This window comes from Collimonas sp. GW821-FHT02H07 (genome assembly GCF_059421505.1).
This window is the reverse complement of the sequence record NZ_JBWKVC010000017.1, coordinates 1-57,671: the sequence shown is the minus strand read 5'-3', so window position 1 is coordinate 57,671 and position 57,671 is coordinate 1. Positions and strand designations below refer to the sequence as shown.

Here is a 57,671-nt window from a genome sequence, read left to right as displayed (position 1 = left end):
CAATCTGTGGTACGGCCGCAAGAAGAAACTGACCAGCTTGTCGATCGGCCAGATCTGGAAGCCGACGGCTTAAGCTGCAGTCTCGAATCGGGACCGCGATAGATATTCAATAACGTTGCCGCCGCGCTTCATCAGCGCGCCGGCACAGCAAGAACCAGTGGTGTGAACCAAAAGGAATGTGATGGAACTTTTCCGTATCAAAAAAGATATTCCGTTCATGCGCCATGCATTGATATTCAATGCGATTTCGGCGCTGACGTTTGTATTCGCCGTATTCTTCCTGTTCTCGAAAGGCCTGCATCTGTCGATCGAGTTTACCGGCGGTACGGTGATCGAGGTCGCCTATTCCAAGCCGGCCAATATCGAGAGCATCCGCAAGACGGTCGAAGGTCTCGGCTATACCGATAACCAGGTGACCAACTTCGGCACAGCGCAAGACGTCATGATCCGCTTGCCGGCCAAGAAAGGTGAAGACTCGGCTGCGCAAAGCGCCACGGTGCTGACTGCCTTGCAAAAGCAGGACGCCGATGTGACCCTGAAGCGCACCGAGTTCGTCGGTCCGCAGGTGGGCGACGAGCTGGCGCATGACGGCTTGATGGCGCTGCTGTTCGTGGTGATCGGCATCATGATCTACCTGGCCATCCGCTTCGAATGGAAGTACGCGGTAGCGGCGATTATCGCCAACTTGCACGACGTGGTGATCATTCTCGGTTTCTTCGCCTTCTTCCAGTGGGAATTCTCGCTGACGGTATTGGCGGCGATTCTGGCGGTGCTGGGCTACTCCGTGAATGAATCGGTAGTGGTGTTCGACCGCGTGCGTGAAACCTTCCGCGACCGCCGCTTCGGCAAGCTGGCGGTGGCCGATGTCATGAACCATGCGATCACCAGCACCATTTCACGTACCATCATCACCCACGGCAGCACTGAAATCATGGTGTTGTCGATGTTCGTGTTCGGCGGTCCGGCGCTGCACTATTTTGCACTGGCCCTGACCATCGGTATTCTGTTCGGCATCTACTCTTCGGTATTCGTGGCGGCAGCGGTAGCGATGTGGCTGGGCGTCAAGCGTGAAGATATGATCAAGCCGATCAAGGAAAAGGATGACGTTGATGGCGCGGTGGTCTAAGCGTCTGCAGCAATAAAAAAACCAGCCTGCGGGCTGGTTTTTTTACGGGCAAAAAAATGGCTGCCGGTCTGGCAGCCATTTTTTTGTTGCTGTTACTTAGATCTTCTTCGCCAGTAGCGCAGCATGTCCGATGTAGTTGGACGGCGTCATTGCCAGCAGATGATCCTTGGCTTCCTGCGGGATTTCCAGCTTGAGGATGAATTCGCGCAGCGCATCCTCGGAAATGCCCTTGCCGCGGGTCAGGTCTTTCAGCTGCTCGTAGGGATTCTCGATGCCGTAGCGGCGCATCACGGTCTGCACCGGCTCAGCCAGCACTTCCCAGGTTGCGTCCAGGTCTTCACCCAGGCGCGCCGGATTCACTTCCAGCTTGTTCAGGCCGCGCAGGCAGCTGTCGTAAGCCAGGATGGCATAGCCGAGGCCGACGCCGATATTGCGCAGCACGGTGGAATCGGTCAGGTCACGCTGCCAGCGCGACAGCGGCAGCTTTTCCGACATATGCTTGAGCACGGCATTGGCCATGCCCAGGTTGCCTTCGGAGTTTTCAAAGTCGATCGGGTTGACCTTGTGCGGCATGGTCGACGAACCGATTTCGCCGGCCTTGGTGCGCTGCTTGAAATAACCCAGCGAGATATAGCCCCAGATGTCGCGGTTCAAGTCGAGCAGGATGGTGTTGCTGCGGCTGATGGCGTCGAACAGCTCGGCCATGTAGTCGTGCGGCTCGATCTGGATGGTGTAGGGATTGAATGTCAGGCCCAGGCGCTGCTCGATCACGTCCTTGGAGAAGTTCTCCCAGTCGAAGTCGGGATAGGCGGACAAGTGGGCATTGTAGTTGCCGACCGCGCCATTCATCTTGCCCAGGATTTCCACTGCGCCGATACGCTTGACCGCGCGTTGCAGGCGCGCCACGACATTGGCGATTTCCTTGCCGAGCGTGGTCGGGCTGGCCGGCTGGCCGTGGGTGCGCGACATCATCGGCAGTTCGGCGTTGGCATGCGCCAGTTCGGTCAGCTTGGCGATCAGCTGCTGCAAGGCTGGCAACAATACGGTGTCGCGCGCCGCTTTCAGCATCATGCCGTGCGAGGTGTTGTTGATGTCTTCCGAGGTGCAGGCGAAGTGGATGAATTCCGACGCTGCCACCAGTTCAGGCACGTCCTTGACCTGTTCCTTGAGCCAGTACTCCACGGCCTTGACGTCGTGGTTGGTGACGGCTTCGATGGCCTTGATGCGCTCCGCATCGGCTTCGCTGAAATCGCTTGCCAGTTTGTCGAGCAGGGCGCCGGCGCTGGCCGAGAAGGGCTTGATTTCGGCAAAGCCGGCATTGGATAATGCTTGCAGCCAGGCAATTTCAACCTTGACCCGGTGGTGCATGAAGCCGGCCTCGGACAGGATCGGGCGCAACTTGTCGGTTTTGGCAGCGTAGCGGCCATCCAGCGGGGACAGGGCGGAAAGCGTGGTAAGAGACATGATAGTGACGGCTATAGAGGTGGATGACGGGTGGATCAAGATAAGGCTGGTGCGGCGATAGTTTCCATAATGCAAAATGAAACAAGGCCGGGCAAAAACAAGCGAAACCGAATTTTACCATTTGCACCGTGGTAAATATGCCGCTTTACGCACAGGCCTGGTTGGCAATGAACAAAGTCGCCAATGTCGAATGCTATAATCAGCCAACATTTTTTACCATAAGTGACATATGAAGCTGATCGGTTCCCTGGGTAGTCCTTTTGTTCGCAAAGTCCGCGTCGTGATGGCGGAGAAGAAGCTTGATTACGACTTTGTGCTGGAGGACGTGTGGGCGCCTGATACCAAGATTCAGGCTTCCAACCCGCTGGGCAAGGTGCCTTGCCTGGTGATGGAAGATGGCGGCGCGATGTTTGATTCGCACGTGATCGTCGAGTATCTCGATACCCTGACGCCGGTCGGCAAGCTGATCCCGATCAATAGCCGCGAGCGTTCCGAAGTCAAATGCTGGGAAGCGCTGGCCGACGGCGTGCTGGAAGCCGGTGTGCTGATTCGCCTGGAAGGCACGCAACGGCCGGAGGAATTGCGCAGCCAGGCCTGGATCGACCGCCAGCAGCGCAAGATCGACGCCGGCCTGAAAGCGATGTCTGCCGGCCTGGCGGAAAAGCCGTTTTGCTCGGGCACGCATTATTCGCTGGCTGACGTGGCGGTGGGCTGCGCGCTGGGCTGGATCAGTTTCCGCTTCCCGGAAATCAACTGGCGCGAAGACTATCCGACGCTGGCCAAGCTGTTCGAGAAACTGTCCGAAAGGCAGTCGTTCAAAGATACTGTTCCGCAATAAGCCAGCATCAGATTACAATCATTAACAATGACAACGCAGAATTTTCCTTCCACATGCCAGGCTGCCGCTATCAGCGCAGCGGCATTGTGCCGCGTTGTCAAAGCAAAAAAACAGCAGCTCATCTGACCGGAGCGCGCTGTTCCGTCAGATGGGCGACGGAACAGCAGGCTCTCGGTAAATTATCCCGCAGGCAAACTCCCTCGCACCTCTGAACGGGCCCTAAACGGTCAATTCCTTGAGGAGTTTTGTCATGTCGATTTTTACTGGTATCTGGGTGCCGCTGGTGACGCCGTTTTGCCATGGGCAGGTGGATCACGCCGCCTTGCGCAAGCTGGTGCATCGTTACGCCGAGGCAGGCGTGAGCGGCCTGGTCGCGCTCGGCACCACCGGCGAAGCCGCGGCGCTGGACCAGCTTGAACAGCGCGCCGTGGTCGCCACCGTCGTCGAAGCCGCCGCCGGCTTGCCCGTGATTGTCGGCTTGGCCGGCAACCATAGCGGCCAGCTGCGGGAAAGCTTGCTGCATTTCAGCGCCGCAGATATTGCCGGCTTCCTGATCCCGGCGCCTTACTATGTGCGGCCCTCGCAGCAAGGCCTGCTCGATCATTTCAGCAGCCTTGCCGACGCTAGCCCCTTGCCGCTGGTGCTATACGACATCCCTTACCGCACCGGCGTGCAGATCGAACTGCAGACCCTGCTGACGCTGGCGGCGCATCCGCAAATCCAGGCGGTGAAAGACTGTTCCGGCTCGCCGGCCACTACCCAGGCCGTGATTGCCGACGGCCGTCTGCAAGTGCTGGCAGGCGAAGACGGCAACGTTTTCAATACCTTGTGCATGGGCGGCAGCGGCGCGATCGCGGCCTCGGCGCATGTGCAGCCGCAACGTTTTGTCGCTTTGTATCGCGCCGTCAGCGAGCAGCGCCTGCATGACGCGCGCGCTATCTTCCATGAGCTGGCGCCATTGATCCGCTTGATGTTTGCCGAAGCCAGCCCGGGACCGCTGAAGGCCATGCTGGCGCAGCAGGGCTGGATCAGCGACGAGCTGCGGGCGCCGATGACCAAGGCAAGCCCGGCCTTGCGCGCGCAGCTGCAGCAGTTCGCATAGTGTTGATTAAACGGCAGGCCCTGCTTTTTTCGGCGCAAAGAAAGTCGACGGCGACTGGCCGAAGGTCTTCTTGAACATGGCGGAAAACGCCGACTGGCTGGCGTAGCCGAGTTCGGCCGCGACCAGCGACAGCGGCATGCCGCGCGCGATCATCGGCGCGGCATGCGCCAGCCGCACCTGCTGCCGCCACTGGCCGAAGGTCATGCCGAGATCCTTCTCGAACAGGCGCGCCAGCGTCCTTTCCGAAGCGCCGGCCTGGTCCGCCCAGGCGGCTAGCGTCATGCCGGAGTCGGGCGCCTCGATCAAGGCCTGGCAGATGGCCTGCAAGCGTTTTTCGGTAGGCAAGGCGACCCGTATGCCCGGCATCTTGGCCGCCACCAGCTCATCCAGAATCAATTGCGTCAGCAGCGATTCGCGCACGCTGTCAACGTCGGCCTCGGTCAGGGCGGCGATCAGTTCGCGCAGCAGGCTCGAGACTTCCAGCACGATGCATTCCTGGCCGGCAAACGGATTGGCGTCGGCGTGGATGTACAAGGCGCGCAACTGCGATTTTTCCATGGTGGCGATTTCATGCACCAGTTGCGGCGGAATCCAGATCGCTCGCAGCGGCGGCACAATCCAGGTGCTGTTGCCGACCGTGACGCGCAGCACGCCCTCGGGCGCATAGGTGACTTGGCCCCAGGGATGGGAGTGGGCAGGCAGCAGCTTGGCAGCGCCCAGGTCACGGGCGCGCAGGCGCACCGGATGGCGAGCGTCGGGCACTACATCGAGTAAGCCGATGGTGGTGTGGGTCAGGATGTTGGCTGGCATAGGATGAAAATTGACGGAAATGCGACAAATTATGTCTTTCTATCTTAAAACAGTCTTCCTCTTTTTGCTTACACTTCAGTCTTGCGAATGATAAGCAGTAGTCCGGCTGCAGCCTGGCCGCTTTGTTGTCCTTTTTGTTCGCGCCTCTTCCCAACTATCAGTTCATCGCCATGCAAACCGCTGCCAAGCAGATTTCCCCCGCGCTAGGGTCGCAGGATGCCGAGAAAACCGGTTTCCGCGTACTCGGCGCCATCAGTTTCGCCCACTTCCTCAACGACATGATCCAGTCGCTGATCCTGTCGATCTATCCGCTGCTGAAAGGAAACTTCAATCTCAGTTTCGCGCAGATCGGCCTGATCACCCTGACTTACCAGATCACGGCATCGATCCTGCAGCCGCTGGTGGGGCTGTACACCGACAAGCATCCGAAACCGTATTCGCTGGCGCTGGGCATGGGCTTCACGCTGGTCGGGCTGCTGCTGCTGTCGGTCGCGCCAAGCTACGGCATCCTGCTGCTGGCGGCTGCGCTGGTGGGCACGGGCTCCTCCATCTTTCATCCAGAATCATCGCGCGTGGCGCGCATGGCCTCGGGCGGCCGCCATGGCCTGGCGCAGTCGATCTTCCAGGTCGGCGGCAATGCCGGCAGTTCGATGGGACCGCTGCTGGCGGCATGGGTGGTGATTCCACACGGCCAGAGCAGCATCGCCTGGTTTTCCGGCGCGGCATTGCTGGCGATCCTGGTGCTGTGGCAGATCGGCAACTGGTACAAGCGCAAGCGCCTGGAAGCCAAGGGCAAGCCTGCCAAGGCGCAGCATCACTACGTGGCGCTGCCGCGCAAGAAGGTCATGTTCTCGATCGGCATCCTGCTGCTGCTGATTTTCTCGAAGTATTTTTACATGGCCAGCCTCAGCAGCTACTTCACGTTTTACCTGATCGATAAATTCCAGTGTCGGTGCAGGCAGCGCAGCTGCATCTGTTCGTATTCCTGTTTGCGGTGGCGGCCGGCACCGTGCTGGGCGGTCCGATCGGCGACAAGGTCGGCCGCAAGCTGGTGATCTGGGTCTCGATCCTGGGCGTGGCGCCGTTCACCCTGATGCTGCCCTATGCCAATCTGTTCTGGACCGGCGTCCTGACCGTGATCATCGGCGTGATCCTGGCGTCGGCCTTCTCGGCGATCCTGGTGTTCGCTCAGGAACTGGTGCCGGGCAAGGTGGGTACGGTGTCAGGTCTGTTCTTCGGCTTTGCCTTCGGCATGGGCGGCATCGGCGCCGCAGCGCTGGGCAAGCTGGCCGACATGACCAGCATCGGCTTTGTCTACCAGGTCTGTTCTTTTCTGCCGCTGATCGGTTTGCTGGCGATGTTCCTGCCGAATCTTGAAGGTCATCGGCGCAAGGCGGCCGGCTGACGGCGGATCAGGCCGAACCATGAAAAAAGCGCGCTGTTGCCGGCGCGCTTTTTTATTGCCGGAGCAAGGCCATTATTTCTTCTGTTTTGCAGTCCACTGTTCCAGCGCCTGCAAGGTATTGGCGACATGCTTGTCCGGATCCATGCTGCTGTATTCATAGACGATGCTGCCGTTCGGCGCGATCACATAGGAAACCCGGTCGGCATAATTGGTTTTGTAGAGCAGCACCGAATCGTAGGACTTCATGATTTTCTGATCGGTGTCCGCAGCCACGGCGAATTTGCTGCGGCATTCGCTCACTGAAAATTTGTTGAGGGTATCGATATTGTCGGCGGAAACGCCGATCACGGTGGCGCCCAGCGCCTTGTATTTGTCGACGGCCTCGGCAAACATATGGGCCTCGATGGTGCAGCCTTTAGTGAATGCCGCAGGATAAAAATACAGCACTACCGGCCCTTTTTTCAATTCGTCGGCCAGGGAGTAGCTGAACACCTTGCCGCCGAGCGAGGCCTGGGTGGTGAATGTGGGCGCCTGGTCACCGGCCTTGAGGGCGGCAAAGGCCGGTGCTGCAACAGAACTACAGATCAATAGCGTGGCAATCAGTCGTTTCATGGTGACTCCTGGTTAAAGATAAGCACCATCATGCTGCGAGTTGCGAGAGTTGTCCAATCACATGTTCAGTCTGGAATGTCGGGCTGGTAATACAGTTTCCAGGCTGTTGCCGTTGTTAGCGCCAGCCTCTGCCGCCCCAACCGTGGCCGCCCCAGCCACGGCCACCCCAGCCGCGATAGTAGCCAAAGCCGATGTCGACGCTAGGCGCCACATACACCGGCGCCGGTGCGTAATAGCCGCCGCCGTAATAATCGCCGCCATAGTAGCCGTTACCGCCATAAGGCACGGCGACGCAGCCGCCGAGCAGCAGGCTGGCTCCCAGCGCTGCGCTTGCTAATAGTAATTTTTTCATGATGCCCTCCGTCCATGCAACCAATGCAGGTTCGATTTAAGGGTAGCAGATAAGTTCAGGGTGGGAAGCGCGCCATGTATCACGCCAGAATGGCTGACCAGGGGAGTATATAGCGATTGAGGGTAAAACAGAGGCTGGATAAGTTGATTTTCAACATACCCCACCTAGTATACCGGCGGGGCATGGTAAATCATGTGCTACTTTTACAAACGGTAACCAAATACCCGGTGGAACTGCTCATCGATTTCCGCACGGCTGGGCGCATGGTTTTGCGGTCCCTGATGGGCAATCTTGATGCTGCCCAACAAGCTCGACAGGCGGCCGGTAGTGGCCCAGTCCATGCCGTTGCTGAGACCGTACAGCATGCCGGCGCGGAAGGCGTCGCCACAGCCGGTCGGATCCAGGACCCGTTCAGCCTGGACGCAAGGGATGTCGATTTTTTTACCGTCGGTATAGATCTCGGCCCCGAGTTCGCCGCGCGTGACGACCAGCGCTGAAACGCGCTCGGCGATTTGCGCCAGCGTCAGGCCGGTGCGCGCAGCCAGCATCTCCGCTTCATAGTCGTTCATCGCGATATAGGTGGCGAGTTCGATGAAATGCTTCAGCTCGTCGCCGTTGAACATCGGCATGCCTTGGCCCGGATCGAAGATCAGCGGAATGCCTTGCGCCACGCAGTCTTCCGAATGCTGCAGCATGCCGTCGCGGCCGTCCGGGGCGACGATCGCCAGCTTCACCGGACCTGCGTCAGCCACTTTGTTTTCGTGCGAATAAGTCATCGCGCCCGGGTGAAAGGCAGTGATCTGGTTATTGCCGGCATCGGTGGTGATGAAGCATTGCGCGGTGTAGATCGATTCGATGGTGCGTATCGATTTACGTGTAATGCCTTGCTGATCCAGCCGCTGCAGATAGTCGCCGCCATCGTGGCCGATGGTCGCCATGATTTGCGGCGAGCCGCCCAGCAGTTTCAGGTTATAGGCGATATTGCCGGCGCAGCCGCCGTATTCGCGGCGCATGGTCGGCACCAGGAAGGAGACGCTGATTTTGTGCAGCTGGTCTGCCAGCAGCGCATCCGAGAATTTGCCCGGATATTGCATGATGACGTCGAAAGCCAATGAACCGCAGATGAGAGAGGTCATAGTTAAATAGGAAGCTTGCTGGTTGGCGCGTTAGCCCGCGCAAATATTAGGGCCTGTTAACATTGGATTTGAGAGATGCGTTCCAAGCAAAACGTGTGCTGGCAAGGCGCGTGGCGTAGCTGGGGCTGGTGCCCCAGCAAGCCATGCAACGCGGCCAGCGCACGTTTTGCTTGGAACCCTCCGGGAACGGCTGCAGGCGTCACATGGCGTTGTTGCGACTCCTTGCCGTAGCACCGCTACGTCGCGTCGTCGCGCCTAGCCCTGTAACGCCTGCCGCGCGTTCGCACTCCCAAATCCAATGTTAACAGGCCCTAAGGATAAAACAGATATACACGATAACCGGAAGCCTTGAGCTGCAACAACTCAAAGGTTACCTTGACCGGCTGTTCCTGGTCGCTGGCAAAGCCCTGCGCCAGATTGGCCGATGGATTCAGATAGTCATGCGGCGCAAACACGCGCCGCGCGATAGGCTTCTCGTTGGCATCGTTGAGGGTCAGTTCGATATTGGGCCAGGCTTGCACGGTGTCGCTGTGGTTGCGCAGCAGCAGGTTCAGCGAAAACAGGTTGCGCGCCGGGTCGAGCGCCTGCAATTCATTGGCTTCAAACGAAATGCTGTCGATCTTCATCGGCAGGCCGACGCTGCAGCCGATTTTTGCGCAGGCGCTGGTCAGCGCCGGCTTCAGCTGCGGCATGCGGGCGGCGAGCTGGTCGCGGAAAAAATAGGTGGACTGGCCGGCCAGGCCGAGCAGCAGCAGGGCGCTGATGCCCCACATGGCGCCGCGCAGGGTGCCGCCGATGCGTTGCTGGCGTCGTGCGCTGAGCACGAAATCAGGTTCATCGGCCAAGGGTTCTTCTGCTTCAACCGCCTTCTCGCGGTTCTTTTTCTTGCCGCTTTCCGCGCCATCGGCAGCGCCGGACGCCGATGCGGCGGCGTTCTTTTCGCCACGCCATGGCTTGCGCTGCAACTCGTCGATGATGCGGTCGAGTTCGTCGTCGTCCTGGTTGACCGCTGTCTCGCCATTTTTTGCCTTGGCTGCCAGCGTATAGTCGTCTTGTCCGGCCACATGCATCAAGGTCATGCGCGCCATCTGTTCTTCCGGTTCATCGTCGGCATGGCGATGCCAGACGTTTGGCGCCGGCGTGTCGGCGCTTTCCTCGCCGGTTTCGCTGGCGGACGGTTTGATCAGGCCGAACGGCGTGTGATGGACATCGGCAGGAGCGGACTGGCTGGTTTCCTCGGCGATGCGCAGGTCTTCTTCGAGGCCGTCGATAGCGGCTTCGACCCGGGTGCTGCTCGGGCTAGCGGTTTTCGCTTCAGGGACGCTGGCCGGCGCGGCGATGCTTGCGGCCGGCGGCGGGTGAGCGGCCGTTACGGCAATCGCCGCGCTGGCTTCCTGCGGCGGTTCCGGCTCTGGCTCAGGAGCGAAAGGCTCCATGTAAACACGTGCAGCCGGTTCGCTGGCAACTTGCGGGGTTTGCACTGCTGCGTGACTGACGGGGGCCTGGGCGGCAATTGCCGCGGTGGCAGCCGGCGCAATTGCGGCCTGTTCCGGCTCTGGAGAAGATGCAGCGTCCGGTGCTGCCACGGGGGCAGCCAGTTCAGGCCGCACCAGGTGTTCGATGCCGTTGAATACTTCGCGGCAGCTACCGCAGCGGACCAGGCCGCCGCGCAGCTTCAGCTGGTCGTTGGCGACCCGGAAGGTGGTTTGACAATGCGGACATTGGGTCGCGAGCGCCATGGCGTGCGGCTTAGTTAGGCGTGTTGCGAGTGCCGGACAGCGCGACCCAGCCGTCCTGCTCGGCCCACACCGTCAGCGGCAGCCATTGCGCATAGGCAGCGATGACGTCGTTGGCCTGTTCGGCCAGCACGCCCGACAGCGTCAGGCTGCCGCCGGCCGCAACGCGGCTGCACAGCATCGGCGCCATCAGCTTGAGCGGACCGGAGAGGATGTTGGCGACCACGATGTCGTAGACCTGCGGCGCAGCCTGCTGGCTGCTGAAATCTTCCGGCAGATAGTAGGCGACCTCGCAATGGTTGCGTTCGCTGTTGTAGCGCGCGGCATCGATGGCGTGCGGGTCGATGTCGACGCCGATCACGGTGGCGGCGCCGAGCTTCTTGGCGACCATGGCCAGGATGCCGGAACCGCAGCCGTAGTCCAGCACCGTTTGCGGCTTGTGCAGCGGTACATTGATTTCCAGCCACTCCATGCACAAACGGGTGGTCGGGTGGCTGCCGGTGCCGAAGGCGAGGCCGGGATCGAGTTCGAGGATCAGGCCGTTGGCGTCTGGTGCATCGTGCCAGCTTGGCACTACCCAGATGTTCTTGCCGATATGGATAGGATCGAATTGCGATTGCGTCAGGCGCACCCAATCCTGCGCCGCTACCGGGCGCAGAGAATAGGGTGGCACTGCTACGCCGCAGGCTGCGGCAGCGTTGCCGACGATGGCGGCATGGTCGGCGTCGACCTCGGCCAGGGCCACTACGCGGCTGCGCTGCCAGGCCGCTTCTTTCGGCTCCATGCCGGGTTCGCCGAACAAGGGCTGCTCGTCGGGCGTACCGAGGTCGGCATCTTCGACCGAGACCGACAGGGCGCCAGCCTCCATCAACGCGTCCGACAGGGTCTCGGCGTCGCTCAGTGCTACTTCAATAACAATTTCGGTCCAGCTCATCAGATGCCTTACAGTGCGTGATGGATTTTTCACCGCCCGGATTGCCTGCGGTGAAAAATCCTTATTTCTTTACTGCTTTATCTGTTTCCTTGGCCACGACCGGCCGCTCGGCCAGTTTGTGCTCCAGATAATGGATGTTGGTGCCGCCTTCGATAAAGCGGGCATCGATCATCAGTTCGCGGTGCAGCTGGATGTTGGTCTGGATGCCTTCGACCACCATTTCCGACAGCGCAATCTGCATCCGTTTGATAGCCTGTTCGCGGCTGGCGCCGTAGGAAATCACCTTGCCGACCATCGAATCATAATGCGGCGGCACGAAATAGCCGGCGTAAGCGTGCGAATCGACGCGGATGCCAGGACCGCCAGGCGCGTGCCACGACAGGATCTTGCCCGGCGACGGCGTGAACTTGAACGGGTCTTCGGCGTTGATGCGGCATTCGATGGCGTGGCCGGTGAGCTGGATGTCGCGCTGGCGGAAACGCAGTTTTTCACCGGACGCGATGCGGATCTGCTCTTGCACGATGTCGATGCCGGTGATCATCTCCGTGATCGGATGCTCCACCTGGACGCGGGTATTCATCTCGATGAAGTAGAACTCGCCGTTTTCATACAGGAACTCAAACGTGCCGGCACCGCGGTAATCCATCTTGCGGCAGGCTTCGGCGCAACGGTCGCCGATTTTCTCGATGATCTTGCGGGGAATGCCGGGAGCCGGCGCTTCCTCGATCACCTTCTGGTGGCGGCGCTGCATCGAGCAGTCGCGCTCGCCCAGCCAGACGGCGTTCTTGAACTGGTCGGCCAGGATCTGGATTTCCACGTGACGTGGATTTTCCAGATACTTCTCCATATACACTTCCGGATTGCCGAAAGCGGCGCCGGCTTCAGTCTTGGTCATGGTGACCGCATTGGCCAGGGCCGCCTCGGTATGCACCACGCGCATGCCGCGTCCGCCGCCGCCGCCGGCCGCCTTGATGATGACCGGATAGCCGATCTTGCGGGCGATCTTGACGATTTCCTTGGGGTCGTCCGGCAATGCGCCTTCCGAACCGGGAACGCAAGGCACGCCGGCGCGGATCATGGCTTGCTTGGCCGATACTTTATCGCCCATCAGGCGGATGTTCGCCGGCCGCGGGCCGATGAAGACAAAGCCGGATTGCTCCACGCGTTCAGCAAAATCGGCGTTTTCCGACAAGAAGCCGTAGCCGGGGTGGATCGCTTCGGCGTCGGTCACTTCAGCGGCGCTGATGATGGCCGGCATGTTGAGATAGCTCAGGCTGGACGGCGCCGGGCCGATACAGACCGATTCATCCGCCAGTTTTACATACTTGGCGTCACGGTCAGCCTCGGAATGGACCATCACGGTCTTGATGCCCATTTCACGGCAGGCGCGTTGGATGCGCAAGGCGATTTCGCCGCGATTGGCGATAAGGATTTTTTCAAACATAGGTGGTATGTGTCGCTATGGGTCCAGCGTTATCAAACTTTGGGTTGCCGGTGCGGGGCTCGCGTAGCATCGGATGACTAGTGCGGCAGATGCCCCTGCGCTGGCAACCAGAACGGCGAAACCCCGGTGAAGCGGATGCCGCCGTGCAGATTACGTGTAACTTACTGTGGATGACTCGGGATTGCCGGATTATCCAATGATGAACAATGGCTGGCCGAATTCGACCGGCTGGCCGTTTTCAACCAGGATCTTCTTGACCACGCCGGAAGCGTCGGCTTCGATTTCATTCAGCAGTTTCATGGCTTCGATAATGCACAGGGTGCCGCCTTCCTTGATTTCCGAACCGACTTCGACGAATGCCGGCGAGCCGGGAGCCGACGAGCGGTAGAAGGTGCCGACCATAGGTGATTTGACAACATGGCCTTCCGGTACGGCGGCTATTGCTTCCACCGGCGCTGCCACGGCGACTGGCGTCGGTGCGGCGACCTGGTACTGGGCAGGGTGCTGCTGTTGCGGTTGCATCATGACAACTTGGTTCTGCTGGGATGCAGACGACTTGACGATACGGACCTTGCTTTCGCCTTCCGTGACTTCAAGTTCTTCGATGTCTGACTCCGCGACCAGGTCGATCAGCGTTTTGAGTTTTCTCAAATCCATGTGCAATCCTTCAGAATATATAAATTATGAAAAGCTATTTTTCGTTTTTTAACATGCAGATCAACGCAGTTGCAGTGATTTTGCAAAGACGTCAGTTTACTGTAATGCGGTCAACTAGAGTTTCTTAATGGCAAAATCAATTGCGGCACGATAGCCATCCACGCCCAGGCCGCAAATGACACCGACAGCGACATCGGATAAATAAGAGTGATGCCGGAATGCTTCCCGCTGGTGGATATTCGAGATGTGGATTTCGACAAAACGAATCGCCACGCCGCTCAGCGCATCGCGCAAGGCCACGCTGGTATGCGTCAGCCCGCCGGGATTGATGACAATAGCGTCGATGCCTTCTGCCTTGGCCGCATGGATGCGGTCTATCAGCGCACCTTCGTGATTGCTCTGGAAGTGCACAAGCCGGGCGCCAGCGGCGGTAGCCTGGACCCGAGCTGCCTGTTCAACATCGCTCAGCGAAGTTGAACCGTAGACTTCTGGCTCTCTTGTTCCCAGCAGGTTCAGGTTGGGTCCGTTGAGTAGAAGTATATTTTTTGCCATGGAGATGATGCTCCGTTTGACGACGATGGCGCATTTTGCCGTCAAATGACGCTGACTGGCAAGGGAAAATTTGTTTCTGTGAAATTTCAGCGCGGCATTGTTAATTGTTTTTTGAGTAAGCTTCTCGCTTACAGCAGGGATAAATCTTTCCGCAGCTCATCGAATTTAATGCTGCCAAGATACATCTTCTTCACCCCGCCGTCACGCCCGATCAGGACCGTATAGGGCAGGCCGCCGGACTGGTTGCCGAACTGCCGCAGCAGTGCGGTGGCGCCAGTGCCGGCCACATACAGGGGGTAGGAGATTTTGTATTTCTCGGCGAATTTCGCGATGTTATCAGCAGAATCGACGCCGATCCCGATAATTTGAATATTTTTCGCTGCAATCTCGCCCTGCAAGGCATTCAGTTCGGGCATTTCTTCCACGCAGGGTGCGCACCAGGTCGCCCAGAAATTGACGATCAGCGGTTTGCCTTTCCATTGTGCGAGGGAGCTGGCTTTGCCGCCGGCGTCCGGTATTTCCTGTGCAAACAGCGCGGCCACGCCGGCGTTCTCGGGGGCGGTCGGGGTATTGCGCTGTACGCCGAAATACACGCCGATCGCGCAAAATAAGAGCGCAATCGGCACAAATATCAAAATATTTCTTTTCATTAATTTTCTTCTTTGTTGATCAGCGCCAGCACCGCATTCAGATCGGCGCGTTCAGCCCGTTTGCCTGACGCGGCCCTGATACTACCGCGCAAATCGTCAGTTTCATATAGGGTGAGATGGATACCCTCTTTCTTATACATGAAACTCACAGTTTCCACTGGATCGTTATTACCCCCGCTTTTAAGGGAGGGGCTGGACGACAGTTCGAATTGCACGTTCTTGTTAAAAAGAAAAATTTCCACGTCTTTCGGACTATCTACAAACAAGTGCAGGTAAACGTCAGAGTGTTCGCCGGCAGTCCCATTCAGGGCCGCGCCGGTCAGGTAAGGCTTGAATTGCGCCAGCTCGCCCATGATTTCCGCCGCCAGCCGGCGCAGGTGCAAGAGCCGGGCCGGCTGTGTGTCGGCGAAGAACAGTTCATTATATAAACGTACTTCGTCTTCGATCTGGGCGTTATCTGGCATGAAACTGCCGCTACGGCCGCGATTGCTGCCGACGCACAGTTCCAGCGCCTTGCGTTTTGCGGTCCCATAGTCGGCGCCGTCCTCGGCGATCATGCGTGCCGCCGCCGCCGCGATTTCTGCGCGCAGCTGTTCTAGTTCAGGTGAGAGATTGGATGCCATGACCGCCATGATATCTCAATGTGCAAACTCCTATTAAGCCCCTATTAATAGTAGCTACTCCCGCCGGGTGCCGGGCGCTCCAGCTGGTGCATGTAGGCGGACCGTGCAAATCTGCGATTCCACTTTTTGAACACGCTGCTAACGGCGGCAGCGGCCGCTCAGGTAAAATCACGGTATTCCCTCTTTTCAGAATAGCGAAACTCAAGAATGCACATTCATATCCTTGGCATCTGCGGCACCTTTATGGGCGGTTTGGCGGTCTTGGCTAAACAGGCAGGACATAAAGTCACCGGTTGCGATGCCAATGTGTACCCGCCGATGAGCACCCAGCTCGAGGCGCAGGGAATCGACCTGATCCAGGGCTTTGGCGTCGAGCAGATCTGCTTGCAGCCGGACCTGTACGTGATCGGCAACGTGGTGGTGCGCGGCAATCCGCTGATGGAAGAAATCCTGAACCGCGGCCTGCCTTATATTTCCGGACCGCAATGGATCGGCGAGCATATCCTGCGCGACAAATGGGTGCTGGTAGTGGCCGGCACGCATGGCAAGACCACGACTTCGGCCATGCTGGCCTGGATCCTGGAAGACGCCGGCTACGATCCGGGCTTCCTGATCGGCGGCGTGCCGATGAATTTCGGGATTTCGGCGCGCCTGTCGGGCAAGGCGGAGGCTAACACTCACACCGCGGCATCCCCGTTCTTTGTGATCGAAGCGGATGAGTACGACACGGCATTCTTCGACAAGCGCAGCAAATTTGTCCATTACCACGCCAAGACGGCCATCCTGAACAACCTGGAATACGATCACGCCGATATTTTCCCCAACTTGGCCGCCATCGAAACCCAGTTCCACCATCTGGTGCGCACCGTGCCCGGCGTCGGCCGCCTGCTGGTGAATGCGCGCGAGCCGGCTTTGCAGCGGGTTCTGGAGCGCGGCTGCTGGAGCGAAAAGGAATTGTTCGGCGGCGACGGGGAGCAAGGCTGGTCGCTGACGACGCTGGACAACGGCCATTTCGAGGTGCGCTTCAATGGCGAGCTGCAAGGCTGCGTGCAGTGGGAGCTGAGCGGCGAGCATAACCGCATGAATGCGCTGGCGGCGATCGCCGCGGCGCGCCATGTCGGCGTGCCGCCGGCGCAGGCGATTAGCGCCCTGGCGCGCTTCGAGAATGTCAAGCGGCGGATGGAGTTGCGCGGCGTTGTGCGGGAAATCGCAGTATACGACGATTTTGCCCACCATCCGACCGCGATCGCTACCACTGTCGCCGGTTTGCGCAAGAAAGTCGGCAAGGCGCGCATCCTGGCGGTGCTGGAACCGCGTTCCAATACGATGAAGCTGGGCGCGATGAAAGATGCATTGCCGGGCAGCTTGGGCGAGGCCGACCTGGTGTTCGGCTACGGCGCCAAGGGCGGCGGCAAGGATGCCCTGGATTGGAACCTGGCCGAAGCGCTGCAGCCGCTTGGCGCCAAAGCGAGTACTTACAATGAACTGGACCAGCTGGTGGCGGCGATCGTCAAGGCTGTCCAGCCGGGCGACCAGGTGCTGGTGATGAGCAACGGCAGCTTCGGCGGCGTCCACCAGAAACTGCTGACGGCGCTGGCTGCCCAATGATCCTGTATCTGCACGGTTTCCGTTCTTCGCCGCAATCGTTCAAGGCGCGCTTGCTGGCCGAACGCATGCGGCAGCTGGGCCGGGCCGATGAATACCTGTGCCCGCAGCTGCCGGCCTCGCCTGCGGCTGCAATCGCCCTGGCGCGGGATCTGGTGCGCGATGTCGACCCGGCGCAGCTGACGCTGATCGGCTCTTCGCTGGGCGGCTACTACGCCACCTGGCTGGCGGAGCAGAGCGGCTGCCGCGCGGTGCTGCTGAACCCGGCCGTCAAGCCGCCGCGCGACCTCGAGCAGTATGTCGGCGTCAGCACCCAATATCATTCCAGCGAGCCGTTCGAGTTCAAGCGCGAATACATAGCGCAATTGCAAGCCCTGCAGGTTGACGTCATCAGCAAGCCAGAACGCTATTTCCTGATTGCCGCCACCGGCGACGAAGTGCTGGACTGGCATGAAATGACCGGCCATTATCCGCAAGCCCGGCAATTGGTGATTCAGGGTAGCGATCATGGCATCAGCGAATTTGCCGACTATGCCGATGAGGTACTGGCTTTTTGCGGCATCGCGGCGGGATCGGGAGAGCGATGACACGTGCCTGCAGCCATGCAAAATGGCATGATCACGCCAACGGCGTAGCGCCTTCCGCGAATATGCGCGACTGGCTGACCGATCGCGTCTCGCTGACTTACAAGCTGATGGCGCACTGCCAGCAGTTTCGGGTGCAGCGACTGCGCCAGCAACGGGCGCTGCCGTTGGCCGAGGAATGGCTGGCGATCGGCCTGGCGCGCCGCCAGCAGGTGCAGGAACGCGATGTGCTGCTGCGTTGCGACGGCCGTCCCATGGTGCTGGGCCACACGGTGCTGGCGCTGGATGCGACGACCACCGAATGGCCTTTCTTCGGCAGCCTGGGTGAGCGCTCACTCGGCTCTACGCTGTTCGGCGATCCGCTGGTGGCGCGCGGACAGTTGCAGTATGCGCGCCTGTATGGCGGCCATCCGCTGGTGCGGCGCATGTGCGCCGCCAGCGGCGTCGACGCTTTCGCTTACCCGCTGTGGGCCAGGCGCTCGGCTTTCCGGCGCAAGACCGGCATCATGCTGGTGACAGAAGTATTTTTCCCCGAGATCGAGGAATTGCGGCGAGCGCGGGCGGATATCAAGGTGCTGTCTGCCGGGTTTTCCATTTCCTCCGATCTATCCCGGCATATCCATCCGGCCCATCAATTACTTTCATTTGCCGCTACTAAATAGGTTTGGCTTGCAGGTAGCAGCGATATCATCAGAAATCCACACAGAAATTCACAAGTAAAGCGCATGCAATGAATCTATTTTTTGAAGAGTCCGGCGACTTTAAAGCAGGTGTCGTACTGTCGCAGCAAGGCGAGGCCTATCAGGTCGAACTGCCAACGGGCAAACGCAGCAAGGTGAAAGCCAAGGACGTGCTGCTGCAATTTACTGCGCCGACGCCGCAGGATCTGCTGGACGAAGCCAGGCAGATCGCGCAAGGCATGGAGCTCGATTTCCTGTGGGAAGTCGCGGGCCAGGAAGAATTCGGCTTTGCCGAACTGGGGGCCGAGTATTTCGGCCACGCGCCGCAACCGGTGGAAGCCGCCGGCCTGCTGCTGAGCCTGCACACCGCGCCGATCTATTTTTATAAAAAGGGCAAGGGCCGTTACAAGGCCGCGCCGGAAGCATCGCTGAAAGCGGCCCAGGCCGGCATCGAAAAGAAACGTCAGCAGGCTCTGATCCAGGCTGGCTATGTCGACCAGCTCAAGGCCGGCCAGCTGCCGGAGGTGATGAAGCCGCTGGCGCTGCAGCTGCTGTTCAAGCCGGACAAGAACAGCCTGGAATACAAGGCGCTGGAGGCAGCCTGCAATGAATTGCAGACGTCGCCGCAGCGCCTGATGCTGGCGGTCGGCGGCATTGCGTCGCCGAAGCAGCTGCACCTGTCCAAATTCTTGCTGGAATTTTTTCCCAAGGGTGCGGGCTTTCCCAAGATCGCCATCCCGGCGGTGGCCGACCTGCCGCTGGCGCAGGTGCAGGCATTTTCCATCGACGACGTCACCACCACGGAAATCGATGATGCTCTGTCGGTACAGACGCTGGCTGACGGCAATGTCCGCATCGGCATCCACATCGCCGCACCGGGCCTGGGCATCAAGCGCGGCGATCCCCTGGACGTGATCGCGCGGGCGCGCATGTCGACCGTCTACATGCCGGGCGACAAAATCACCATGCTGCCGGACGAACTGGTGGAAGCGTTCACTCTGGCGGAAGGCAAGAACTGCCCGGCGCTGTCGCTGTACGCCACCCTGAATCCGGCCGACTGGAGCCTGATCAGTACGGAAACCAAGGCCGAGCTGGTGCCGATTTCCGCCAACCTACGCCACAACACGCTGGACGAACTGGTGACGGAAGAGAACCTGGCCAACGATGCCGGCGACTATCCGCACAAGGCCGATATCGCCGTGTTGTGGAAATGGATACAGGTTTTGGAACAAGGCCGCATGGCCAAGCGCGAAGGCTTCGGTTTGCGGCCAGAGCAGAACAACCGCGTCGATTTCAATTTCTATGTCGAAGACGATGTCGTTACTATCGCGCGCCGCAAGCGCGGTGCGCCGCTGGACAAGATTGTCGCGGAACTGATGATCTTCGCCAACAGCAGCTGGGGCAAGCTGATGTCGGACCACGGTGTGCCCGGCATCTATCGCGCCCAGGGCGGCGGCAGCGGCGGCTGGGCTGCCAAGATGCAGGTGCGCATGGTGACGCATGCTGCGCCTCACCAAGGCCTGGGCGTGGATCAATACGCCTGGAGCACTTCGCCTCTGCGCCGCTACACCGATCTGGTCAACCAGTGGCAGATCCTGGCTTGCGTTGAAGGCGGCGTCGCCGCGCCGCTGGTGGCGCCGTTCAAGCCGCGCGATGCCGATCTGTTTGCGATCGTCTCCGGCTTTGACGCCGCTTACTCCGGCTACGGCGACTTCCAGTCGAACATGGAGCGCTACTGGTGCTTGCGCTGGCTGGGCCAGGAACAGGCGCGCCAGGTAGAGGCCGCGGTGTTGAAGGATGAAATCCTGCGGCTGGCTGAGATCCCGCTGATCATCAAATTGCCGGGCATGCAACAACTGGCGCGCGGCACCCAGGTCAAGCTGGACATCATCCGCTGGGATGAGGTCGACCTGACGGTTGAGGCGCGCTTGCTGGAAGTCTCGGCGCCGCCGGAAGGCCAGCAGCTCGACGAGCCGGAGGAGGAAGAGGAAATGGCTGTGGAACTGGACGCCGCCATGGACATGCCGCACGAGAGCACCGAAGCCGAGCTGGAAGCTGCGCTGGACAGTGAAGCTGTGGCGCCGGTCGCTGATGACGAGAGTGCAACTCAGGAGAGCAAACCGGCAACGGAGTGAAAGCATCAGGCAGCGGAGACCTGCAGTAAATTTCCTGTGGGCATCTCTCTGTCGTAGAATGCTTCCCTTGTAGAATTCTACGTTTGCAGAATTCCTCTCCGAATTTCTCTTTTCACTTTTTTAACAGCGACCTTTGGCACACGCGTGAAATCCTTTTTTCAAAATCGAATCCTGGTCGGCGCCATCGCGGCATCGGTATTGGCGCATGCGGCGCTGCTGGCGGTGCGTTTCGCTGCGCCTGAAGCCTTCAAGCTGAAACCCACCGATCCGGCGCTGGAAGTGATCCTGGTCAACGCCAAGCACAACACCAAGCCGGTCAAGCCTGAAGCGCTGGCGCAAGCCAACCTGGATGGCGGCGGCAACGCCGACGCCGGCCGCGCCAAATCGCCGCTGCCTGACATGCGCAAATCGGAAGATGGCGACAACGTCCAGGCCGCTCAGCGCCGCATCGAGCAGCTGGAGCAGCAGCAACAGCAGATGCTGGCGCAGATGAACAAGCAGACGCCTTTGAAGATGCCTGTCATGGATGTGTCGGACAAGGCCAGCGACAACACGCCGCAGCCTAGCGGCAGGGACCTGGTCGAAAGCGCCAAGGCGATCGCCCGCAGGGAAGCGGAAATCTCGAAGAATATCGACGATTACAACAAGCGGCCGAAAAAGACCCAGATCACGCCGAGCACCCGTGCGGTCGGCTACGCGGCTTATTACAAGGCGTTCCAGGACCGTGTCGAAAAACTGGGCACCTTGAATTTCCCGAAAAAGAATGGCAAGAACCTGTACGGTAAATTGGTCGTTTATATTCCGATTTACCAGGATGGCTCTTTGTACACCAAAGAAGGCGGCGCCCGCATCGAGCGCGGCTCCGGCAATCGCGACCTCGATGCCGCCACCTTGAAAATCATCGAGCGCTCGGCGCCGTTCGGACGCTTCCCCGAGAATATGCGCAGCAGCGGCAAAGACGATGTGTGGGAAGTGATTTCCACTTTCGAATTTACCCGCGAAGGGCTGCTGGAAGCACAACTGATGAGCGGAGTAAATCAATGACGGGCGGCGCCGGATCTACAGCTTACTTTGCAGACTACGTGGTGATCGGCAATCCGATCGCCCACAGCAAATCGCCGGCGATCCACGCCCGCTTTGCGGCCGACACCGCACAGGACATGCGCTATGCACACCTGCTGGCGCCGCTCGACGGCTTTGCGGCAGCGGTGCGGGAGTTCATCGCCCAGGGCGGCCGCGGCGCCAATGTCACGGTGCCGTTCAAGCTGGAAGCCTACGCATTGGCCGACCGGCTGACTACCCGCGCCAAGGCGGCCGGTGCAGTGAACACATTGAAATTCGACGATGGCGTCATCCTCGGCGATAACACCGATGGCATTGGCCTGGTCAGCGACATCGTGCGCAATGCCGGCTTTGACCTGGCGCACAAGAAAATCCTGCTGCTGGGCGCCGGCGGCGCGGCGCGCGGCGCGGTGCTGCCGCTGCTGGAAGAGCGGCCGGCGCAGCTGGTGATCGCCAACCGCACGGTGGCTAAGGCAGAAGAACTGGCGCAGCAGTTCCAGCAGTACAGCGAACAGCCAGGCATCCTGAGCGCCTGCAGTTTCGCGCAAGCGACGCAGGGGTTCGACCTGGTGATCAACGCCACTTCGGCCAGCTTGCAGGCCGAGCTGCCGCCGCTGGCTGCCAGCGTATTCGGCCCGGCGACGCTGGCCTATGACATGATGTATGGCAGCCAGCCCACCGTCTTCATGCAGTTCGCCGCAGCGCACGGAGCACGCGTGCGCGATGGCCTTGGCATGCTGGTGGAGCAGGCGGCCGAAGCGTTCTTTGTCTGGCGTGGCGTGCGTCCGCATACCGAGGCTGTATTTGCCGCCTTGCGCGCCCAGCTTTAAGCGCGCACAACTAGCTGCCCAGATTACTTATTTGCAGGAAATCAGAATGAAATCAGTCGGCAAGATTTTTTTGCGTTTATGTTTGCTGCTGATCGCTGCAGTCTTGCTGTTGCAGGTTTATTTTTTCGTGCAGATCTGGTGGTGGGTCGACCACAATCCGAGCTCCACCAGCTTCATGCGCCATCGCTTGTCCGAGCTGCAGGAAACCGTGCCGGACGCCCAGCTGCAATTCAAATGGCTGCCGTATGCGCGCATCTCGAACAATCTGAAACGCGCCATCATTGCTTCCGAAGACGCCAATTTTTCCGAGCATGACGGCGTCGACTGGGACGCGCTGCAACAGGCTTACGAGAAAAACACCAAGAAGGGCAAGGTCGTGCGCGGCGGTTCCACCATCACCCAGCAGCTGGCGAAAAACCTGTTCCTCTCGGGCGAGCGCAGCTATCTGCGCAAAGGCCAGGAGCTGGTCATCACCTATATGCTGGAGTTCCTGATGGACAAAGAGCGCATATTCGAAATCTACCTGAACGTGGTGGAGTGGGGCAACGGCGTGTTCGGCGCCGAGGCGGCCTCTCAGCACTACTATAAAACCTCGGCCACCAACCTCGGCGCCAGCCAGGCCGCGCGGCTTGCGGTGATGCTGCCGCGTCCGCGTTTCTACGACAAGAATCGCGGCTCGGCTTACCTGTCGCAGCGCACCGGCTTGATTTTGCGGCGCATGGGTTCTGCGGAATTGCCTTAATATATCGGCCTGACGGAAGTTGTTTAAATTGCAGCATGTTCCGATTTCCGGACTGCAAAAAAACTGCATGGCAACTTCCCTGAAAAATCAGTCTGCGAGGTAAGCGTGATCAATGTATTCGTATTGCAAAACGGCCGACTCAACCAGGTCAATATCGAGAGCCATAGCGACTTGCAACAGGTCCAGCCGGTCTGGGTCGACCTGACCGAACCGAACGGCCAGGAGCGTGCCTGGGTCAAGAGCATCTACGGCGTTACCTTGCCCGGCGAGGACGAAGTCAAGGATATCGAAGCCTCGGCCCGCTACTACGAAGCGGAAAACGGCGACCTCCACCTGCGTACCGATTTCCTGTTCGAAGAAGACGACGGCCCGTCGTCCACCGTCACCGTCGCTTTCATCCTGGCGCGCGACATCCTGTTTTCAGTGCATGGCGAAGACTTGCCGGTATTCCGCCTGGTGCGCATGCGCGCGCGTTCGCGACCGGGCTCTATCGGCGATTACAAGGACGTGCTGCTCGACCTGTACCAGACCGATGCCGAGTACTCCGCCGACGCCTTGGAGGGCGTCTACAAGAAGCTGGACGAGGTCAGCCAGCGCGTGCTGCAAAAGAAGCTGACCGACCAGGCCGCGGCCGAAGCGCTGAGCGCCATGGCGCATGAGGAAGACTTGAACGGACGCATCCGGCGCAACATGATGGATACGCGCCGCGCCGTCAGTTTCCTGATGCGCGGACGCTTGCTGAACGTGGATCAGTTTGAAGATGCGCGCCAGATCTTGCGCGACATCGAATCGCTGGACGGCCACACCGCCTTCCTGTTCGACAAGATCAACTTCCTGATGGATGCGACGGTCGGCTTCATCAACATCAACCAGAACAAGATCATCAAGATCTTCTCGGTCGCCTCGGTGGCATTCCTGCCGCCGACGCTGATCGCCAGCATCTACGGCATGAACTTCCGTTTCATGCCCGAGTTCGAGTGGCATCTTGGCTATCCGCTGGCGCTGGTGCTGATGGTGTGTTCGGCGGTTACGCCGTTCTGGTACTTCCGCCGGCGCGGCTGGTTGAATTGAAGTAGGGTGGGCAGATTTTCTGCCCACGCTGAACCCGCTCCTCGAATGATCGGCGTGCCGCGTGGGCACAGGGGCCCACCCTACGCCAGTTGCGCAAAGGCGCCGCGGGCAGCTGCGATGGTGGCGTCTATGGTGGCGTCGTCATGCTGCGCCGACACGAAGCCGGCTTCAAAGGCAGACGGCGCCAGGTAGACGCCGGCATCCAGCATGGCGTGGAAGAACTTGTTGAACAAGTCCTTGTTGGAAGCCATCACCGCGGCGTAAGTGCCAGGCACCTCTGCCGCAAAATACAGGCCGAACATGCCGCCGATGGCGTCGCCACAGAATGTGACGCCGGCCTCCTTGGCGGCGCCGCTCAAGCCCTGCACCAGCTTGGCGGTTTGCGCCGTCAGCCTGGTGTAGAAATCCGGTTCCTGGATCAGCTTGAGGGTGCTCATGCCCGCCGCTACCGCCACCGGATTGCCGGACAGCGTGCCGGCCTGGTACACCGAACCGAGCGGCGCCATGTGCTTCATCAGGTCGGCGCGGCCGCCGAAGGCCGCCACCGGCAAGCCGCCGCCGATGACCTTGCCCAGCGCGGTGATGTCGGGCTTGATGTTGTACAGCGCTTGCGCGCCGCCCAGCGCCACACGGAAGCCGCACATGACTTCATCGAAAATCAGCACGGTGCCGTATTGCGTGCACAGGCGGCGCATGGTTTGCAGGAATTCCGGCGTCGCCCGCACCAGGTTCATGTTGCCGGCGACCGGCTCGACGATGACGCAGGCGATCTGGTCGCCCATGTCCTTGAAAGCCTGTTCCAGCTGTTCGCAATTGTTGTAGTCGAGCACCAGCGTGTGCTTGACGAAATCTTCCGGCACGCCGGCCGAAGTCGGATTGCCGAAGGTCAGCAAGCCGCTGCCGGCCTTGACCAGCAGCGAATCGGCGTGGCCGTGATAGCAGCCTTCGAACTTGACGATCTTGTCGCGGCCGGTGGCGCCGCGCGCCAGGCGCAGCGCGCTCATGGTCGCTTCGGTGCCGCTGGACACCAGGCGCACCTGTTCGATCGACGGCACCAGCTTGCAGATTTCTTCGGCGATTTCGATTTCGCCCTGGGTTGGCGCGCCAAAGCTGAGGCCGCGGGCAGCGGCGTCCTGCACTGCCTTGATCACGACCGGATGGGCGTGGCCGACAATCGCCGGACCCCAGGAACCGATGTAGTCGATGTAGCGGCGGTCGTCGGCATCCCAGAAATAAGGGCCTTCGGCGCGCGTGATGAAGCGCGGCGTACCGCCCACCGAACGGAAGGCGCGCACCGGCGAATTGACGCCGCCGGGAGTGGTCAGTTGAGCGCGGGCGAACAAGGTGTCGTTATTGGAAGTCATAAGTCTATTCATTGCGAGACAGATTCACTCTGTCTCCAGCTGTTGAAATAAAAGAATCGAATGCCGGGGAGCGCTTGAATTGCCGCCTCTCCGGCTGCCTGAAACAGGTGAAAAATCAGGAACCGCCGGCGCCGTCCTCGTCCTTCGTTTCGCGCTCCAGTCCCTCTTCGCGGGCCCAAAAATAGCGGTCCGGTATCAGCCGGCCCATCCCCAGCCGTTGCGCTGCGGTGACTGCAGCCAAGGTGAATTCCTGGGCTTCGGAAACCGCTTCCGGCACGTCCAGGCCGTTGGCCAGCATGGCTGCGATCGCCGCCGACAAAGTGGTGCCGGCGCCGCTGAAAGAGCCGGAGACGCGCGGCCAGGTATCCTGCCGCACCACGCCGCTTTCGCTGAACAGGGTGTTGCCGATTTCGGCGGCGGGAGTCGGGGTGCCGGTCACGAACAGATATTCGCAGCCGAGTTCGATGACGCGCATCGCGTCGATGCTCAGCATGTCTTCCGACGACTGTTCGCGCCAGGTTTCCGCCAGCCGCGCCAACTCCACCGCCGACAGCACCATGACGGTGGTTTGCGGAATCAGTAGTTCACGGATGGCGGTCAGCAAGTCCTCGCTATCTTGTCCCTGATCCGGCATGGCCGATAGAAAAGGGTCTAGAATCAGCGGGATTTCCGGATAGTCGGAGACAATCTCGGCAATCACCGAAACGCTCTCGATGCTGCCGACGGCGCCGACCTTGAAGGCGGCCACCGGCATGTCTTCGAGCAGCACGCGGGCCTGGTCGGCAACCCAGTCTGCATCGATCTGCTGGGTGTCTTCGATGCGGGCGGTGTCGCCGATCAGTATCGACGTGATGACAGACAGGCCATGGCAGCCCATCGCTGAAAAGGTGGCCAGGTCTGCCTGGATGCCGGCGGCGCCGACTGGGTCGGCCACGCCGAAGGTCAATATAAGGGGAGAAGTTTGGTTTTGCACGGCGGGTAGATTAAGATATCCGACTTTGCATTTTACTTGATTGAAGGGTCACTGCCGTGAGCAATAACGAAAGCAACGCAACATCGAAGCCTGAATACAAAACCTGGATGTGCCTGATTTGCGGCTGGGTCTATGACGAAGAGGCCGGTTTGCCGGAAGAAGGCATCGCTGCGGGCACCCTGTGGGATGACGTGCCGATGAACTGGACTTGTCCGGAATGCGGCGCGCGCAAGGAAGATTTCGAAATGGTTGCCATTTAAGCTAATTCCCTCTTTTTTATTGCAGGAAGATTAAGATATCGTTCTCAGTTACAAAATAAATTGAACTTTACCGGCTTCTGTATATAAAACATTGTCCTAAGGAATGTCTTTCTTTGTTACAGTGACGCCGTAGATTTATTTGGATTGAATGAGACGATTTCATGACAACATCACTTGGCGGCGTCAACCTGAAGGTAATGGTGATTGACGATAGCAGCACGATTCGTCGTTCTGCGGAGATTTTCCTGAGCCAGGCCGGTTATCAGGTAGTACTGGCCGAAGATGGCTTCGATGCCTTGGCGAAAGTCAACGATCATAAGCCTGCGCTGATTTTTTGCGACATCCTGATGCCTCGGCTGGACGGCTATCAGACCTGCGCCCTGATCAAAAAGAGCGCCAAATTCCATGCAACGCCGGTGGTCATGCTGTCGTCCAAGGACGGCCTGTTTGACCGTGCGCGCGGCGCCATGGTTGGTTCAGATGAGTACCTCACCAAGCCGTTCACCAAGGACAGTCTGCTGAAGGCGGTGCGCCAGCATACCCAGACTGCGGACGGTGCCGTACCGGCTGTGGCATGAGCCGCAGCGGTTGAACGATTAAATAACTGACGTAAGTAATTTGCGTAACTGAAGTAAATAAAGGTTGAAAATGGCCATACAAAAAATTCTCATTGTCGACGACTCCCCAACCGAGCGTTATTTCCTGACCGATATCCTGGCGAAGGCCGGCTACTCCGTGTCGACTTCCGAAAACGGCGAAGGCATCCTCGACAAGATCAAGGCCGACAAGCCGCAACTGATCCTGATGGATGTGGTGATGCCTGGCCAGAACGGCTTCCAGGTGACGCGCTCGATTACGCGCGACGACGACACCAAGGATATTCCTATCATCATCTGCAGCAGCAAGGGCCTGGAAACCGACCGTATCTGGGGCTTGCGCCAGGGCGCGCGCGACTACCTTGTGAAGCCTATCGATCCGAAGGAACTGCTGGCTAAAATCGCTGCGCTCGGTTAATCGAGTACGGAAGTTGGAATTTAAAGTTTGACCTACGGCATCAGTACACAATCAATATGACCCAATCAACCTCGCCTCTGACGGCGGAATTGCCGCCATCGTCACCGCTGCAGCCTGTCAATAAGGTCGCGCTTGACGCCGACTCGCGCCGCAGCCGGCTGCGCGAATTTCAGTCGCACTTGCTGGAGCGGATGCAGGCTGCCCGCAGCGGCAGCGAGGCGCAGGAAAGCCAGCTTGGCTTATTGATCGGATCGAGCCGGTGGTTGTTGAATCTGCAAGAGGCCGGCGAAATCGTCGCCGTCGACCAGATTTCGCGGGTGCCGCTGACCCACGACTGGTATCTGGGCCTGAGCAATGTCCGCGGCACGCTGATCAGCGTGATCGATTTTGCACGCTTTCAGGGACAGGGATTGACGCAAATTGACAAGGAATGTCGGATTGTCGCTTTCGCGCCGACATTTTCTTTCAACAGCGGCTTGCTGGTTTCCCGTGTTATGGGCTTGCGCAACGTCGCTCAAATGACCCTGCAAGCCCCTGATCCGCTGGACCAGACTGGCGCCCGGCGCTATCTGGACAGCGATTCCCAGGTCTGGACCGAGCTGAGCATGGCCCAAATCTTGCACGACCCTCGTTTTTTACAAGTAGGTTTATGAGTCCCAGGCGCCGTTGCAACAACAGCGGTGTCCGGTGGCAGCGTATTGGCAATTAGGAGATTCTGTAATGGCATTCAAACTACCGTCTTTATCCAAGGCGGCCAAGGAAGAGCAAGGCGAGGCTGGCGATCGTTTCATGCAGGACGCGCTGATGCACGATCCTGAACAGACTGTCATGGAAGAACGTTTCATCCCTGAGCCGCCACCGGCGCCTATCGTGGCGCCGCTTGCTGCGCCAGCCCCTGTTTACAGGCCTGAGCCGGCAGCGGCGCCAAGCTTTGCCGCTACGCCGGAAGTTGTCGCGGCAGTTGCCCCGGCTACTGCTTTCACAGGCGCTGCTGTCGAACTCGCCAGTCCGGATGCGCGGCCGTTGCCATTGATCGGCAAACTGCCACAGCAAAAGCAGGTCCGCCTGTTGCTGATCATGCTCGGTGCAGGTTTGCTGCTGACTATCTTGTTCTTGTGGTTGAACGCCAAGAGTTCCACGATGAGCTCGACCCAGACCCAGATCGCCGGCGACGCGCTGATGCACTCGCAGCGTATCGGTAAGGCGACGCCGAATGCGATTCAGGGTAATGCCGAGGCGTTCAAGCAGCTGGCCGACAGCCGCAAGGAATTCAACCAGGATTTGGGCATCCTGTCGAAAGGCGGCGATTTCAAGGGACACGATATCAGTGCCCCGAGCGCCGCCATGGATTCCAAGCTGACCGACGTCAACAAGATCTGGTCGAATACCGACAAGGCCGCGGACACCATCCTGAAGCTGCAAAAGGAATTGACCAGCTTCGGCGTAACCCTGCAAAAACTGAACGGCATCTCGCCTAACCTGCTCGACCTGTCGGAACAGATCGCGACCCTGAAGACCCAGACCGGAGCCACCCCGCGCGAAATCGCGGCGTCCTCGCAGCTGGTCATGTTGACCCAGCGTCTGGGCCGCAGCGCCAATGAATTCCTGACTTCTGAAGGTGTGAACCCGGAAACGGCGTTCTTGCTGGGCAAGGATACCAACACTTTCCGCGACATCGTCAGCGGCTTCCTGAACGGCAGCGATGTATTGCGCCTGCCGGCCAGCAAGAACGAAGAAGAACGCAGCAAGCTAACCGAACTGGAAAAGAGCTTTGCCGAATACCAGGAGTCGGTTGCATCGATTCTGGGCAATATGCAGAACTTCGTTTCTGCCAAGCAGTCCGAGCAATTGATCTTTACCGAGAACGAAAATCTCAAGCAACGCCTGGGCGTGCTGCAGGATACCTATCGTACCGCACAGGATACGCAAAGCATCTGGTTCTGGCTGATGCTGCTGTCGGCCTTTGCGACCCTGCTGGCGGCTGCCGCGATTGCCTGGGTGCAGGTGCAGGACGGTCGTCACCGTACCCACGAAGCTGACGTACGCCGGATGGAAGCGGAAGAACAGCGTCTGCAGGCGATCAAGCAGGAAGAAGACGCAAGTAACGCCAACGACCAGAACCAGGCCGCGATTTTGCGCCTGATGAATGAATTGCAGGAAGTGGCGGACGGTGACTTGACAGTGCAGGCGACGGTGTCGGAAGACATTACCGGCGCGATCGCCGACTCGGTTAACTATACGGTGGAAGAGTTGCGTGGACTGGTCGGACGGGTTACCGCAACGGCGCAGCAGGTTACCGTGGCGTCAGACCAGGCGCAAAGCATTTCGATCGAACTGCTGGCGGCATCGCAACGGCAGTCGCGCGATATTCAGGAGACCACGCAAGCGGTTCTCGACATGGCGACCCAGATTACCGACGTTTCCAAATCGGCTAGTGAATCAGCTGAAGTGGCGCGGCAGTCGGTTAGTGCGGCGGAAGAAGGTTCCAAGGCGGTGGAAAACGCGATTTCAGGCATGAACGAAATTCGCGAACACATCCAGGAAACCTCCAAGCGCATCAAGCGGCTGGGTGAATCGTCCCAGGAAATTGGTGAAATCACCGAACTGATTTCCGACATTACCGAACAGACCAACGTGCTGGCGCTGAATGCGGCGATCCAGGCGGCTTCCGCAGGTGAAGCCGGACGCGGATTCTCGGTGGTTGCGGAAGAAGTTCAGCGCCTGGCGGAACGCTCCGGCGCGGCGACCAAGCAGATCGGCGCGCTGGTGCGTACCATTCAGACCGACACCCACGATGCGGTGGTGGCGATGGAACGTTCGACGCAAGGGGTGGTCGAGGGTGCCAAGCTGTCAGATGCGGCCGGTGCTGCGCTGTCGGACATCCGGCGCGTTTCGAACCGCCTGGCGGAACTGATTCAAAGCATTTCCTCTACTACCGAGCAGCAAGCTAATTCTGCAAACGGCGTGGCTACCAACATTCAGAACATTCTTTCGGTGACGGAAAAGACGCGGGAAGGTACACGCCAGACGGCGCTGTCGATTCGCGAACTGTCGAAGCTGGCAGAAGATTTGAAGAGTTCGGTATCGCGTTTCCGCGTCACCAATTAATGTGTAGTCCTGCGCTTGCCGACCTGCCGTCAGGTCAGCAAGCGCGGTATCGGCCAAGGCTTGCCCGGGTTTGCGCTGCTACTGCCGCAATCATGGGTGATGTTTTGGCCGATATGCATCATGGTCAACTCGTTTGACCATACCCTGAACCCATGAGGCAGTCATGACCACCGATTTTTCCAGTTCCGCGGCGCATTTGCAAGATTCAACGCGGACTCATCTTGATACCGGACCATTGTCATGGGTGATGAGCGAAATTCGCGAGGCGCTGAACCAGTCCGGCAATGCCTTGTTGCAAATCAGCGGCAAGCAGCAGGCCGGCGACGATCATTCGACCGCCATCCGTCATGCCAAGACCTATCTGCACCAGGCGCACGGCGCCCTGCAAATGGTCGACATCGACGGCGTCATCATCATCACAGAAACCGTTGAAGACCTGCTCGAGCGCGCCGAATCCGGCCAGGCCGAACTGAGCGCGCAGCACGTGCAGACTATCGGCAACGCCTATCAGGCTTTGATCGAATACCTGGACGAAGTGCTGGCCGGCGGCAGCCACCAGCCGGTACGTTTGTTCCCCTATTACCAGGCGCTGCTGGAAATCCGCGGCGCTGAAAGAATCCATCCGGCCGACCTGTTTTTCCCAGACCTGACAATCCGCCCGCATTTCCCGGCAGCGGATCATGCCGTGGCGATCGAGGCTGAAGCCTATCTGCCTTTGCGCAAGCGCTTTGAGCGGGCGCTGCTGCCGTTCCTGAAAAGCGCCGACAAGGCGATTGAACTGGAAAATGCCGGCGTCATGCAAGTAGTGGTCGGCGAAGTCGAACAGACCCAGCGCAACCAACAGGCGCGGGCCTTCTGGTGGGTCATGCACGGCTTCTCCGAAGCGGTTGCGACAGCGCAGATTTCCAACGAACTGTATGTCAAGCAGCTGTTCGCCCGCATCAACCTGCAACTGCGTCGCCTCAGCCAGGGCTCGTCCAGCATTTCGGAAAGGCTGTTGCGCGATGCCTTGTTCTTTATCGCCGGGATTGAAAACGCCTCCAAGCTGACCACCCAGATTCGCGCGGCCTACCGTCTCAATGGCCTGGTGCCGACCGACTACAGCACCCGCCACTACGGCCAGATCAGCCTGGACGCATTGGGCGCTGCCAAGGAGCGCCTGGGGCAAGCGAAGAACATGTGGGACCGTCTGGCCAGCGGCGACGCCGGCCCGGCTGCCGCGTTTGAAAAAGAAATGCACGGCCTCAGCGAAGCCGGCAGCCAGCTCAACGCGCCGTCTTTGTCCAAGCTGCTGCGCGAACTGAACGGCATCGCGCGCCACGCCGCGCATTCGCGGCCGGGTGACGCGATCTGCATGGAAATCGCCACCAGCCTGCTGTTTATTGAAAATACGCTGAACCACATCAGCCGTCTGCCGCAGAATTTCTCCGAGCGTGCCGATGCCATGACTGCGCGCCTGCTGGCCGTGGTCTCAGGCGAGACCTTGGGCAAGCCGGCACAGTGGATCGACGACATCTATCGCGAAGCGCAACAGCGCCAGACCGTCAAGATGCTGGCTTCGGAAATGCTGTCGAGCTTGCGCCAGGTTGAAAAAATGCTGGATGAGTTCTTCAAGGAACCAGAGCGGCGTGAAGTACTGACCCAGATCGAACAAGTGCTGCACCAGATCCAGGGCGCGCTGGCGATCCAGGACCAGAGCGATGCCATCCGCGTGGTCGAGCACACGCGCAGCACCTTGAAACGTTTTGCCGCCGAGGGTGGCGAGCTGTTGCCTGAAGCGCCGGAACAAAAAGAATTTGAACGGATTGCGCAAAACATCGGTGCGCTGAGCTTTTTCATTGAAACGCTGCAGCATCAGTCGGATGCGCAAAACAACCACTTCACTTTCGATGAAGAGGCCGGCGTATTCCGCATCAATCTGCTGGAGCGGCGCGCGATGGTTGCCGCGCCGCAGCCAGATCCGGTGGTGTCGTCGACAGTCAGCGACCATCATCCAGCGGCAGCAAGCGCCGCCGGCGACAGTCTGCCAACGCTGCCTGAACTGGCAACCGTGGAAGATGAGCTGCTGCAGCACCAGCAGCAATCGGCCGAACTGGCGCTCTCGCTGACAGCCCAGCCGCACGATCCGAAACTGCAGGAAAGACTGAAAGAATCGCTGGTGCAGATGCGGGTTGATGCTGCCCTGAGCGACAATCCGGAAGCGACCGACCGCGCCCAGGCTGCGATCGATATTCTCGACCATCCGGATTTCTCGGCGTCACAGCAATCGCTGGCGGACATCGTGACCACCATCGTGCCGATGCATGCGGCGGAAGCGACGCTGCCCGTAGCGGCGGTGGCGACGGTGACCGACGAGGAGGCCGATGCCGAACTGCGTGAGATTTTTTTGTCCGAAGCAGAAGAGGTCCTGACTAACGCCAGGCAAGCCCTTCTGCAACTGCACGGCGCGCCGCATAAGCAAGAACCGCTGACGGTGCTGCGCCGCGCTTTCCATACGCTCAAAGGCAGCGGCCGGATGATCGGCTTGAATGCTTTCGGCGAAGCGGCCTGGAGCATCGAACAGGTATTGAATCTGTGGCTGTCGGAATCGCGCGCGGTAAGCGCCGACCTGAGCGCTCTGCTGGATCATGCCGTGACCGAGCTGGATGGCTGGGTCAGGGAAATCCACCTGGACGGACACTCGGACCGGACGCCGCATGCATTGGCTGGAATTGCCAAGACTGTGCGCGAGGGCGGTGCTTTCGCCGCTCCGGCAGTCGCCGCCCCGATACAGGCCGAAGCCGCAAGCGAAACCGTGGAACTGAGCGATTTGCCGGAGATGCCGGCGCAAGCCGAGGAAATCCAGCTGAGTGACGACGACCTGGCCTTGTTCGGCGTCACCCACGCCGAGCACACGGAAACCGTCGTCTCCATTCACAGCACGGTGCACGAAGCCGGCGTTGAAGAAGAACTGACCCCGGCAGCGGAAATGCATGAGCAGCCGCTGGCTGAAGCGGCGCCGGTCGCCGCCTTGCGGGAGGTACCTGTCAGCGCCGAGGTTATCGCTTTTCCAGGCATGCAGGAAATCCGGCATGACGACAGCACCAAGCAGATTGGCGACCTGACCATCAGCCTGCCGCTGTACAACATCTATCTGGCCGAGACCGACCAGCTGGTGCGTCACCTGGCGCATGATTTTGCCGAGTGGCGGCATGAGCCTGAACGGCCGGTGATGACGCAGTCGGTGCACGCCGCCCATTCGCTGGCAGGCAGTTCCGCCACGGTAGGTTTCAAGCCATTGCAGGAAGTCGCGCATGCGCTGGAAATGGCTTTGCAGCGCATGGCGTTGCAGCCAGGCAGCCTGCACGGCGCCGACTACGATATCTTGCAATTGAGCGTCGAGCGCGCCAAGTGGATGCTGCAGCAATTCACCCAAGGCGACATGCCGTATTACGAGCCGGCGCTGGTGAGCAGCCTGGACAGTTTGTGGCAGCGACAAGAGTCGCGCGCGCATGAAGTGGAAGAGTTGCCGGAAATAGAAGGCAGCGATGAAGCGCCGGCGCAGGAAATCGTTGCGCCTGCCATCGAGCTTGAATCGATAGCCGCAGAAATCGCGCCGCAACTGGCCGAGGTTCCTGTGACCCCGATCGCAGCCGTAACCGAAGCTGCCGACAACTGGGATGAAGTATTGCACGTGCAGCCGATCGCGATTGCTGCCGTGACTCCGCATCAACCGGCAGCGGTGGCGGAAGTGCCACACCTGTTCGAAGCGCCGAAGGAAGATATCGATCCTTTGCTGGCGGTGCGCGATGAGCTGGATCCAGACTTGCTGCCGATCTTCCTGGAAGAGGGCAGCGACATGCTGCCGCAGATCGGCAGCGCCTTGCGCAGCTGGCAGGAAAACCCGGTCGGCACGACCAGCGCGCATCCGGTGCCGCAGGCTATCCTGCGCCATCTGCACACTATCAAGGGCAGCGCCCGCATGGCCGGCGCGATGGTGCTTGGCCAGCACATGCACGAGATGGAAAGCCATATCGAGGTGATCCTGCAATCAGGTAGTTCGTCGCGCCATACGGTCGACGAGTTGCTGGCGCACTATGACCGCGGCGTACAGATGTTTGATAATCTGCGCAATCCGCAAGCGGCGCAGCCTGTCGCTCCTGCTGCGCCACTCGCAGCAGAGGCGGCGGCGCAGGCGCATGCACCGGTCAACTTGCCGAGCGTTATGCCATCGCTGGCGGCGGGCGTGGTGGCGCCGGCGCTGGCCAGCACCAGCGGCCTGGTGTCGCAGGTGCGCGTCAACGCGGATATTCTCGACCGGCTGGTGAACCAGGCCGGTGAAGTATCGATCACCCGTTCACGGCTTGAATCCGGCATTGGCACCTTGCAGCTGTCCTTGTCTGAATTGACGGAAAACGTTGACCGCTTGCGCGGCCAGCTGCGTGAGATCGAGATCCAGGCTGAAGCGCAGATCAGTTCGCGCATGACCCTGGCCGGCGAGCGCGAATTCGACCCGCTCGAATTCGACCGCTTCACCCGGCTGCAGGAACTGACACGGATGATGGCGGAGAGCGTCAACGACGTCGCCTCGCTGCAGAAGAATCTGACCAACACGGTCGAAGGCGCCAACGTCGACTTGCTGACGCAACGCCGGCTGACGCGCGATCTGCAACAGGACCTGATGCATGTGCGAATGGTGCAGTTTGCCAGTATCGGCGAGCGTCTGTACCGGCTGACACGCCAGGTCGCCAAGGAACTGGACAAGCGCGTCAACCTGGATATCCGCGGCAGCCATGTGGAAATCGACCGTAGCGTGCTGGAAAAGATGATCGCCCCGTTCGAGCATTTGCTGCGTAACGCCATTGTGCACGGGATCGAATCGCGGGAAGCACGGCGTGCTGCCGGCAAGAATGAAACCGGCGAACTGAAAATTGAAATCCGTCAGGACGGTAATGAAATCCTGATTCAGCTGTCGGATGACGGCCAGGGCCTGAACCTGCCGCGCATTCGCGACAAGGCGCGCTCCGTCGGTCTGCTGGAAAACGATGAGCAGCTGTCTGACCTGGAAACCACCGACCTGATCTTCCGCCCCGGATTTTCCACCGCGGCTGATGTCACGGAACTGGCCGGACGCGGTGTCGGCATGGACGTGGTGCGCTCGGAAGCGGCATCGCTGGGGGGCCGCGTTGCGGTGACCAGCGATCCTGGCCATGGCACGCATTTCACGATTCACTTGCCGCTGACCCTGGCGGTTACCCAGGTGGTGCTGCTGACCACCGGCGGCAGTACCTATGCCGTGCCTTCGGCGCTGGTGGAACAGGTGCAGCAGTTGAAGGCAAAGGCTTTGGCCGCCGCTTATAACGATGGCATGCTGATGTGGCAGGGACACAAGGTGCCCTTGCAATATCTGTCGACCCTGCTGGGTGATGCGGAGATGGTGCCGGTGGCGCAGCAGTATTCGCCGATCATCATTTTGCGCAGCGGTAATGACCGGGTAGCCTTGCATGTCGACGAAATCGTCGGCAACCGAGAAGTCGTGGTCAAGAATATCGGCCCGCAACTGTCACGGATGATCGGGATTGCCGGCGCCACGGTGCTGGGTTCCGGCGATATCGTGCTGATCCTGAATCCGGTGCCTTTGATGCAGTTGCAACTGCAGCGTTCGGCGCACGAACATCGCGCCCCGCGCCAGTCGCATCTCGCTACCCACGACGTCATGGGCGCCGTGGCTGAGATGAGCGCCGCTCCTGAATCGGCAGCGCCGCCTGTGGCACAGGCAGTGCAAGGCTTGCGCAGCCAGAGCGTGGTGATGGTGGTCGACGATTCCTTGACCGTGCGCCGGGTGACCCAGCGTCTGCTGTCGCGCGAAGGCTACCAGGTAGTGCTGGCGAAAGACGGCGTCGATGCGCTGGAGCAACTGCAGGCGATTACTCCGGACGTGATGCTGGTGGACATCGAAATGCCGCGCATGGACGGCTTCGACTTGACCCGCAATATCCGCAATGACGATCGGACCCGCCATATTCCGATCATCATGATTACCTCGCGTACTGCGTCCAAGCATCGCAGCTATGCGATGGAACTGGGCGTCAACGAGTATCTGGGCAAGCCGTACCAGGAAGATGAGCTGATCAGCAACATCAAGTCGTTCATCAAAAAAGAAACAAACACCCTGCAATAACATTACGGAGGCTGGTGGAAGAACGATTTTCACCAGCCTCTGCAATTCCTCCTCGTTGCTTTCTCCTCACTCTTCAGTCATCTTCCTCACCGCCGCATAACGCTGCAAGGTCAGCTTGCGCGCCTCATCGTGCCGCACCAGCGGCAGGGGATAATTTTCTCCCAGGCGGATGCCGGCATCCTGCAAGTCTTTTGCCGGCGCCAGCCATGGCGCGTGGATATGCCTGTTGCCGAGACCGGCTAGCTGGGGCAGGTAGCGGCGGATGAATTTACCCTCCGCATCGAATTTCTCGGATTGCGTGACGGGATTGAAGATGCGGAAATAAGGCTGTGCATCGCAGCCGGACGACGCCGCCCACTGCCAGCCGCCATTGTTGGCGGCCAGGTCGAAATCATTGAGCTGCTCGGCAAAGTAGCGTTCTCCCCAACGCCAGTCGACGCCCAGGTCTTTGATCAGGAAAGACGCAACCAGCATGCGCAGGCGGTTATGCATGTAACCACTCTGTTTGAGCTGCAGCATCGCCGCATCCACCAGCGGATAACCGGTGCGGCCGGCGCACCAGGCCTGGAACAACGCCTGCGCATGCGGGCCGCTTTCCCACGGGATGGCGTCGTAGTCCGGCTTGAACGCGCGTTGTGCGACATGTGGATGGTGGTACAGGATCATGAAATAAAAATCGCGCCACACCAGTTCCGACAGCCATGCCGCAGCGCCGCTGGCGGAGGCGCCCTGATGCAGGACTTGATAAGCGGCGCGGGCCAGAGTGCGGATCGATATGGTGCCGAAACGCAGATGCACTGAGAGATAGGATGGCCCTTTGACCGCGGGGAAATTGCGAGTGTCTTCGTATTGGCCGATGCGCTGCAGGAAGTCTTCCAGCAGACTGGCTGCGCCGGACATGCCAGGCGTGATTTTCAAGGCGCGCAGATTGGTTTCCTGGAAGCCGAGCTCGGCCAAGCCAGGTATCCTGCCATGCTCCGGAGCAGGCGGCGTCAGCCGCGCTGCGTACTTTTCGATCGGGTAGGGCTTCAGGAGGAAAGGTCCATCTGCCGCAGCCAGTCTCTTCATCCAGGCATTCTTGTAAGGCGTGAATACTGAAAACGGCCGGCCTGACAGAGTAAGGATTTCGTCCTGCTCAAAAATCACCTGATCCTTGAAGCTGTGCCAGCTGCGGCCGGCAGCGGCCAGGATGCTTGCGATCTTGGCATCGCGTTGCCGAGCCTGCTGTTCGTAATCGTGGTTGCTGAACACGGCATCGACGCCCAACTGGGCAACCAGCGCCGGGACCGCATCGGCAGCGGCGCCGTGGCGCACGATCAGGCCGCCGCCTAGCTTGCGCAGTTCCCGATCCAGTTCGACGATGCTGTCGCGGATGAATTCGACGCGACGATCAGCAGTCAGGCCGGCATCCAGCAAAGGCTGCAGGATGTCGGTGTCGAAGACGAACACGCAGAACACGGCCCTGCTGGCCTTTAAGGCGTGATACAGGGCGGCGTGGTCGAATGCGCGTAAGTCGCGGCGAAACCAGACCAGGGATTTTTCAAACTGGGGCATGGAGGCGGTCTATATAAAAATTCGCGTGAGGTAGCGCCGAGGCGGGCTTGCGAGCGACTTTACCCGAGAAGCAACACTACGCAAAGCGGCTTGCGCCGGTTTAAAACTGATAAAATGCGGCCCATGGCCAAGCTAGATACAACTCCGGACGATTCTCCCGCGCGCAAAGGTGCTGCGAAGGCGTCGGGCGACCCGGATTCTCCCTCTTTGAATCTGACAAATCATTTCCTTATTGCAATGCCCTCCATGCTGGATCCGGTTTTTGGCGGAACCGTGGTGTATTTATGTGAGCATAATGCCAACGGCGCCCTTGGCGTAGTGATCAATAAGCCTACCGATATGACCATGCAGCTGCTGTTCGAGCGTATCGACCTGAAGCTGGAAATCAATCCGGAACTGGGCTTTGACGATCCGATCGGCGAGCGGCCGGTGATGTTCGGCGGCCCGGTCCAGGTTGAGCGCGGCTTTGTGCTGCATACGCCGGGCAAGAGCTATTCATCGACGCTGAAAGTGACGGAACAGGTCGCCATGACGACTTCCAAGGATGTGCTGGAAGAGGTTGCCCAAGGTGGCGGACCGCAGCGCATCCTGGTTAGCCTGGGCTGTTCGGGTTGGAGCGCCGGTCAGCTGGAAAGTGAAATCGTGCATAACGGCTGGCTGACGGTGGCCGCCGATCCGGCGATCATTTTCGACCTGCCGGTCGCCGAGCGTTTTGCCGCCGCTGTCAATCTGCTGGGTATTTCGCCGTATATGCTGACTTCGGAATCCGGTCGTGCGTGAGTTGAACGGCAATATGCGCGGGAGCCTGGCATGCGCGGTTTGACAGGCACGGTGCTTGGTTTCGATTTCGGCCTGAAGCGCATCGGCGTGGCCGTCGGCAATACCCTGTTGAAGCAGGCGCAACCCTTGCAAGTCATCAGCGCTGCGACCAATGACGGCAAGTTCGCCGAAATCGCGCTGCTGATCAAGGAGTGGCAACCGGTGCTGTGCGTGGTCGGCCTGCCGCTGCATCCGGATGGCGCCGAGCATGAAATGAGCGCGCGCTGCCAGCGTTTTGCCAATCAGCTGCACGGCCGCTATGCGGTCGCCACAGTGCTGGTGGATGAGCGTTACTCGTCGGCGGTGATCAAGCAGCAGCGCGGAGAAGTGATCGACGACCAGGCCGCCGCGATTATCTTGCAGCAGTATTTTGACGATTTATCTGAATGATCCTGTTCGATTTTGTGATGAAGACGCAATGACTACTATCACCCCCCAATTCGATGCCGAAGCACTGTACCTGGTGCTTGAGGCAAAAGTGAAAGCCGCGCTGGCGCAGACCGACAATGTGGCGGTCATCGGCATCTATTCCGGCGGCGCCTGGATCGCCGAACGCCTGGTGGCGGCCTTGCACCTGAATCCGGCGCAGCGGCTCGGCTTTATCGACGTCTCCTTCTATCGCGACGATTTTTCCGAAAAAGGCTTGCGCACCGATATCAAGCCGACCCAGATTCCGTTCGACGTCAACGGCGCCACCATCCTGCTGGTGGACGACGTGCTGTACACCGGCCGCACCACGCGCGCCGCCATCAACGAACTGTTCGACTACGGCCGCCCGGCAAAGATCATGCTGGCGGCGCTGATCGACCGCGGCGAACGCGATTTGCCGGTGGCGGCGGATTTTGTCGCCGATGCAGTCACCTTGCAGCCTGGCCAGTCCCTACAACTTCAACGCGCCGACGACGGCAGCTTCACTTTAGACATCCAACCCAATGCTTAATCCTCAACTCAATAAAAACGGCGAACTGCAGCATCTGCTGACGATCGAGGGCTTGCCGACTTCCGTTGTCACGCACATCCTGGATACGGCTTCCTCCTTTGTCGGCGTCAGCGACCGCGATGTCAAGAAGGTGCCGCTGATGCGCGGCAAAAGCGTGTTCAACCTGTTCTTTGAAAATTCGACCCGCACCCGCACCACGTTTGAGATTGCTTCCAAGCGTCTGTCGGCCGACGTCATCAACCTGAACATCTCCGCCTCCAGCGCCAGCAAGGGCGAATCGCTGCTGGACACCATCGACAATCTGTCTGCCATGCACGCCGACATGTTTGTGGTGCGCCACTCGCAATCCGGCGCGCCTTACCTGATCGCCAAGCATCTGACCGACACCAAGCAGCACCACGTACACGTGGTGAATGCCGGCGACGGCCGTCATGCCCATCCGACCCAGGGTCTGCTGGACATGTACACCATCCGCCACTACAAAAAGGATTTCAGCAACCTGACGGTGGCGATTGTCGGCGACATCCTGCACAGCCGGGTGGCGCGTTCCGACATCCACGGCCTGACCACGCTGGGCGTGCCGGAAGTGCGCGCCATCGGGCCGCGCACCTTGCTGCCGAGCGGCCTGGAGCAAATGGGCGTGCGGGTATTCACCGACATGAATGAAGGCCTGAAAGGCGTCGACGTCATCATCATGCTGCGCTTGCAGAATGAACGCATGAGCGGCGCGCTGCTGCCGTCGGCACAGGAGTTTTTCAAGAGCTACGGCCTGACGCCGGAACGGCTGGCGCTGGCCAAGCCGGATGCGATCGTGATGCATCCGGGGCCGATGAACCGCGGCGTCGAGATCGACTCGGCGGTGGCTGACGGCGCGCAAGCGGTGATCCTGCCGCAGGTGACCTTCGGCATCGCGGTGCGGATGGCGGTGATGAGTATCTTGGCAGGAAATTGAAGCCACGCGCCACCAGCCTGAATCCAGATAAATAATTATAGAATCGCCAAAACATCTACAGATGAAACTTCACATCAAAAACGGCCGTCTGATCGACCCCGCAAACCATATCGATGCTCTGCAAGATCTGTTTATCGCCGCCGGCAAGATCGTCGGCGTCGGCAGCGCTCCTGCCGATTTCACCGCCAACAAAACCATCGACGCCAGCGGCCTGGTGGTGACGCCCGGCCTGGTGGACCTGAGCGCGCGCCTGCGTGAGCCAGGCTATGAATACAAGGCGACGCTGGAATCGGAAATGCAGGCAGCGATGCAGGGTGGCGTCACCAGCCTGGTCTGCCCGCCGGATACCGATCCGGTGCTGGATGAACCGGGCCTGGTGGAAATGCTGAAGCACCGCGCCAAGAGCCTGAACCAGGCGCATGTCTATCCGCTCGGCGCGCTGACTGTCGGGCTGAAGGGGCAGGAACTGACCGAGATGGCCGAGCTGACCGACGCCGGCTGCATCGGCTTCGCCCAGGCCGAAGAGCCGATACTGGATACCACGGTGCTGCTGCGCGCGCTGCAATATGCGCGCACCTTTTCGTACACCGTCTGGCTGCGTCCGCAAGATCCTTATCTCGGCGCCGGCGGCATCGCCCACAGCGGCCCGATCGCTTCGCGGCTCGGCCTGTCCGGCGTGCCGACCATGGCCGAGACCATACGGCTGCAGACCATTTTCGAGCTGGTGCGCTCCACCGGCGCACGCGTGCACCTGTGCCGGATTTCTTCCGCCGAAGGCTTGGAACTGATACGCAATGCCAAGAAAGAAGGCCTGCCGATCAGCTGCGACGTCGGCGCCCACCACATCCACATGACGGATGTCGACATCGGTTTTTTCGATTCAAATGCCCGTATGACGCCGCCATTCCGTTCGCAGCGTGACCGTGATGCGATCCGCCAGGCGCTGCTGGACGGCACCATCGATGCCATCTGCTCGGATCACACACCAGTCGACGACGATGAGAAACTGCTGCCGTTTGGCGAAGCGACGCCCGGCGCCACCGGGTTGGAGCTACTGCTGTCGCTGGCCTTGAAATGGGCCGACGAATGCGTCGACGCGGCGCCACAGCGCCTCAGCCGCGCGCTGGCAAAAATCACTACCGACGCTGCGCGCGTGGCTGGCTTGCCTGCGGGCCAGCTGACCGTCGGCAGCATCGCCGATATCTGCCTGTTCGATCCGGCGGTGCGCTGGACCGTCGCCGCCAAAGAACTGGCCAGCCAGGGCAAGCACACGCCATTCCTCGGGTATGAACTCAGTGGACGCGTCAAGACCACGATCGTGGCCGGACACATCACATTCGAACGCGTATGAAGCGGCTGCAATTTGCCTGGCGCCTGACGCGCGTGCTGCTGCATCTGGTGATCGGCCTGTGGACTTGTGCGGTAGTGTTTCCGTTTGCCGACGCCACCGGCCGGCGCTGGCGCATCCGCCAATGGTCGGTCGAATTGCTGGCGATCTGCCAGGTAGACGTCGCCTTGCGCAATCCCGGCGACAGCGTCGCCGCAGTGCGGGCGCTGATTGTCGCCAATCACGTATCCTGGCTCGATATTTTCGTCATCAACTCGATCCAGACCTGCAGTTTCGTCGGTAAATCCGACATCCGCGACTGGCCGCTGCTTGGCTGGCTATGCGAGAAGGGCGGCACCATCTTTATCGCGCGCGGCAAGCAGCGCGACGTGCGGCGCATATTCCAGGGGCTGGTCACCAGCATCCAGGCCGGCGAGCGGGTGGCCTTCTTCCCGGAAGGCACCACCGCAGCGCAAGGCGCATTGCTGCCGTTTCATGCCAACCTGTTTGAAGCCGCGCTGGATGCCAAGGTGCCGGTGCAGCCATATGCGCTGCGCTACCTGGATGCGCGAGGAGCGCTGCATCCGGCGGCGGATTTTATCGGCGACATGACTTTCGCGCAGAGCATGATCGCGATCTTGCAGGGGGAGCCGATGAAAGCCGAGCTGATCCAGCTGGCGCCGATCGAAACAGCAGGCGCACACCGGCGGCAGCTGGCTGCTACTGCGCAGGCCTTGATTGCCGATGCGTTGGAACAGCCTCAGGCCGAGCAGGTCAGCGCCGCGGCATGATGCAGTTTCCGCTTCCGGGCTAACCGGGCCGCTGCGCTTGGGGGCAGCTGACTTGCAGCAGCGCCCGGTCGGCCAGGCGCACGGCAGTCAGTTTGCCGCCCCAGACGCAGCCGGTATCGAGCCCGATCAGGTTGGGCCTTTGTATCAATCCCAGCGTCGACCAGTGTCCGAACACCACGGTGACATCCTCCGTCTGGCGCCGCGGCGCATCGAACCACGGCAGGTAGCCGGGCAAGGAAATTCCCGTGCTTTCCTTCGCCGCCAGTTCCATCGTCCCGTCTTTGTCGCAAAATCGCAGACGGGTCAGAGCGTTGACGATGCAGCGCAGGCGCTCGTTGCCGGTGAGGGCGTCGTCCCAGTGCAGGGGCTGATTGCCGTACATCTCGCGCAAGAAGCCTACCCAGTCAGGTCCCTGCAGCACGTCGGCTACTTCTTGCGCCAACGCCAATGTTTTCGTTGCCGACCATTGCGGCAGCACGCCGGCATGTACAAATAGATGATCTTGCTGGTATAGAGCCAGCGGTTGGCGTCTTAGCCAATCAAGCAGCTCTTCCCGATCGGGTGCATTCAGGATTTCATCCAGGGTATCGCTGCGATGGAGTTTGCGGATGCCGTGGGCGGCGGCTAGCAGATGCAGGTCGTGGTTGCCGAGCACTGCTTGGGCGCGGTCGCCCAGGGAGCGTATCAGGCGCAGTGTCTGCAGCGATTGCGGGCCGCGGTTGACCAGGTCGCCGGTAAAAATGAACGTAGCGTCGGGGGTTGCCGCCTCGATCTTGCCTATCAGGATTATCAGGCTTTGGTAACAGCCTTGCAGGTCGCCGATGGCGTATGTCAAAGGACTAACGATTGGCATAAATGGAAGTATAAATTGGCGGAATGATGGTTGCCATTGTAGATCGGTAGCAGGTTACAGCGCAGAGATGGATGTTTTGAGGGGTTTCAAGCCACATGGCGGTTGTGTAATTGGAATAAATTGATTTTTGGCACTTTCCGTCGCAATGGTGGTCCTAATTGCCCATCGTGATCATTTCCAGTTATTTAGATAGAAAATACTTGCATGAATGCATACAAATCCCACCGACTTTCCGGCCAGACTAATTCGAAATGTGCTGCAAAGGTCGGATTTTTGCAAATAATGGGGGATAATCTCAAACTGCTTGAATATTTTTATATTGCGAAAATGCAAACAATATAGAATGTCGCTTTTAATTTTTGCATTGCATTTAGGATGACCTCATGATTTTTATCACTGGAGGAGCCGGCTTTATCGGTTCCAATTTCGTACTGGACTGGCTGGCGCAAAATGACGAGCCGGTGATCAATTTCGATAAGCTGACTTACGCTGGAAATATCAATAATCTGGTGAGTTTGCGTCAGGATCCGCGTCATATCTTTGTACAAGGAGATATTGGCGATACGGCTCAGGTGGCTGCTTTGCTAGCCAAGCATAAGCCGCGCGCAATTGTGCATTTTGCGGCGGAAAGCCACGTCGATCGCTCCATCCATGGCCCAGCCGCTTTTGTGGAGACCAATGTCAACGGTACCTTCGGCTTGCTTGAAGCAACGCGTGCTTATTGGGGGACTTTGCCGGAAGCTGAAAAAGCGGCATTCCGCTTCCTCCACGTTTCGACCGACGAAGTGTATGGCACACTGGGTCCGAACGATGCGCCGTTTACTGAAACGACTCAGTACGCTCCTAATAGCCCTTATTCGGCATCGAAGGCAGCATCGGATCATCTGGTTCGCTCCTATCATCATACTTACGGTCTGCCTACGCTGACCACCAATTGTTCCAACAATTACGGCTCTTACCATTTTCCGGAAAAGCTGATCCCTTTGATCATCACCAATGCGCGCGCCGGCAAAGCACTACCTATTTATGGAGATGGACAACAGGTGCGTGACTGGCTCTACGTGAGCGATCATTGCGCCGCGATTCGCCGTGTGCTGGAAGCTGGCAAGCCGGGCGAGGTATATAACGTTGGCGGCTGGAATGAGAAGGCCAATCTGGAAGTGGTGCACGCCTTGTGCGACATCCTGGACCAGTTGGACCCCAAGCCGGCTGGCAGTTATCGTGACCAGATAACTTATGTTACCGATCGCCCAGGCCATGACCGGCGCTACGCCATTGATGCGCGAAAGATTGAACGCGAACTTGGCTGGAAGCCGCTCGAAACCTTTGATACTGGCATTCGCAAGACGGTTCGATGGTATCTGGACAATCAGGAGTGGGTCAAAAATGTTCAGTCTGGCGATTATCTGAAGTGGGTTGAGCAAAATTACGAGCAGCGCCAGAGTTCGGTAGGGGGTGTCCAATGAGCGAGCCGACTTCTCAAAGCCGTAAAGGAATTATTCTCGCTGGCGGTTCCGGCACACGTCTGTATCCAGTGACGATGGCGGTCTCCAAACAGCTGCTGCCAGTGTATGACAAGCCGATGATTTACTATCCGCTGACCACGCTGATGTTGGCCGGGATACGCGAGATTCTGATCATTTCGACGCCGCAGGATACGCCGCGCTTTAAAGAATTGCTGGGGGACGGGCGGCAATGGGGAATCGAACTTAGCTATGCTGTGCAGCCGACGCCGGATGGCTTGGCGCAAGCGTTCATTATCGGCCGTGAATTCGTCGGGGACTCGCCATCCGCCTTAATTTTGGGCGACAACATCTATTATGGCCACGACTTCGAGGGCCAGCTGCGTGCCGCATCTGCGCGCACCGAGGGCTCTACCGTCTTCGCCTACCATGTTCATGATCCGGAACGCTATGGAGTGGTCGAGTTTGATGACCAGCGGCGAGCGGTAAGCATAGAAGAAAAGCCTGTCCAGCCGAAATCTCACTACGCGGTTACCGGACTCTATTTCTACGATAACGAAGTGTGCGATATCGCTGCCGGCATCAAGCCGTCTCCGCGCGGTGAGCTTGAGATTACCGATGTCAATCGCGTCTACCTCGAACAACATCGTTTGAATGTCGAGTTGATGGGGCGAGGCATGGCTTGGCTGGATACCGGCACGCATGAATCATTGTTGGAAGCGGGGCAGTTCATTGCCACTATTGAAAATCGTCAAGGCCTGAAAGTGGCCTGTCCAGAAGAGATTGCCTATCGCAAGGGATACATCGATGCTGGGAAACTAGAGCAATTGGCGCAACCGTTAAAGAAAAACGGATATGGCCAATATCTGCTGGGTTTATTAAAAGACAAGGTGTTTTAAATATGCAAGTACAAACCACAAATATTCCTGAAGTATTGATTTTTGAGCCAAAAGTTTTTGGTGATGACCGCGGCTTTTTTTTCGAGAGTTTCAATGAACGCGGTTTTAATGAATTAACCGGTCTTAACGTCAGCTTCGTTCAGGACAATCACTCCAAATCCGCTAAAAATGTATTGCGCGGATTGCATTACCAGATTCGTCAGCCCCAGGGCAAGCTGGTGCGCGTAGTCGCCGGCGAGGTATTCGACGTTGCGGTTGATGTGCGTAAGAGTTCACCTACTTTTGGGCATTGGGTGGGAGTAACGCTATCGGCTGAAAATAAGCGGCAGCTATGGATTCCCGAAGGATTTGCCCATGGCTTCGTGGTTACCAGCGAATCGGCAGAGTTTCTATACAAGACTACAGACTATTGGGCGCCAGAATTTGAACGAAGCATCCTCTGGAACGATCCGGCAATCGGCATCGACTGGCCGATGACGGCAACACCATTGTTGTCCGGGAAAGACCAGCTTGGAAAGTTGCTGACAGAGGCAGAGGTCTTCGCGTGAAAATCCTCGTTACCGGTAAGACCGGCCAAGTCGGGTATGAGTTAGAGCGCAGCCTGCAAGGTCTGGGTGAAATCATCGCTCTGGATCGCAATCAGATGGATTTGTCGGACTTAACACAAGTGAGGGACGTCATTCGTGAGATCAAGCCCAATTTGATCGTCAATCCGGCTGCCTATACGGCGGTGGACAAAGCCGAGACGGAATCTGAACTGGCCATGCGCGTCAATGGCGAGGCGCCGGGAGTCATGGCGGAAGAGGCGCGCAAGCTAGGCGCAGCGATGATCCATTATTCCACGGACTATGTATTCGACGGCAGCAAAACAAGTCCATATGTTGAAAGTGATCTCACCTGCCCGATCAACGTGTACGGTCGCAGCAAGCTGGCGGGAGAGCAGGCCATTCAGGCTGCCGGCATTCCGCATTTGATTTTGCGGACCAGCTGGGTCTACGGCGCACGGGGGAAGAATTTTTTGCTGACAGTGCTGCGACTTGCCCAGGACCGCAGTGAGTTGCGTATCGTCGGCGACCAGCACGGTGCACCAACCTGGTGCAGGACCATTGCCGACACCACCGCTCATATTGTTGTTCAAGCGTTGAATGCCCAGGATCCACACGCCTGGTGGCAGGAGAAGACCGGTTTATATCATCTGACAGCACAAGGCCAGACCACTTGGGCGGGTTTCACAGAAGCGATATTGGCGAACGCTGTTCTATCCAAAAAGCCCATTGTAACTGCTATTACTACGCAGGAATATCCGTTGCCGGCAAAGCGCCCAAGTTATTCAGTTATCTCGTGCGAAAAATTAATCACAACTTTCTGTGAATTGCCTACTTGGGAAAATTCTTTACGATTATGTCAAGCTTGAAAATATCAAATGTATCCGATGTTGATAATGTGATAATCTATCAATGTGTATTTGATAATATTCTTCAGCTATTGGCATTACGAAGATTATCTTGCAGATAAGCGATTAATTATCGGTTATTTGAAAATATGGAATGGTTTTTAAATTAATTGCTGTTGAAGATTGATGGTTTTTCAAAGAGATATTATTACTTCTTTGTTTAATTGAAATTGGAAATAAAATATGGATTTTTAAATGTCGCTTAGTAAAAATACAATATGGAATTTGGCTGGAGCTGGACTTCCACTAGTTGTTGGTGCTGTAACTATCCCATTTCTAATGAATAAGTTAGGAATAGAAAGATTTGGGATACTTACTCTTTTATGGGCGATTATTGGTTATTTTAGTCTTTTTGATTTCGGTTTGGGTCGGGCAATCACGCAACAAGTAGCTGCATCATTAGGAGCTGGAAGATTAGACGAAATACCTGGCCTAATTAAGATGGGAGTGAAATTTACCTTTCTAACTGGATTGGCCGGTGCTCTCATACTTGTTATTGCTTCTTATCCGCTGGGTTATAAAGGTCTGAATGTATCTGTCCCGTTGCAACAAGAAACTTTCTATAGTTTGTTGATTGCGGCCTTAGGTATCCCGCTTGCCACTGTGAGCTCTGGGCTACGTGGGGCACTGGAAGCATATGAGCATTTTTTTGCAAGTAATATTGCGAAGATCTTCCTTGGTGTATCGATATTCTTCTTTCCTGTGATTGGAGTGTTTTTTTACGGGAAAAGTTTATTAGCAGTTACTAGCTTCCTTATCCTTGCAAGATTACTGAGCTGTTTCTTATATTGGTATTTAGTTAGTAAACTCCCTTGCGGAAATATTGCTAAAGGTACTGTCGATATTGGAATGAGAAAGAAATTATTTTCATTCGGAATATGGATGACTGCGAGTAATTTGATTAGTCCATTGTTGGTGAATATGGATAGGTTTATTATTTCATATTTATTGGGCGCGACGATGGTGGCATACTATACGGTTCCATTTGAATTTCTCGTCCGTATGTTGATATTGCCGGGCGCAATTGGTGCTACGTTATTACCAAGACTTGCAAGAGATTTCACTATTGACTCAAAAGCAGCAAGAACTACATTCATCGGTGGCGTAAAAATAACATCGATTATTATGTTTTTATTATGTCTTGCAGCTGCAATCCTGGCTTATCCTCTAATGAAACATTTTCTTTCTGCTGATTTTGCAGATAAATCCTGGATATTGGTTTTAATACTTTCATTGGGCGTGTTCGTGAACGGTATTGCTTATATGCCTTATACTGCGTTGCACGCGCTCGGATATGCCAAGCCAACTGGAATATTGCATATTACCGAATTTATTGTCTACATACCGTTACTGTTTTTATTAGTTAAAATAGGTGGACTAGAGGGGGCTGCCATAGCGTGGCTGATTCGAGCAACAGTGGATTGCTTCGGACTTTTCTATTTATGTTATGACAGGATCAATCGTGATATTTGAGCCTAGAATAATAATAATATTGTTGTTGCTATGGTCAAGCCAAATAATTGGATATTTATTTTTTGGAGATGCGTTTTTCCATTTGACGTGACGACATGGGCTATTGTGGCGACTGCAGTAGTTTTTTTGTTAACGAAAAATTTGGATCATATTTGCCAATGCCTGCGAGAGTTCTCGGCTCAAAAGAACAATTTAAAAACTATACGGTGCGGAAATTTGCATATGTATGATTATTTTTATACATAATAGTAGACATACCAGATTTGCATCCATTCGCTGAATTACTTATCCAGTACAACACTTATACCGCCATTTTTCCTTTATTTAATGATGGAAATATCTTGAGAGTTATTTTAGGTATGTTTGGGGTTGGTGTTTTTCAACGTTATTTGTTCAGATTATACATCGTGAGCAAATCGCCTGTGGTTTGGTATTTCTTTGCATTATTTTTGTATCCTTTAATTATGACTGTTTTTGAAAATGCATACTTCTCTTCGCCAGGTTTTTGGCTGATGCTATGGATGCCTCCAATTAGTCATGTTTTTTTCAATAAATTCTTTCGCACATCGAATCAAGTGGCCTATTGATCAATTTACAGGCAGAATTTTCACTTCGTTAAATTTTAAGGTTATGCAATGCAGAAGATTGCGTCAGTAACAATTTGCTCAATTAATTATATTGCCAAGGCTTTGGTCCTTTTTGATTCATATCGATTACATCATCCGGATCATGATTTTTATGTTGTTATAGTGGATAGAAAAAGTGCGAATTTCAAGATTGACCGCGAGGGAATATCTGTTATTTGGGCGGAGGATTTAGGAATACCTGATTTTTATCAAAAGGCGTTTACTTTTGATGTTATCGAATTTAATACGAATGTTAAACCGACAGCTTTGAAAATGCTGCTCAAAAAATATAGCGCCGTGCTATATTTGGATCCCGACATCGAAATTTTTTCACCTCTGATTCCTGTTTTTGATGGACTTGAGTATGCTCCTATTGTAGTAACCCCACATTGCAATACTCCCATTCTTGATGGGTGTAAGCCCGATGATCTGGAGCTTTTGAAGTTTGGAACTTTCAATCTGGGTTTTGTTGGTGTTTCACAATGCGACGAGGCGTTCGCATTTCTTGATTGGTGGTCGGCACGCTGTCTTGAGCATGGTTTTTATGAACCACAAGTCGGGCTTGCAGTTGATCAAAAATGGGTCAGCCTGGCACCGTCATATTTTCCAAATCTAAAAATTCTGCACGATATCGGATTGAATCTGGCATTTTGGAATCTGCATGAAAGGACTCTTTCATTGAAAGATGGTACATGGATGGTAAATGACCATGTGCCATTGCGATTTATTCATTTCAGCTCATTCAATGCTTCCAAGCCAGAAATAATTGCACAAAAACAAGATAGATTTGCACCTGGGAGCCGTCCGGATTTCGAGCCGTTGGCCAAAATCTATGCTGCTAAGTTGATTTCGGCGGAATCAGAGAAATACAGTAAGCACAAATATGGTTTCGATTATTTTGATGACGGTATTTATATCACTCCGGCGCTCCGACGGTTCTACGCTGCATTGTATTTGGAGAGATTTTCGAAGATCAAGAATCCTTTTGAGGAAGATGGTCCGGTAAAGAGATTTGCTATGAAAAGTAATCTGCTGGTGCGCGGCAATGTTCCGGCAAAAAGACATAATTTTCATGACATGAAATCCTATGGCCTGCAAATCAGAATAATCCTGAAAATGTTTCGTTTAGCTTTATATTTCGTTGGACCAGAAAGATATTTTAATCTTATGAGATATTTGGCGCATATTTCTTCTCTGAGAAACCAGGCTGATATTTTCGACAAAAGAAAATAAATTTTAACCAATTCTGGTATCGGTATAAACTGGTATTATATTTTTATTGATAATTTTATTATGAACATACTTATTACTGGCGGATTGGGATTTATTGGAACGAATCTTGCGCTTTCTCTTCAGAAAATGAATCAGCACAATGTTCGGATATTTGATAATTTGAGCCCGCAAATTCACGGTGTTATTCCCGCCGTGGATGCTCGAATACTCGGGCTTGCGGATGTGGAAATCGTGCGTGGAGACGTATGCGATCAGGCTGCCTTGAAAACGGCGTTGAATGGCATGGACGCTATAGTTCATTTGGCTGCAGAAACAGGTACTGCACAGTCGATGTATCAGATTTCCCATTACAATAATGTTAACAGTCAGGCAACTGCTCAATTATTGGATCTGTTGGCCAATACACCTCACTCAGTGAAGAAGATTGTTCTTGCATCATCAAGATCTATTTATGGTGAGGGGGCGTACGAGTGCAAGAATCACGGGATTGTTTATCCTCCAGCCAGAAGCGCTACACAGTTGAAGAATCATCAATGGGATCCTGTTTGCCCGCATTGTGGCAATTCGATAACGTCGATACCTACGCCAGAGGCAGCCCGGCCAAGTCCGGCATCCATTTATGCTGCAACAAAATATGCGCAAGAGGACCTTATCCGTATTGCTGGGGATTCACTTGGCATCGGAACAGCAATTTTGCGGTTTCAAAATGTTTATGGTGCTGGTCAGTCACTCAATAATCCTTATACAGGAATTTTATCAATTTTTTCCACGCGAATACGTCGTGGTATGTCATTGCCAATCTTTGAGGATGGGCAGGAAAGTCGTGATTTTGTACATGTCAGCGACGTTGTCCGTGCAATTGAGCTGGCGCTTTTGAATGAGGCAGCGAACGGAGGTACCTTTAACGTTGGTGCCGGTGAACCTACCTCTGTATTGGAGATTGCCAATATGCTTGTGGATGCCTTCGAGGGAAAAATAAGACCAATAGTGACCGGCCAATATCGTTTGGGCGACATTCGTCACTGTTATGCCGACTTGGGCGAGATTAGATCGAAGTTGAAATTTGAGCCACAGATATCCCTGAAGCAAGGAATAGAGGAGTTTGCGAACTGGGTTCTTTCGCAGCCTTTGCCGGAGGATGGTTTGGACAAAGCTAACGAAGAGTTAAAAAAACGCAAGATGATGTCATGAGTTTGAAAGCAATTTTATTTGCGGATTTGAAGCGCCAATATCAGGTCGCTGGGCAGTTGGAAAAGGAAGCGACTTTTTTCCGGCTCTTGACGAGCTCGTTTTCCCCGCGCTTCATGCCGGTGGTTCTATTTCGGCTGTCTCACTGGTTTTTGCAATGCAAGCTGTCCCCTGTGGCCAAAATATTCGGTCTTATAAATTTCGTCCTATTTGGTCTTGAAATTGCTGCGCGATGCGAAATTGGTCCCGGCTTGTATTTTCCGCATACTCAGGGAACAGTTATTGGTGCAAATAGAATTGGGGATAATGCCACGATTTATCACAACGTGACTTTAGGGGCTCGTGAGATTGATCTTGATTATTCCGCCAGGTCTCGTCCAAGTATCGGCGACAACGTTATATTAGGTGCTGGCGCAAAAATTCTTGGCCCTGTAATGGTTGGAAGTAATGCGCGCGTGGGCGCGAATGCCGTTGTTGTTGATGACGTGCCGGCCGGCGCGACTGTCGTTGGCATTCCCGCACGTATAGTAAAACAGGTGTCGGCAATATGATGCAGACAGGTCAGTGTGTGCTGTTTATTGCCCCCAGTTTTTTTGGCTACGAAAAAGAAATTCAAGGCGAATTGGAGGCCGCAGGTTGTAAAGTGGACTGGTATGATGACAGGCCGTCCTCTACACCGCTCATGAAAGCAATGATCCGCTTTCGTCCTGAACTGGTAAACAAGGCAGTCAACGACTACTTTGAGAAAATTGTCAGCCGCGCCACTAGCACTGCCTACGATGTGGTGTTTGTCATTAAAGGCGAGGGACTTCCTGTCGGGAAAATCTTAGCTTTAAAGGCTGCGTTGCCAAATGCAAGATTTTTATACTACACATGGGATTCTCTAAAAAATTTCAAAAATAGCTATGAGAAGTTGCCATATTTCGACAAGGTATACAGCTTTGACCGTTTTGATTCCGTTGATAACGAAAATATTAAACATCTTCCGCTGTTTTATTCACGTGCCTACGAGGCGCTAGGGAAAACGGATAGGGCATGCCGAGAAACGGAAATTGACTTGTTGTTTCTCGGGTCAATACATTCAGATCGTTATCCGGTTGTACAAAAAATATGGGGCGCTGCAAAAAGAGTCGCACCAGATATTCATCTTTATGCCCATTTTTTTTATCAAAGCAAGTGGGTTTTTACAATAAGAAAAATTTTTGACCCGCAATTTCGATCGATTCCCTGGCATGATGTGAAGTGGAATTCATTGAATTTTGCCAATACGCTAAAGTTAATCGAACGCAGTAAGATACTAGTGGACGTACATCACCCTGGCCAAACCGGATTGACCATGCGCACTATTGAATGCCTAGGGGCAAAAAAGAAGTTAATTACTACAAATATGGATGTGAAAATTTACGATTTTTATAATCCTGATAATATTCTTGTAATTGATAGGCTAGCCCCGGTAATACCCGATAGTTTTATACGTACTACTTTTATTGCCGTTAGCGAAAATATCTATAAAAAATATAGCTTGCGTGGATGGTTAGCTGAAATATTTTCTTGAGAGATTAGATAACGAATGAAAAGATCTTTTGACTTATTTTTGGCCTTGATTGCGTCAATACTATTATTTATTCCCATAATTGTAGTTGCCTTGCTGGTGAAATTTACATCGGTGGGACCGATTATCTATTGGTCAGATCGCGTCGGTCGTCACAACAAAATTTTTAAAATGCCGAAATTCCGCACGATGCGTACAGACACGCCGGCAGTTGCAACACATTTGCTACCAGATCCTAAGAAATTCCTGACCCCGATAGGATCTTTTTTGCGTAAATCGAGTCTTGATGAGTTGCCGCAACTGTGGAGCATCGTTGTCGGGGATATGAGTTTTGTCGGACCTCGTCCGGCGCTGTTCAATCAGGATGACTTGATTGCAATGCGAACAGAACACGGCGTTGACGAGTTGTTACCGGGATTGACTGGATGGGCACAAATCAATGGACGAGATGAGCTGCCAATTCCTGAGAAAGTTAAACTAGACGTAGACTATCTTCGGCAACGATCGTTTTTCCTAGATATAAAGATTATCTACCTAACCTTTTTGAAGGTTGTTCGTAGAGATGGTATTACGCATTGATTACAGATGATAAATCAAAAGATTTCATTTCAAAATGTTGTGATTTTCTTATGCTGGCAGTTAACTAAATTATCGACATGACTTCTTTTTTAAATTTGTCCCGTCTTCAGAAGCAGATAATTGCAGCGTCAGCGGACCTTTTCATGCTGCCGCTGACGTTTTGCCTGGCCATATGGCTGCGCCACGACGGACTCAGCTCCTGGCTCCTGCATCAATACGGTTTGTTGATCGTAGCCGCACCCTTGATATCAATTCCTATCTTCATCAGGCTAGGGTTATATCGAGCAGTTGTTCGTTTCATAGATCACAAGATAGTGTATGTCGTCGTTCTCGGCGTAACGTTGTCGGTGATTGCCTTAGGAGCGCTTGGTACATTTACGCAGACAGCGGGTTATTCTCGCGCGGTTTTTGGCATCTATTGGGTTAGCGCCATCCTGTACGTGGCGGCCAGCCGGTTTTTGGCACGTGGTTATCTGCTCCGTGTGAGTGGCGCAACTGGTGCCGTGCCTGTGGTTATTTACGGCGCGGGTCAGGCTGGATCGCAACTGGCGAGTGCGCTTCGCGCGGGCCATGAATATTTGCCGGTAGCGTTTGTAGATGACAAAAAGGAGCTGCACAGAGCAACAATCGCTGGCATCAAAGTCTTTGCGGCAAATGATTTGCCGAGCTTGATTGCCAGATACAATCTCAAAGAGGTTTTGTTGGCAATGCCATCCTTAAGCAAGCTCCAGCAAAAGCATATTCTTGATCAGCTAGAGCCCCTCAAAGTTAAAATCAAAGTAACGCCGCCAATCAAGAGCTTGATCAACGGCGAGCTGCGCGTGCAGGATATTCGCGAGGTCGAGATCGAAGATTTGCTGGGGCGTGATCCGGTTGAGCCTAACCCGGAATTGATTTCCGCTTGCATCGTGAATAAATCTGTACTTGTGACTGGCGCAGGAGGCTCTATTGGCTCTGAGCTGTGTCGTCAGATTATCCGGCAACGGCCGTCACGGCTGATTTTGCTTGAAATGTCAGAGTTCGGCTTGTATGCGATAGAGCAGGAGTTGAGTGAATTGCAGCGTAGTCTTGGTTACAGCATTGAACTACTGCCCTTTCTTGGCTCTGTCCTGGAAACCGAGAAATGTACGCGCATCATGCGCACTTTTTTTGTTGAAACCGTGTATCACGCGGCGGCGTACAAGCATGTGCCGCTGGTTGAGCATAACCCTATTGAAGGCATTCGGAACAACGTGTTTGGCACACTGAGTGTAGCCAAGGCCGCAATGCAAGCTGGCGTCAAATCTTTTGTGTTGATTTCGACCGACAAGGCAGTTCGTCCAACCAATGTGATGGGCTCGACCAAGCGTTTTGCGGAATTGATTTTGCAGGCTTTTTCGCGCACGCAAACAAAAGGGGCCTCAAAGACTAGGTTTTGCATGGTGCGTTTTGGAAATGTACTCGGTTCATCAGGGTCGGTCGTGCCGCTGTTTCGCAAGCAGATCATTGCAGGGGGGCCAATTACCTTAACTCATCCGGAAATCACCCGCTATTTCATGACGATTCCTGAAGCTGCTCAGTTGGTATTGCAAGCGGGAGCGATGGGGCAGGGCGGCGACGTGTTTGTGCTCGATATGGGCGATCCAGTAAAGATTATTGATTTAGCTACAAGAATGGTGCACTTGAGTGGATTGGAAGTGCTCTCTGATTTGACGCCTGACGGTACGATAGAAATTAACCACGTTGGCCTGCGTCCAGGTGAAAAACTATACGAAGAGTTACTGATTGGAGAAAATGTGGAGGGCACCGAGCATCCACTGATCATGCGTGCGCAAGAGGTTGAGATTCCATGGGTGGTTTTGGAGGATCTGTTAAACAAGCTGGAAGATGCATGCGGCAGATTTGCCTATGAAGAGGTGCGGGAGCTGCTGTTGCACACCGTCGCTGAATATTCGCCGCAGTGCGGAATTGAGGATTTCATCTGGCGTGCAAAGCGTGAGTCATCGGAAAAAAATGACGCGACGCTACATTAATTATTTGAATAGTACTGGCTGAATATTACTGGCATTGAATTTTCATTAATGGAGGGGATATGGATTTATCTGGATTATCGGTAGTCGAATTGCGCGGGTTGCAAGATCAGGTCAAGCAAGCCTTGAAAGACCGCGAACATCAGGAGCAAACCAAGGCACGCGAGCAGATTCTGGCGATCGCGCAAAGTGCGGGCATTTCCCTGCAAGATTTGCTGGGTGCTCAATCCCGAGGTAAAACCTCGGTGTCCAAAACCAAAGTGGCGGTCCGATATCGGCATCCGTCAGACGCCACTTTGCAGTGGACGGGGCGTGGCCGTCAGCCTAAATGGATTCAGGATTGGGTTGCTTCAGGCCAGTCATTGGACACAATTCGCGTATAGCAATTACTTCATGCGTCGCCGTCTGTTGTAGCCGGTGGCTATGACGTGCAATGCGCTCTCAGGAATTCCGGACATGTGCTTAAGTTCGGTGTACGTCTTGCGGTTCGACCTCACGCATAATCAGTGTTGGCGTTGGTTTGCGGATAATGCGTCCTTTGCATTTTGGCCGGATACTGCCATATTTTCATTACAAGAATCATGCTTTCACTCTCAAAATCCATCTTCAAGGCATACGATATTCGCGGCGTAGTCGGCAATACTCTGGACGCTGGAATCGCACGGCAAATCGGTCTGGCATTCGGACGAGCTGCTCGCGCCAAAGGTGAGACCACTGTGATTATCGGCCGTGATGGACGTCTTTCTGGGCCAGAACTTGCTGCCGCCCTGGCAATAGGTTTACAGGATGCCGGAGTAGATGTGGTGGATCTGGGCGTAGTGGTAACGCCGATGGTTTATTTCGCGACTTACGTACTTGGCGCGCAGTCCGGCATCATGGTCACCGGCAGCCATAATCCGCCTGACTACAACGGCTTCAAGATGGTGCTGGC

52 protein-coding genes and 2 pseudogenes (1 of these 54 running past the window's edge) are annotated in these 57,671 nt (G+C 56.6%); 38 read left to right on the top strand and 16 right to left on the bottom strand.

Translation table 11 applies throughout. The annotated features are described in order from the left end of the window. Together secD and secF are read left to right on the top strand one after the other, a co-directional pair. Window positions 1-73 carry the 3' portion of a protein translocase subunit SecD gene (secD, locus tag AC07V8_RS22075; RefSeq protein WP_494680548.1) on the top strand. 1,793 nt of this gene lie to the left of the window's left edge, so only the last 73 of its 1,866 coding nucleotides appear in the window; the start codon falls outside the window, past its left edge; it ends in the stop codon at window positions 71-73. A gap of 108 nt (window positions 74-181) precedes the next feature. Further along, a complete protein-coding gene (gene secF / locus AC07V8_RS22070) occupies window positions 182-1,126 on the top strand; it encodes a protein translocase subunit SecF (RefSeq protein ID WP_098495474.1) in 945 nt (314 codons plus the stop codon). A 96-nt stretch (window positions 1,127-1,222) separates the two neighbouring features. Here the strand turns inward: secF and purB are convergent, their stop codons facing one another. After that, entirely contained in the window at window positions 1,223-2,590 is a 1,368-nt protein-coding gene (gene purB, locus AC07V8_RS22065; RefSeq protein ID WP_494680547.1) for an adenylosuccinate lyase, read from the bottom strand. A 229-nt stretch (window positions 2,591-2,819) separates the two neighbouring features. Between purB and AC07V8_RS22060 the strand changes: the two genes are divergently transcribed. Together AC07V8_RS22060 and dapA are read left to right on the top strand one after the other, a co-directional pair. Continuing rightward, entirely contained in the window at window positions 2,820-3,428 is a 609-nt protein-coding gene (locus AC07V8_RS22060) for a glutathione S-transferase N-terminal domain-containing protein (protein WP_494680546.1), read from the top strand. Window positions 3,429-3,678: 250 nt separating this feature from the next. Continuing rightward, window positions 3,679-4,530: a 4-hydroxy-tetrahydrodipicolinate synthase gene (gene dapA / locus AC07V8_RS22055; protein ID WP_494680545.1), complete on the top strand. Its 852-nt coding sequence runs from the start codon at window positions 3,679-3,681 to the stop codon at window positions 4,528-4,530. 6 nt (window positions 4,531-4,536) lie between these two features. On the opposite strand, the gene AC07V8_RS22050 is transcribed toward dapA, so the two are convergent. Then, on the bottom strand, window positions 4,537-5,340 hold the full coding sequence (locus tag AC07V8_RS22050; protein ID WP_494680544.1) for an AraC family transcriptional regulator: 804 nt from the start codon (window positions 5,338-5,340) through the stop codon (window positions 4,537-4,539). A 170-nt stretch (window positions 5,341-5,510) separates the two neighbouring features. Between AC07V8_RS22050 and AC07V8_RS22045 the strand changes: the two are divergent. Then, window positions 5,511-6,745: pseudogene (locus tag AC07V8_RS22045) on the top strand (MFS transporter). Between the two features lie 72 nt (window positions 6,746-6,817). On the opposite strand, the gene AC07V8_RS22040 reads toward AC07V8_RS22045, so the two are convergent. From AC07V8_RS22040 to AC07V8_RS21995, 10 genes are all read right to left on the bottom strand, one after another. Next, complete coding sequence (locus tag AC07V8_RS22040; protein ID WP_494680543.1) at window positions 6,818-7,357, bottom strand: peroxiredoxin; 540 nt, start codon at window positions 7,355-7,357, stop codon at window positions 6,818-6,820. A gap of 115 nt (window positions 7,358-7,472) precedes the next feature. Then, on the bottom strand, window positions 7,473-7,709 hold the full coding sequence (locus AC07V8_RS22035; protein ID WP_494680542.1) for a hypothetical protein: 237 nt from the start codon (window positions 7,707-7,709) through the stop codon (window positions 7,473-7,475). A 203-nt stretch (window positions 7,710-7,912) separates the two neighbouring features. Further along, window positions 7,913-8,845, bottom strand: coding sequence for a carbohydrate kinase family protein (locus AC07V8_RS22030; RefSeq protein ID WP_494680541.1), 933 nt, complete (start codon window positions 8,843-8,845; stop codon window positions 7,913-7,915). Between the two features lie 311 nt (window positions 8,846-9,156). Beyond that, on the bottom strand, window positions 9,157-10,584 hold the full coding sequence (locus tag AC07V8_RS22025; protein WP_494680540.1) for a DUF3426 domain-containing protein: 1,428 nt from the start codon (window positions 10,582-10,584) through the stop codon (window positions 9,157-9,159). A gap of 10 nt (window positions 10,585-10,594) precedes the next feature. Beyond that, window positions 10,595-11,515: a 50S ribosomal protein L11 methyltransferase gene (prmA, locus tag AC07V8_RS22020; RefSeq protein ID WP_494680539.1), complete on the bottom strand. Its 921-nt coding sequence runs from the start codon at window positions 11,513-11,515 to the stop codon at window positions 10,595-10,597. Window positions 11,516-11,576: 61 nt separating this feature from the next. Next, a complete protein-coding gene (accC, locus tag AC07V8_RS22015) occupies window positions 11,577-12,959 on the bottom strand; it encodes an acetyl-CoA carboxylase biotin carboxylase subunit (RefSeq protein ID WP_494680538.1) in 1,383 nt (460 codons plus the stop codon). 189 nt (window positions 12,960-13,148) lie between these two features. Next, window positions 13,149-13,616 carry an acetyl-CoA carboxylase biotin carboxyl carrier protein gene (gene accB / locus AC07V8_RS22010; protein ID WP_494680537.1) on the bottom strand — a complete coding sequence of 156 codons (468 nt, stop codon included), beginning with the start codon at window positions 13,614-13,616 and terminating at the stop codon, window positions 13,149-13,151. A 114-nt stretch (window positions 13,617-13,730) separates the two neighbouring features. After that, window positions 13,731-14,168, bottom strand: coding sequence for a type II 3-dehydroquinate dehydratase (gene aroQ, locus AC07V8_RS22005; RefSeq protein WP_494680536.1), 438 nt, complete (start codon window positions 14,166-14,168; stop codon window positions 13,731-13,733). 128 nt (window positions 14,169-14,296) lie between these two features. Further along, the gene (locus AC07V8_RS22000; RefSeq protein ID WP_494680535.1) at window positions 14,297-14,818 is read right to left on the bottom strand and encodes a TlpA family protein disulfide reductase; all 522 of its coding nucleotides are present in this window, start codon (window positions 14,816-14,818) and stop codon (window positions 14,297-14,299) included. Beyond that, complete coding sequence (locus AC07V8_RS21995) at window positions 14,818-15,450, bottom strand: hypothetical protein (RefSeq protein WP_494680534.1); 633 nt, start codon at window positions 15,448-15,450, stop codon at window positions 14,818-14,820. The genes AC07V8_RS22000 and AC07V8_RS21995 overlap by 1 nt, the downstream gene beginning before the upstream one ends. Window positions 15,451-15,648: 198 nt before the next feature. Here AC07V8_RS21995 and mpl point away from each other — a divergent pair, with 198 nt between their 5' ends. From mpl to corA, 8 genes are all read left to right on the top strand, one after another. Further along, the gene (mpl, locus tag AC07V8_RS21990; protein ID WP_494680533.1) at window positions 15,649-17,049 is read left to right on the top strand and encodes a UDP-N-acetylmuramate:L-alanyl-gamma-D-glutamyl-meso-diaminopimelate ligase; all 1,401 of its coding nucleotides are present in this window, start codon (window positions 15,649-15,651) and stop codon (window positions 17,047-17,049) included. Then, window positions 17,046-17,633, top strand: a complete 588-nt coding sequence (locus AC07V8_RS21985) for a YqiA/YcfP family alpha/beta fold hydrolase (protein WP_494680532.1) — start codon at window positions 17,046-17,048, stop codon at window positions 17,631-17,633. The genes mpl and AC07V8_RS21985 overlap by 4 nt, the downstream gene beginning before the upstream one ends. Further along, window positions 17,630-18,292: a chorismate--pyruvate lyase family protein gene (locus AC07V8_RS21980; RefSeq protein ID WP_494680531.1), complete on the top strand. Its 663-nt coding sequence runs from the start codon at window positions 17,630-17,632 to the stop codon at window positions 18,290-18,292. The genes AC07V8_RS21985 and AC07V8_RS21980 overlap by 4 nt, the downstream gene beginning before the upstream one ends. Before the next feature lie 68 nt (window positions 18,293-18,360). Next, the gene (locus AC07V8_RS21975) at window positions 18,361-20,445 is read left to right on the top strand and encodes a ribonuclease catalytic domain-containing protein (protein WP_494680530.1); all 2,085 of its coding nucleotides are present in this window, start codon (window positions 18,361-18,363) and stop codon (window positions 20,443-20,445) included. Window positions 20,446-20,589: 144 nt separating this feature from the next. Continuing rightward, window positions 20,590-21,489: a TonB C-terminal domain-containing protein gene (locus AC07V8_RS21970; protein ID WP_211444830.1), complete on the top strand. Its 900-nt coding sequence runs from the start codon at window positions 20,590-20,592 to the stop codon at window positions 21,487-21,489. Continuing rightward, on the top strand, window positions 21,486-22,337 hold the full coding sequence (gene aroE, locus AC07V8_RS21965) for a shikimate dehydrogenase (protein WP_494680529.1): 852 nt from the start codon (window positions 21,486-21,488) through the stop codon (window positions 22,335-22,337). Before AC07V8_RS21970 ends, aroE begins: the two co-directional genes overlap by 4 nt. A 46-nt stretch (window positions 22,338-22,383) precedes the next feature. Next, window positions 22,384-23,079 (top strand): monofunctional biosynthetic peptidoglycan transglycosylase, encoded by a 696-nt coding sequence (gene mtgA, locus AC07V8_RS21960; RefSeq protein WP_494680528.1) that lies wholly within the window; start codon window positions 22,384-22,386, stop codon window positions 23,077-23,079. 105 nt (window positions 23,080-23,184) lie between these two features. Next, on the top strand, window positions 23,185-24,150 hold the full coding sequence (corA, locus tag AC07V8_RS21955; protein ID WP_494680527.1) for a magnesium/cobalt transporter CorA: 966 nt from the start codon (window positions 23,185-23,187) through the stop codon (window positions 24,148-24,150). 80 nt (window positions 24,151-24,230) lie between these two features. On the opposite strand, the gene hemL is transcribed toward corA, so the two are convergent. After that, the gene (gene hemL, locus AC07V8_RS21950; protein WP_494680526.1) at window positions 24,231-25,514 is read right to left on the bottom strand and encodes a glutamate-1-semialdehyde 2,1-aminomutase; all 1,284 of its coding nucleotides are present in this window, start codon (window positions 25,512-25,514) and stop codon (window positions 24,231-24,233) included. A gap of 115 nt (window positions 25,515-25,629) precedes the next feature. Then, window positions 25,630-26,487 carry a bifunctional hydroxymethylpyrimidine kinase/phosphomethylpyrimidine kinase gene (gene thiD / locus AC07V8_RS21945; RefSeq protein ID WP_494680525.1) on the bottom strand — a complete coding sequence of 286 codons (858 nt, stop codon included), beginning with the start codon at window positions 26,485-26,487 and terminating at the stop codon, window positions 25,630-25,632. Window positions 26,488-26,594: 107 nt separating this feature from the next. On the opposite strand from thiD, the gene AC07V8_RS21940 reads away from it, so the two are divergent. The 6 genes from AC07V8_RS21940 to AC07V8_RS21915 all read left to right on the top strand — a co-directional run bounded on the left by AC07V8_RS21940 (window position 26,595) and on the right by AC07V8_RS21915 (window position 37,029). Continuing rightward, window positions 26,595-26,747, top strand: coding sequence for a rubredoxin (locus AC07V8_RS21940; protein ID WP_098497522.1), 153 nt, complete (start codon window positions 26,595-26,597; stop codon window positions 26,745-26,747). A 161-nt stretch (window positions 26,748-26,908) separates the two neighbouring features. Next, window positions 26,909-27,325 carry a response regulator gene (locus tag AC07V8_RS21935; protein WP_211444835.1) on the top strand — a complete coding sequence of 139 codons (417 nt, stop codon included), beginning with the start codon at window positions 26,909-26,911 and terminating at the stop codon, window positions 27,323-27,325. A 70-nt stretch (window positions 27,326-27,395) separates the two neighbouring features. Continuing rightward, window positions 27,396-27,761 (top strand): response regulator, encoded by a 366-nt coding sequence (locus tag AC07V8_RS21930; protein WP_038485766.1) that lies wholly within the window; start codon window positions 27,396-27,398, stop codon window positions 27,759-27,761. Window positions 27,762-27,817: 56 nt separating this feature from the next. Next, on the top strand, window positions 27,818-28,414 hold the full coding sequence (locus AC07V8_RS21925) for a chemotaxis protein CheW (RefSeq protein WP_098495499.1): 597 nt from the start codon (window positions 27,818-27,820) through the stop codon (window positions 28,412-28,414). A 67-nt stretch (window positions 28,415-28,481) separates the two neighbouring features. Continuing rightward, on the top strand, window positions 28,482-30,869 hold the full coding sequence (locus AC07V8_RS21920) for a methyl-accepting chemotaxis protein (protein WP_494680524.1): 2,388 nt from the start codon (window positions 28,482-28,484) through the stop codon (window positions 30,867-30,869). Window positions 30,870-31,032: 163 nt separating this feature from the next. Next, the gene (locus AC07V8_RS21915; protein ID WP_494680523.1) at window positions 31,033-37,029 is read left to right on the top strand and encodes a hybrid sensor histidine kinase/response regulator; all 5,997 of its coding nucleotides are present in this window, start codon (window positions 31,033-31,035) and stop codon (window positions 37,027-37,029) included. A 66-nt stretch (window positions 37,030-37,095) separates the two neighbouring features. Here the strand turns inward: AC07V8_RS21915 and AC07V8_RS21910 are convergent, their stop codons facing one another. After that, the gene (locus tag AC07V8_RS21910) at window positions 37,096-38,583 is read right to left on the bottom strand and encodes a cryptochrome/photolyase family protein (RefSeq protein WP_494680522.1); all 1,488 of its coding nucleotides are present in this window, start codon (window positions 38,581-38,583) and stop codon (window positions 37,096-37,098) included. Window positions 38,584-38,697: 114 nt separating this feature from the next. Between AC07V8_RS21910 and AC07V8_RS21905 the strand changes: the two genes are divergently transcribed. The 6 genes from AC07V8_RS21905 (at window position 38,698) to AC07V8_RS21880 (ending at window position 43,412) form a co-directional block, all read left to right on the top strand. Next, entirely contained in the window at window positions 38,698-39,363 is a 666-nt protein-coding gene (locus tag AC07V8_RS21905; RefSeq protein ID WP_494680521.1) for a YqgE/AlgH family protein, read from the top strand. A 30-nt stretch (window positions 39,364-39,393) separates the two neighbouring features. Then, on the top strand, window positions 39,394-39,792 hold the full coding sequence (gene ruvX, locus AC07V8_RS21900; RefSeq protein ID WP_494680520.1) for a Holliday junction resolvase RuvX: 399 nt from the start codon (window positions 39,394-39,396) through the stop codon (window positions 39,790-39,792). 28 nt (window positions 39,793-39,820) lie between these two features. Next, entirely contained in the window at window positions 39,821-40,342 is a 522-nt protein-coding gene (gene pyrR, locus AC07V8_RS21895; protein ID WP_211444840.1) for a bifunctional pyr operon transcriptional regulator/uracil phosphoribosyltransferase PyrR, read from the top strand. Further along, the gene (locus tag AC07V8_RS21890) at window positions 40,335-41,294 is read left to right on the top strand and encodes an aspartate carbamoyltransferase catalytic subunit (RefSeq protein WP_211444841.1); all 960 of its coding nucleotides are present in this window, start codon (window positions 40,335-40,337) and stop codon (window positions 41,292-41,294) included. Before pyrR ends, AC07V8_RS21890 begins: the two co-directional genes overlap by 8 nt. 61 nt (window positions 41,295-41,355) lie before the next feature. After that, window positions 41,356-42,645 carry a dihydroorotase gene (locus AC07V8_RS21885; RefSeq protein WP_494680519.1) on the top strand — a complete coding sequence of 430 codons (1,290 nt, stop codon included), beginning with the start codon at window positions 41,356-41,358 and terminating at the stop codon, window positions 42,643-42,645. After that, entirely contained in the window at window positions 42,642-43,412 is a 771-nt protein-coding gene (locus AC07V8_RS21880; RefSeq protein WP_494680518.1) for a lysophospholipid acyltransferase family protein, read from the top strand. The genes AC07V8_RS21885 and AC07V8_RS21880 overlap by 4 nt, the downstream gene beginning before the upstream one ends. A gap of 19 nt (window positions 43,413-43,431) precedes the next feature. Here the strand turns inward: AC07V8_RS21880 and AC07V8_RS21875 are convergent, their stop codons facing one another. Continuing rightward, on the bottom strand, window positions 43,432-44,265 hold the full coding sequence (locus tag AC07V8_RS21875; protein ID WP_494680517.1) for a symmetrical bis(5'-nucleosyl)-tetraphosphatase: 834 nt from the start codon (window positions 44,263-44,265) through the stop codon (window positions 43,432-43,434). Window positions 44,266-44,648: 383 nt separating this feature from the next. Here AC07V8_RS21875 and rfbB point away from each other — a divergent pair, with 383 nt between their 5' ends. The 13 genes and pseudogenes from rfbB to AC07V8_RS21810 form a co-directional block, all read left to right on the top strand. Then, window positions 44,649-45,731: a dTDP-glucose 4,6-dehydratase gene (gene rfbB, locus AC07V8_RS21870; RefSeq protein WP_494680516.1), complete on the top strand. Its 1,083-nt coding sequence runs from the start codon at window positions 44,649-44,651 to the stop codon at window positions 45,729-45,731. After that, a complete protein-coding gene (gene rfbA, locus AC07V8_RS21865; RefSeq protein WP_494680515.1) occupies window positions 45,728-46,627 on the top strand; it encodes a glucose-1-phosphate thymidylyltransferase RfbA in 900 nt (299 codons plus the stop codon). The genes rfbB and rfbA overlap by 4 nt, the downstream gene beginning before the upstream one ends. A 2-nt stretch (window positions 46,628-46,629) precedes the next feature. Further along, the gene (gene rfbC / locus AC07V8_RS21860; protein WP_494680514.1) at window positions 46,630-47,175 is read left to right on the top strand and encodes a dTDP-4-dehydrorhamnose 3,5-epimerase; all 546 of its coding nucleotides are present in this window, start codon (window positions 46,630-46,632) and stop codon (window positions 47,173-47,175) included. Next, a complete protein-coding gene (rfbD, locus tag AC07V8_RS21855; RefSeq protein ID WP_494680513.1) occupies window positions 47,172-48,041 on the top strand; it encodes a dTDP-4-dehydrorhamnose reductase in 870 nt (289 codons plus the stop codon). The genes rfbC and rfbD overlap by 4 nt, the downstream gene beginning before the upstream one ends. Before the next feature lie 234 nt (window positions 48,042-48,275). Further along, a complete protein-coding gene (locus AC07V8_RS21850) occupies window positions 48,276-49,553 on the top strand; it encodes a flippase (RefSeq protein ID WP_494680512.1) in 1,278 nt (425 codons plus the stop codon). 635 nt (window positions 49,554-50,188) lie between these two features. Next, window positions 50,189-51,412 (top strand): glycosyl transferase, encoded by a 1,224-nt coding sequence (locus AC07V8_RS21845; RefSeq protein ID WP_494680511.1) that lies wholly within the window; start codon window positions 50,189-50,191, stop codon window positions 51,410-51,412. A 60-nt stretch (window positions 51,413-51,472) separates the two neighbouring features. Beyond that, window positions 51,473-52,603: an NAD-dependent epimerase/dehydratase family protein gene (locus AC07V8_RS21840; RefSeq protein ID WP_494680510.1), complete on the top strand. Its 1,131-nt coding sequence runs from the start codon at window positions 51,473-51,475 to the stop codon at window positions 52,601-52,603. Beyond that, window positions 52,600-53,151 carry a serine O-acetyltransferase gene (locus AC07V8_RS21835; protein ID WP_494680509.1) on the top strand — a complete coding sequence of 184 codons (552 nt, stop codon included), beginning with the start codon at window positions 52,600-52,602 and terminating at the stop codon, window positions 53,149-53,151. Before AC07V8_RS21840 ends, AC07V8_RS21835 begins: the two co-directional genes overlap by 4 nt. Beyond that, window positions 53,148-54,155, top strand: coding sequence for a WaaS/CpsH family glycosyltransferase (locus tag AC07V8_RS21830; protein ID WP_494680508.1), 1,008 nt, complete (start codon window positions 53,148-53,150; stop codon window positions 54,153-54,155). The genes AC07V8_RS21835 and AC07V8_RS21830 overlap by 4 nt, the downstream gene beginning before the upstream one ends. 15 nt (window positions 54,156-54,170) lie before the next feature. Continuing rightward, window positions 54,171-54,731, top strand: coding sequence for a sugar transferase (locus tag AC07V8_RS21825; RefSeq protein ID WP_494680507.1), 561 nt, complete (start codon window positions 54,171-54,173; stop codon window positions 54,729-54,731). Between the two features lie 77 nt (window positions 54,732-54,808). Further along, window positions 54,809-56,743 (top strand): polysaccharide biosynthesis protein, encoded by a 1,935-nt coding sequence (locus tag AC07V8_RS21820; protein ID WP_494680506.1) that lies wholly within the window; start codon window positions 54,809-54,811, stop codon window positions 56,741-56,743. Between the two features lie 59 nt (window positions 56,744-56,802). Beyond that, a complete protein-coding gene (locus AC07V8_RS21815) occupies window positions 56,803-57,123 on the top strand; it encodes an H-NS histone family protein (RefSeq protein WP_494680505.1) in 321 nt (106 codons plus the stop codon). A gap of 198 nt (window positions 57,124-57,321) precedes the next feature. Continuing rightward, window positions 57,322-57,671 (top strand): annotated as a pseudogene (locus tag AC07V8_RS21810) (phosphomannomutase/phosphoglucomutase); the annotation flags it as partial.

Coding starts and splice junctions, on each gene's coding strand:
- secF (WP_098495474.1), top strand. CDS start 182: ATGGAACTTTTCCGTATCAAAAAAGATATTCCGTTCATGCGCCATGCA.
- purB (WP_494680547.1), bottom strand. CDS start 2,590: ATGTCTCTTACCACGCTTTCCGCCCTGTCCCCGCTGGATGGCCGCTAC.
- AC07V8_RS22060 (WP_494680546.1), top strand. CDS start 2,820: ATGAAGCTGATCGGTTCCCTGGGTAGTCCTTTTGTTCGCAAAGTCCGC.
- dapA (WP_494680545.1), top strand. CDS start 3,679: ATGTCGATTTTTACTGGTATCTGGGTGCCGCTGGTGACGCCGTTTTGC.
- AC07V8_RS22050 (WP_494680544.1), bottom strand. CDS start 5,340: ATGCCAGCCAACATCCTGACCCACACCACCATCGGCTTACTCGATGTA.
- AC07V8_RS22040 (WP_494680543.1), bottom strand. CDS start 7,357: ATGAAACGACTGATTGCCACGCTATTGATCTGTAGTTCTGTTGCAGCA.
- AC07V8_RS22035 (WP_494680542.1), bottom strand. CDS start 7,709: ATGAAAAAATTACTATTAGCAAGCGCAGCGCTGGGAGCCAGCCTGCTG.
- AC07V8_RS22030 (WP_494680541.1), bottom strand. CDS start 8,845: ATGACCTCTCTCATCTGCGGTTCATTGGCTTTCGACGTCATCATGCAA.
- AC07V8_RS22025 (WP_494680540.1), bottom strand. CDS start 10,584: ATGGCGCTCGCGACCCAATGTCCGCATTGTCAAACCACCTTCCGGGTC.
- prmA (WP_494680539.1), bottom strand. CDS start 11,515: ATGAGCTGGACCGAAATTGTTATTGAAGTAGCACTGAGCGACGCCGAG.
- accC (WP_494680538.1), bottom strand. CDS start 12,959: ATGTTTGAAAAAATCCTTATCGCCAATCGCGGCGAAATCGCCTTGCGC.
- accB (WP_494680537.1), bottom strand. CDS start 13,616: ATGGATTTGAGAAAACTCAAAACGCTGATCGACCTGGTCGCGGAGTCA.
- aroQ (WP_494680536.1), bottom strand. CDS start 14,168: ATGGCAAAAAATATACTTCTACTCAACGGACCCAACCTGAACCTGCTG.
- AC07V8_RS22000 (WP_494680535.1), bottom strand. CDS start 14,818: ATGAAAAGAAATATTTTGATATTTGTGCCGATTGCGCTCTTATTTTGC.
- AC07V8_RS21995 (WP_494680534.1), bottom strand. CDS start 15,450: ATGGCGGTCATGGCATCCAATCTCTCACCTGAACTAGAACAGCTGCGC.
- mpl (WP_494680533.1), top strand. CDS start 15,649: ATGCACATTCATATCCTTGGCATCTGCGGCACCTTTATGGGCGGTTTG.
- AC07V8_RS21985 (WP_494680532.1), top strand. CDS start 17,046: ATGATCCTGTATCTGCACGGTTTCCGTTCTTCGCCGCAATCGTTCAAG.
- AC07V8_RS21980 (WP_494680531.1), top strand. CDS start 17,630: ATGACACGTGCCTGCAGCCATGCAAAATGGCATGATCACGCCAACGGC.
- AC07V8_RS21975 (WP_494680530.1), top strand. CDS start 18,361: ATGAATCTATTTTTTGAAGAGTCCGGCGACTTTAAAGCAGGTGTCGTA.
- aroE (WP_494680529.1), top strand. CDS start 21,486: ATGACGGGCGGCGCCGGATCTACAGCTTACTTTGCAGACTACGTGGTG.
- mtgA (WP_494680528.1), top strand. CDS start 22,384: ATGAAATCAGTCGGCAAGATTTTTTTGCGTTTATGTTTGCTGCTGATC.
- hemL (WP_494680526.1), bottom strand. CDS start 25,514: ATGACTTCCAATAACGACACCTTGTTCGCCCGCGCTCAACTGACCACT.
- AC07V8_RS21940 (WP_098497522.1), top strand. CDS start 26,595: ATGTGCCTGATTTGCGGCTGGGTCTATGACGAAGAGGCCGGTTTGCCG.
- AC07V8_RS21935 (WP_211444835.1), top strand. CDS start 26,909: ATGACAACATCACTTGGCGGCGTCAACCTGAAGGTAATGGTGATTGAC.
- AC07V8_RS21930 (WP_038485766.1), top strand. CDS start 27,396: ATGGCCATACAAAAAATTCTCATTGTCGACGACTCCCCAACCGAGCGT.
- AC07V8_RS21925 (WP_098495499.1), top strand. CDS start 27,818: ATGACCCAATCAACCTCGCCTCTGACGGCGGAATTGCCGCCATCGTCA.
- AC07V8_RS21920 (WP_494680524.1), top strand. CDS start 28,482: ATGGCATTCAAACTACCGTCTTTATCCAAGGCGGCCAAGGAAGAGCAA.
- AC07V8_RS21915 (WP_494680523.1), top strand. CDS start 31,033: ATGACCACCGATTTTTCCAGTTCCGCGGCGCATTTGCAAGATTCAACG.
- AC07V8_RS21910 (WP_494680522.1), bottom strand. CDS start 38,583: ATGCCCCAGTTTGAAAAATCCCTGGTCTGGTTTCGCCGCGACTTACGC.
- AC07V8_RS21905 (WP_494680521.1), top strand. CDS start 38,698: ATGCGGCCCATGGCCAAGCTAGATACAACTCCGGACGATTCTCCCGCG.
- ruvX (WP_494680520.1), top strand. CDS start 39,394: ATGCGCGGTTTGACAGGCACGGTGCTTGGTTTCGATTTCGGCCTGAAG.
- pyrR (WP_211444840.1), top strand. CDS start 39,821: ATGACTACTATCACCCCCCAATTCGATGCCGAAGCACTGTACCTGGTG.
- AC07V8_RS21890 (WP_211444841.1), top strand. CDS start 40,335: ATGCTTAATCCTCAACTCAATAAAAACGGCGAACTGCAGCATCTGCTG.
- AC07V8_RS21885 (WP_494680519.1), top strand. CDS start 41,356: ATGAAACTTCACATCAAAAACGGCCGTCTGATCGACCCCGCAAACCAT.
- AC07V8_RS21880 (WP_494680518.1), top strand. CDS start 42,642: ATGAAGCGGCTGCAATTTGCCTGGCGCCTGACGCGCGTGCTGCTGCAT.
- AC07V8_RS21875 (WP_494680517.1), bottom strand. CDS start 44,265: ATGCCAATCGTTAGTCCTTTGACATACGCCATCGGCGACCTGCAAGGC.
- rfbB (WP_494680516.1), top strand. CDS start 44,649: ATGATTTTTATCACTGGAGGAGCCGGCTTTATCGGTTCCAATTTCGTA.
- rfbA (WP_494680515.1), top strand. CDS start 45,728: ATGAGCGAGCCGACTTCTCAAAGCCGTAAAGGAATTATTCTCGCTGGC.
- rfbC (WP_494680514.1), top strand. CDS start 46,630: ATGCAAGTACAAACCACAAATATTCCTGAAGTATTGATTTTTGAGCCA.
- AC07V8_RS21850 (WP_494680512.1), top strand. CDS start 48,276: ATGTCGCTTAGTAAAAATACAATATGGAATTTGGCTGGAGCTGGACTT.
- AC07V8_RS21845 (WP_494680511.1), top strand. CDS start 50,189: ATGCAGAAGATTGCGTCAGTAACAATTTGCTCAATTAATTATATTGCC.
- AC07V8_RS21840 (WP_494680510.1), top strand. CDS start 51,473: ATGAACATACTTATTACTGGCGGATTGGGATTTATTGGAACGAATCTT.
- AC07V8_RS21835 (WP_494680509.1), top strand. CDS start 52,600: ATGAGTTTGAAAGCAATTTTATTTGCGGATTTGAAGCGCCAATATCAG.
- AC07V8_RS21830 (WP_494680508.1), top strand. CDS start 53,148: ATGATGCAGACAGGTCAGTGTGTGCTGTTTATTGCCCCCAGTTTTTTT.
- AC07V8_RS21825 (WP_494680507.1), top strand. CDS start 54,171: ATGAAAAGATCTTTTGACTTATTTTTGGCCTTGATTGCGTCAATACTA.
- AC07V8_RS21820 (WP_494680506.1), top strand. CDS start 54,809: ATGACTTCTTTTTTAAATTTGTCCCGTCTTCAGAAGCAGATAATTGCA.
- AC07V8_RS21815 (WP_494680505.1), top strand. CDS start 56,803: ATGGATTTATCTGGATTATCGGTAGTCGAATTGCGCGGGTTGCAAGAT.